The sequence below is a fragment of the Sphingomonas paucimobilis NBRC 13935 genome, from assembly GCF_000739895.2.
Lineage (GTDB): Bacteria > Pseudomonadota > Alphaproteobacteria > Sphingomonadales > Sphingomonadaceae > Sphingomonas > Sphingomonas paucimobilis.
Genome location: NZ_BBJS01000026.1, coordinates 1 through 47,683 on the forward strand (window position 1 = coordinate 1; position 47,683 = coordinate 47,683).

Genomic DNA, 47,683 nt, shown 5'->3' on the forward strand with positions numbered 1-47,683 from the left:
CCCTTGCAGGGGAGGAATTTGATAGTTCGACTGGGCCCCGGCCTTCGCCGGGGCGGGCGCTCTTTGCGCTGATGCGCTCAGAGCGCCCGCTTGAACGCCCAGCTGACATGCGCACCACCGGCCGGAGTCTCGCCGATCACGACGAGCTGCTGGGTCGCGACCGGACGGCCGGTGCCGTCGATCCACAGCGACTCCTCGATCGCCAGCACACCGCCGCGGCAGCGGAACTGCCACAGCGCGCCGTCGTCGAGGCGCAGGATCGCCTGGCCGCTCTCGGCGGTCACCATCGCCTCCACGCCGTCGCCGAGATGGAAACGCAGCGCGAAGCTCGTGCTGCCCGCCTGCCGCTTGCGCCCCTGCGGCAACAGCGCATCCTCGCCGCGCAACTCGCGGCCGTCGCCGGTCAGCAGCAACTGGCGACGATGGGTGAAGCCGTAACGGCGGACATAGCCGTCATGGCTCGCCTCGATGCGGCTGGCGGCGTCCGATTCCTGGCGGCTGAGCTCCACCTCTGCGACGCCGCGCCCCAGCGTGCCGTCGGCATGGATGGCAGTGGAGTTGCTGTCGCCCAGCGTCAGCGTCGAATGCGCCGCCGTGGTGCGCAGGCCGTGCGCGAGGCTGGCGGGCACCTGCGCCACGGTCGCACGCGCGCCGCCGCAATTGACGACGATCCGCTGCGCGCCGTCGGAGAATTCGAAGGCCAGGGTCGAGGCGCATCCGCCCTCGATCGCCCGCGCGATCGGCGGGGGGGCGGCGTCCATGACCAGCACCGCCTGCGCCGCCGCCAGCCTTTGATAGCCCCAGTCGCCGGCCTGGCGTAGCGGCCGGGTGCGCACACCCGACGCCTCGATGACGGCGGCGATCTTCTCGGGCGTCTCGGGTCCCGATCCCTGCCAGCTCGACAGCGCGCGGTCGCCGTGCATGACGCCGAGCAGCGCCGAAATCATCTTCTGAAGCCGCGCCTGGAAATGCTCCGGAAACACCAGCCCGCGCGCGTCATAGACTTCACGCATCATGGTCAACAGCATGACCGCGTCGAGCTGTACCGAAGGGCTGCGCGCGATGACGCCGCCGTCCCCGAACAGCCCGGTGTCCAGCGCGCGGTTCAGTCCGGCCTCGCCAAAGGCCTGGCGCGGATCGCCCCCTGCCAGCAACAGTCCCGCCGCGACCACGCCGCACCAGGCGGCAATGCGCGCCACGCCCGCAGGCGCCTTGTCCGCACCGCGATCGAGATGCCGCGCGCCCCGTGCCAGCGTGTTGAGCACCCGCGAGCGATAGACCAGGTCGGTCGAGGACAGGATCAACGGCGCATGCGCGGTCCAGAACAGGATGCGCCGGCCCCATAGATCGGGCCGCCACGCCGTCGCATCGACCGTCTCGGCAAAGGCATCGAGCCAGCGGCCCATCAGATATTCGGCGATCGGCGCGCCTTGCGCCCGCGTCGCCACGGTCGATAGGTCACGCAACCACGCAAAGCTGTGCAGATGATCGGCAAAACCGGTCGACCAGTCGGGATGGGCGAAATCGATCGACTCGACCCCGCGCTCCTCGCCACGCCAGTCGAGCACGCCTCCGAGCAACGCATGGCCGCGCTCCATATCACCGAGGATCGGGTCCTCGGGCACCGCCATCAGCTTCAAGGGGTGACGCCCCTTCAGCCGCAGCGAATGCAGCGGGGTGCGCCAGGTCAGCCGGTGGAGATGCTCGCTCAACCGGTCGGCGAGCGACAGGCCCCCGGTGCTGACGCGGACGAGCCTTTTGCCTTCCTCGATGCTGTCGGCGCCCTGCGCGGTCGCGCCACCATCCGTCGCTTCGCGCATCAGGGTCAACCGCGCAGGGCGGCGATGTTGGCGGTGTATTGCGATGGACCGCCCCGGAAGGCCGCCGTCCCCGCGACCAGGGCGTCCGCTCCGGCCTCGATACAGCGCTTGGCCCAGTGCGGATCAACACCGCCATCGACCTCCAGATCGATGGCGCGTCCGCTATGCTCGATCATCTTGCGGATCGCCGAAATCTTCTTGAGCTGGCTTTCGATGAAGCTCTGTCCGCCAAAGCCGGGATTCACGCTCATCACCAGGACCAGGTCGACCATGTCGATCAGATAGTCGAGCATCTTGGCGGGCGTGGCCGGGTTCAAGACAACGCCGGCCCGCTTGCCCAATCCCTTGATATGCTGGATCGTGCGATGGATGTGCGGCCCCGCCTCCGGGTGGACGGTGATCGTGTCCGCCCCTGCCTCGGCAAAGGCGTCCAGATAGGCATCGATCGGCGAGATCATCAGATGCACGTCGAACGGCTTGGCGGTGTGCGGGCGCAGCGCCTTCACCACCGCCGGGCCGATGGTGATGTTGGGCACGAAATGCCCGTCCATCACATCGATGTGGATCCAGTCGGCGCCGGCGGCGTCGATGGCCCGAACTTCTTCGCCTAAGCGGGCGAAATCGGCGGACAGGATGGAGGGAGCGATACGCACGGGAAGCATGGTTGTGGCCTGTACCCCGATATCGCGCCCAAGTCAGCCTTTGCGTTGCAACATCGCGATGAAGAAACCGTCGAGCCGCCCCTCCTTTGCGAGGAGCGTGGGCAGCGTGCGGATCGTACCCTCGGCGGTCAGGCCGGGCCAGTCGCCGGTGATGGGCACGAGCGCGTAATCGGGGCGTTCGGCCAGGAAGCTTTCGATCTGACGCTCACCCTCTTCGGGCTCCAGCGAGCAGGTGGCATAGACCATTTTCCCGCCGGGCTTCAGCCAGTTGGCGGCGCGGGTCAGGATCACGCGCTGCAATTCCGCCATCTCGGCGATGATTGCCGGGCGGACGCGGTAGAGCACGTCGGGGTGGCGGCGGAAGATGCCGCTGGCGCTGCACGGCGCGTCGACCAAGATCGCGTCAGCGGCTTCCTTGGGTTCCCATTCGCGCAGGTCGGCCGTCACCACCTCGGCCGACTGGTTGGTGCGCTCCAGATTCTCGGCGAGCCGGGCGAGTCGCGACTCGGACTGGTCGATCGCGGTGACCGTCCAACCGGCGGCGGCCAACTGCAACGTCTTGCCTCCCGGCGCGGCGCACAGGTCGAGGACATGGCCCCTGCCCTCGCCCAACAAGCGCGCGGGGATCGAGGCGGCGAGGTCCTGCACCCACCAGGCGCCTTCGTCGAAGCCCTGCAACTCCATAACCGAGTTGCCCGAGGGCAAACGGACATGGCCGGGCAGCAGGCTGATCCCGCCCAGCTTTTCCGCCCATTCCCCGGTCGCAGCCGGATCGGCCAGCGTCAGGTCGAGCGGCGGGGGTGCCGCGATGGCATGGGCGGCGGCCTCGACCATCTCCTCGCCCCAATTTTCTTCCCAGCGGGCTTCGGTCGCCTCCGGCAGTGCGGGAATTTCGGGGAGCAGCACGCCGCTCTTGGTGATGGTGCTGAACACGCCGTGGACCAGCTTGCGCGGGCCGCCATCGACCAGCGGCAGCACGGTCGCGATCGCGGCATGCGGCGGCGTGCCCAGCGCCAGCACCTGAACGAGCGCGATACGCAGGGCAAAGCGCGCCTTGGCATCATCGGGCAGCCGCTGCTTGGTCGCCGAGTCGATCAGTGCGTCGAGATCGGGCAGGCGGCGCAGCGTCTCCGCCGCGATGGCATGGGCAAGTCCGCGATCCGGCCCCCCCGACAACGCCCGCGTCGCCGAGGCGAGCGCCGCCTCCAGCGGCTCGCCCCGGCGCAGCACCGCGTCGAGCAGGCGGATGGCGGCGCGGCGGGTGGCGGTGCCCAGCGGCTCGGAGGGGCGCTGCGGTCCCCCGCGCCGATCACCGCCCTTGGGGGCGCCGCGCCGATCGGGACGGCCACGGGTCGGCGATTGGGGAGGACGTGTCACTTGGCAAAACTCCTGTCAGCCCCGACATGGGCTGCAATCATCGCCCTTTAGTCGAAAGGACCGCCCATGGGCCAGCGCCCCGACCATGTGAAACCGCCCGCCTATCTGTCGCAGAACCCGCCGGTGCCGCAGCCCGAGGCCAAGCCCGAGCCGCAGGAGGACCCGTTGGGGAAGAATCCGGTGCGCTATGGCGATTGGGAATTGAAGGGGATCGCGGTCGATTTCTAACCGCTTTCCGTTTTCTTGGTGGGCGGTGGGGCGTGGGCTTCGACTTCGCTCAGCCTGAACGGGTGCTTGTATAACGCCCTATCCCCCAAACTCCCTTCAGCCTGAGCGAAGTCGAAGGCCACGCCCCAACCTCGCCTCAGACCAAAAGCTACCGGCGGACGAGCGTACCCGCACCCTGCTTGGTGAAGATCTCCAGGAGCATCCCATGCGGCACGCGCCCATCCAGGATCACCGCCGCATCCACCCCGGCCTCGACCGCGGAGACGCAGGTGTCCAGCTTGGGGATCATCCCGCCCGAGATCGTCCCGTCGGCGCGCAGTTCCGCGATCCGCGCCGGGTTCAGGTCGGTCATCAACTCGCCCTGCTTGTCCAGCACGCCCGCGACATCGGTCAGCAGGAAGAAGCGCGACGCACCCAGTCGCGCGGCGATCGCGCCCGCCATGGTGTCGGCGTTGATGTTATAGGTGTGCCCGTCCAGCCCGATACCGACCGGCGCGATCACGGGGATGATGCCGTCGGCGCACAGGCTTTCGATCAGGCGCGGGTCGACCGACACCGGCTCGCCGACGAAGCCCAGATCGACATGGCGCTCGATGCCCTTCAGCGGATCGGCCTCGCGACCCTGCACCTTCTCGGCGATGACCAGGCCGGCATCCTTGCCCGAGATGCCGACCGCGCGGCCCCCGGCGGCGGCGATCCAGCTGACGATTTCCTTGTTGATCGATCCCGCCAGAACCATCTCGGCGATCTGCGCCGTTTCCTTGTCGGTGACGCGCAGGCCGTTGACGAACTGCGACTCGACGCCCAGCCGCTTGAGCATCGCGCCGATCTGCGGCCCGCCGCCGTGGACAACTACCGGATTGATGCCGACCGCCTTCAGGAGGACCATGTCCTCGGCGAAGTCGCGCTGCCGCTCGGGAGCGCCCATGGCGTGGCCGCCATATTTCACCACGAAGGTCTTGCCCGCGTAACGCTGGAGATAGGGCAACGCCTCGGTCAGCGTCTCGGCCTTGGCGAGCAGGGCGGCGTCGGGATCGTGGTTGGTCATCCCCGCCCTTTATCGCGGGGCGGCGGCGGGGAAAACCGGCAATATGTCCGGTGTCGAGGTCAGGCCCGGTCCAGCTTGCGCCCCAACCCCACGAACACATAGATCAGCGGCGGGATCAGTATGGCGGACAGCGCGACTTTGGCGATCATCTGGCCCACGATCAGCGGGCCGATCGGAAACTCGCCGTAAAAGGCGATGGTCACGAACAGCAGCGTGTCGACGATCTGGCTGAGCATGCTGGCGATCGCCGCGCGCAGCCAGAGGAGCTTGCCGCCCTCCCTGCCCTTCAGCGCGGCGAAGATGGTGACGTTCAGCGTCTGCGACACGCCGTAAGCGACGATACCGCCCAGCCAGATCCGCCAGGTGGACCCCAGCACCAGCTGGATCGCGTCGCGATTGGCCGGGACCATCTCGGGCGAGGCGGGCAGCGAATAGACGATGAAGGACAGCGCCAGCGACACCAGCAACGGCACGAAGCCCACCCGCACCAGCCGCCCGGCGACCTGCGGCCCATGCAGTTCGGCGACCGCGCTCGACGTCACGACCAGCAGCAGGAAGGCGAAGATCCCCGCCTCCACCGCCAGCGGCCCCAGCGCCACCTGCTTGTTGCCCAGCACGCCCGCGATACACACCATGCCGCCGTAGAAGATCGACAGCGCGAACAGCGAGGGCGAGATCAGGCGGGGGCGAGCGGCAATGTCGGGCTGGTCCATCGGCGACTGCTAGCGCGAAAACGGTCCGGGGCAAAGGATTAGGCGCGTTTCCTGCCGCTCGCGGGTATGGCCTGCGGCCATGCCCCTCCACCATCCTTCGGATGGTCCCCCTCCCCAAGGGCGTGGTGGAGGGGCATCACCGCCAACGACTTGCGCGCACCGTCCCGACACGCTCTATTCCCCGCCGACACGGGAAAAAGAGGGGGATCATATGCGGTTGGCAAAATGGCTCGGCGGGGTGGCCGCAGCACTGGCGATTCCCGGGGCGATACTGCCCGGCCTCGCGGCGGCACAGTATCGGCCCGACCAGAAGGCGTTCTTCGACCTCTACAAACAGCTAATCGAGACCAACACCGCGCTGTCGGTGGGCAGCTGTACCCAGGCCGCGTCGCAGATCGCCGACCGGCTGAAGACGGCGGGCTATAGCGACGCCGACATCACCCTGTTCTCGGTGCCCGACCATCCCAAGGACGGTGGCATCGTCGCGGTCCTGCCCGGCACCGACAAGAGGCTGAAGCCGATGCTGCTGCTCGGCCATCTCGACGTGGTCGAGGCCAAGCGCGAGGACTGGACCCGCGATCCGTTCAAGCTGATCGAGGAAGGCGGCTATTATTACGGTCGCGGCACTGTCGACGACAAGGCGATGAGCGCGGTCTGGGCCGATACCATGATCCGCCTGAAGAAGACGCCGCCCAAGCGCACGATCAAGATGGCGCTGACCTGTGGCGAGGAGACGACCTTCGCCTTCAACGGCGCGGAATGGCTGGCCAAGAACAAGCCCGATCTGATCGCCGCCGAGTTCGTCCTGAACGAGGGCGGCGGCGGTCGGCTCGACGACCAAGGACAGCGGCAGCTGCTGGCGGTACAGGTCGGCGAGAAGGCGGCGCAGAACTACACCTTCCTGGCCACCAACCCCGGCGGCCACAGCTCGCAACCGACGCCGGAAAACGCGATCTATGAGCTCGCCGATGCGGTGAAGGCGGTGCAGGGTTACGAATTTCCCGTCATCCTGACCGATACGACCCGCGCCTTCCTGACCGCGACCGCACAGCGCGTCGGCGGCCAGCTGGGCGATGCGATCACCCGGTTGCTCGCCGATCCGACCGACAAGGCGGCCGATGCGATCGTCAGCCGCGACAAGGCGCTGCACTCCACGCTGCGCACCACCTGCGTCGCGACGCTGCTGCAGGCCGGCCATGCCGAAAACGCCCTGCCCCAGCGCGCGACCGCCAATATCAACTGCCGCATCTTTCCCGGCGAGACGGTCGAGGGGACGCTGGCGAAGCTGAAGGCATTGGCGGGGCCCAAGATCACCGTCACCGCCAACCAGCCGGTGCGCCCGACCGCGATCCCGCCCAAGCTGGACCCGAAGATCATCGGCCCGATGAAGGCGGTCGCGGCCAAGCACTTCCCCGGCGTCGCGATGGTGCCGATGATGTCGACCGGCGCGACCGACGGCATCTTCTTCCAGGCGATCGGCATCCCCGTCTACGGCGCGCCGGGCATCTTCATCGAGAAGGATATGTCGGGCATCCACGGCCTGAACGAGCGGATTCCGGTCAAGTCGCTCTATGACGGGCGCGACTATCTCTACGATCTGGTGCGAGCCTACGCCTATTGAGGGATACTGGGTGGTGCCGAGGACGGCGCCACCCATCCTGTTCAGCCGGCCAGTGCCTCCGCCCGAATCTGCGGCAGGCGTTCGAGTTCGGGCCGGGCATACCAGTAGCCCTGGTGATAGCGGACACCCAAGTCGTTCAGCACCGCCGCTTCGGCCGCGGTCTCAATGCCCTCGGCGATCAGCAGCGTGTCGAGTTCCTGGCACATGCCCACCATCGACCGCACGATGGCGCGACGACGCGCATTGGTGTCGATGTCGCGGATCAGGTCCATATCGAGCTTGATCTCGTCGGGCACGAAGCGCGCGAACATGTCGAGGCCCGAATGCCCGGCACCGAAATCGTCGATCGCGACCGAAAAGCCGATCTGCTTATAGGTATCGATGATGCCCGTGACATGCTCGGGCGAGCCCATTTCCTCATTCTCGGTGAATTCGAAGATCAGCCGGTCGACCGGCATGGCCACCGCCTGCGCCGTGCGCATGGTCAATTGGATACAGGCCATCGGCGAATAGACGGCATTGGGCAGGAAGTTGATCGACAGCCGCGCATCCGATTCCATCAGCCCGGCCGCCATGGCACTTTCGATCGCCTTGACCCGGCACGCCTGATCGAAGGAGTAGCGGTTTTCGTCGGTCACGCGCGACAGAACGCCGAACGCGCCCGAGCCGTCGGCCCCCCGGACCAGCGCCTCATAGGCAAAGGGCCGACCGGTCCGGGTATCGACGATCGGCTGGAACGCCATCGCAAACGGGATGTCGAAATCGATACCGTCCCGGCACCCGCTGCAGATTTTGCGCATTTCCATACCCTCAGCTTGCCCGAGATTGGTTAAGCGCCCGTCAAGACCGGAGGATGGGCCGATGACCTTCCTCCGCCAAGGCCAAGCTGCCTGCGCGATGAACATGCCAGCCACCGACGGTTCAGACGAGAACGCGCAGCTTCCTGGTCACCGGGAGCCAGATTGCATTGGAATATGGGTCATGAAGACGCTGAAGACAGGCATAATGCTCGCCCTGGCCGGCGGGGCGATGGTGGCGGCAACGGCGGCCGAGGCGCAGGACTGGCGCTATGACGATTACATGGCGCATCGCGCCGGGCGCGGAGCCGAAATCCACGCCTATCAGGCCGGACGCGACCAGCGCGCCGCCGATACCGCGGCCTATTATGGCGATTACCGCGCCGCCGACGCCTATGCCCATGCCGCCGCGGTTCGGCGGGCCGAGGCACGACGCGACGCCCGCTTTGCCCGGCATGAGCGACATGCCGCACGCTGGGATTATTGGCATGGCGGAGGCTGGGGTTACTGACCGCGAGTCCGCCGCATAGCAAAAGGGCCGGTGCGAGCGTTCGCACCGGCCCTTTTCATATCCTGTTACCGGAACGGCGGATCAGCCGTCGTAATCGGCACCCAGATTCTGGTTGCGCGGCGGGGCAGCGGCAGTCAGACGCAGCGCCTCGGCAGAGGCCTGCAGGCTGCCGACATCGTCCGCCTCGTCCTCGTCGTCGATCTGGACGCGCTGCAGGCTGTTGACGACAGCTTCTTCCAGATGAGTCGGACGAACGGTTTCCTCGGCGATCTCGCGCAGAGCGACGACCGGATTTTTATCGCGATCGCGATCGACGGTCAGATCCGCGCCGCCCGAAATCTGACGGGCCCGCTGCGCCGCGAACAGCACCAGATCGAAACGGTTGGGAACCTTGTCGACGCAATCCTCGACGGTGACGCGCGCCATGCGTGTGTCCTTCGCAAATAATGCTGGGATGAAAGCAGGCCGCCTAGCAGCAAAGCCGCCCCAAGTCAAAAGCCATGGCCGGTGCAACGCGCCTGTCACCTCGACCGTTACGTTTTCGACAGAATCATTCGCCGGAGAACCCGCATCATTTCCGCCCCCTCGCCTCCCGAACAACCCCTATTCCAGGTGGACGGGCATCGGCTAACCCTGCTCGACACGGGACCGCGACGGCTGGAGGCGTTGCTGGCGCTGATCGGGGGGGCGCGGGAGAGCCTGCGCATCCTCTATTATATCTATGCCGACGATGCGACCGGGCGGCGGGTGCGCGACGCGATGATCGCCGCCACCCGGCGCGGGGTGGCGGTAACGGTGATCGTCGACGGCTTCGGCGCGGGCGCGGACGAGGAATTCTTTCGCCCGCTGGTCGAGGCGGGGGCGCGGCTGTCCCGGTTCGAGCCGCGGTTCGGTCGCCGCTACCTCCTGCGCAATCACCAGAAGCTGGCACTCGCCGATGCCGGGCGCGATCCCCGGATCATCATCGGCGGTTTCAATATCGAGGATGATTATTTCGGCACCCCCGCCGATCAGAGCTGGCGCGACCTGGGGCTGCTGCTCGAAGGACCGGCGGCGGCGCGTATGGCGGGCTATTTCGATGCGCTGTTCGCCTGGACGGAAAATCCCAAGGGTCGGCTGCGCGACCTGAACCGCGCGCTGGCGCATTGGAGCGAGTCGACGGGACGGCTGCGCTGGCTGATCGGCGGGCCGACGCGGCGGCTATCGCCGTGGGCTCGCACGGTGCGCGACGATATGCGACGCGGGCGGCGGATCGACGTGATCGCCGCCTATTTCACCCCCAGCCCCACCATGCTGCGCCGGCTGGATCGCGCCGGACGCCGCGACGCCGAGGTGCGGATCGTGACCGCCGGCAAATCCGACAATGAGGCAACGATCGCGGCGGCGCGCTTCACCTATGCCGGGTTGCTGCGCAAGGGGGTACGCATCTTCGAATATCAGCTGACCAAGCTGCACACGAAATTATATGTGATCGACGATGCGGTGCATGTCGGCTCGGCCAATTTCGATATGCGCAGCCTGTTCGTGAATCTGGAGCTGATGCTCCGGATCAAGGATATCGCCTTCGCCGCGCATGTCCGCGCCTATATCGATGGCGAGGTTGCGCGGTCGGAGGCGATCACGCCGGAATGGTATAAGCGCCATACCGGCTGGTTCCAGCGGCTGCGCCAGTTCGCGGCCTATCTGCTGATCGCGGTGATCGATCCGTCGGTGTCGCGGGGACTCAATTTCGGGATCGAGTCGCCCGACGGCGATTGATCCTCCCCGGCACGGGGAGGATTGTTTCAGTCCTTCCAGGCCCAGTAAAGCTGCGCCGGCGGCACGTTCCACCATTCCATGTCATGATCAATATTGTCCCAGTGCGGAACCAGGAAGTCCTTCACCTTGGGGCTGAACTGATAGACCAGGAAGGCGCCACCGGGGCGCAGCACGGCATGCGTGCCTTGCGCGATCGCCGGGCCGACGCCGGGCGGCAGGGTCGAGAAAGGAAGACCCGACAGGACATAGTCGGCATGGTCGAAGCCATGGTCGCGCACGATCTTCTGCACGTCCGCCGCCGATCCGTTCACCGCCTTGAAGCGCGAATCGATGATGGTGTGGCGCAGATAATCGCAGAAATCGGCATTGGTATCGATCGCGATCAGCATCGCGTCGGGCGCCATCCGCTCCAGGATCGGCCTGCAGAAGGTGCCGACGCCCGGGCCATATTCGACGAACAGCTTGGTGTTGGCCCAATCGACGGGCGCGAGCATCTTGCGGATCAGCTTGCCCGACGACGGAATGATCGAGCCGACCATCACCGGATGCTTCAGGAACTGCTGAAAGAACATCTGGCCGGGCGATGGATAACCCGTGGCGTCGGTGCGGGACTTGCGCGCGGCGGTGGTCGAGCTGGGCATCGAGTTCCTGTCGTTCGTGATCCCCGCGAGGAGGACGCGCGAGGGAAACCCCCTCGTCGCACAGGTGCCGAACGACTTTCAAGCTATTGGGTTGCGCGCAAGGGGTGCATTCCGTCGCAAAGCGGACAGGTGCAAGGGGGCGGATAATGGATCGAACGGGGCAGATTGCGGTAATTTTCGTGTCGCAACGGACAGATAGCGATCCGGCGGGCTATGCCGGGGCGGCCGAGACGATGGCGGCCCTCGCTGCGCGGCAACCGGGCTATTGCGGCGTCGACAGTGCGCGCGGCGCGGACGGGTTGGGGATCACCGTCAGTTGGTGGGCCGACGAGGCGAGCGCGCTGGCCTGGCGCGCGCATCCGGACCATGCCGCGATCCGCAACCAGGGCCGGGCGGATTGGTATTCCGCGTATGAGGTCGCGGTAGCGGCGGTCGGGCGCAGTTATCGGTGGAAAGCGTAAGCCTTCCCGTGAAGATGGGGGCCTTTCCCCACCGGCGGCCTGCCGATCGAGAAAGGCCCGAGAGTCCCCAGGGCGACGGATCGGGCGTTACGGCTGCTTGTCGCCGCGCGGCGTCAGCATCCCCGGTGCGATGAAGCCGATCGGCTGGATCGCCGCCGCTTCCTGCTTCAGCTTGGCCGCGATCTGTTCGTAATCGCGCTCCATCTCCGGGGTGACGCTCGCCCGCGCCTCGGTCAGCGCTTCGTCGAACGCCGCCATATCGACCTCGCTCGCCCCGATCGAGCGGCGCAGCGCGATCAGGCCCGCGCGGCGCACCACATCGCCCAGATCCGCGCCGGTGAAGCGGTCGGTGCGTGCCGCCACATCGTCCAGATCGACATCCGCCGCGAGCGGCATCTTGGCGGTGTGGATGCCCAAGATTCGCCGACGCCCCGCCTTGTCGGGCACGCCGACATAGATGAGCTCGTCGAACCGCCCCGGCCGGAGCAGTGCGGGGTCGACCAGATTGGGCCGGTTGGTCGCGCCGATGACGACGACCGACTGAAGCTCCTCCAACCCATCCATCTCGGCGAGGATGGTGTTGACCACCCGCTCGATCACCTGCGGCTCGCCCAGCCCGCCACCGCGCGCGGGCACCAGCGAATCGAGTTCGTCGATGAAGATCACCGTCGGCGCCACCTGCCGCGCCCGCTGGAACAGCCGGGTGATCTGCTGCTCGCTCTCGCCATACCATTTGGAGAGCAGGTCACTCGACTTGGTGGCGATGAAATTCGCCTCCGCCTCGCGCGCGACCGCCTTGGCGAGTAGCGTCTTGCCGGTGCCGGGCGGGCCATAGAGCAGGAAACCCTTGGCCGGCCGAATGCCTAGGCGCCGGAAGGCATCCGGGTCCTTGAGCGGCAGTTCGACGCCTTCCTTCAGCTTCATCTGCGCGGTGTCGAGCCCGCCGACATCCTCCCAGCGAACGGTCGGCGCCTGCACCATCACCTCGCGCATCGCCGAGGGCTGGACGCGCTTCAACGCCTCCATGAAGTCCTCGCGCGTCACCGACAGCGTGTCGAGCACTTCAGCGGGGATCGTCCGCTCTTCCAGATTGAGGCGCGGCATGATCCGCCGCACCGCCTCGATCGCCGCCTCACGGGTCAGCGCGGCCAGATCGGCGCCGACGAAACCGAAGGTCGTCCGCGCCAGCTCGGCCAGATCGACCTTGTCTCCCAAAGGCATACCACGTGTATGAATGCCCAGAATCTCACGCCGCCCGCGCTCGTCGGGGACGCCGACCACGATTTCGCGGTCGAACCGGCCCGGCCGCCGCAGCGCCTCGTCGATCGCCTCGGGGCGGTTGGTGGCGGCGATGATGACGAGATTCGCGCGCGCTTCCAGCCCGTCCATCAGGGTGAGGAGCTGCGCGACCAAGCGCTTTTCCGCTTCGCCCTGCACCCGGTCGCGTTTTGGGGCGATCGAGTCGATCTCGTCGATGAAGACGATCGAGGGGGCGGACTTGGTCGCCTCCTCGAAGATCTCGCGCAGGCGCTGTTCGGACTCGCCATAGGCCGAGCCCATGATCTCCGGCCCGTTGATCAGGAAGAATTGCGCATCCGACTCGTTGGCCACAGCACGGGCGAGCCGCGTCTTGCCCGTACCGGGCGGGCCATGGAGCAGCACGCCCTTGGGCGGCTCGACGCCCAGCCGCTCGAACAATTCGGGATAACGCAGCGGCAGTTCGACCATCTCGCGCAACTGGTCGATGGTCGAGGCCATGCCGCCGATATCGTCATAGGTGACATCGGCGCGCCGGGCTTCGCGCGGTTCCTCATATTCGGGGCGCAACTCGACCTCGGTATTTTCATCGATATGGACCACACCCTTGGGGCTGGCCGCCACGACCGCGAGGCGGATTTCCTGCAATGCATAGGCCGGCGCGTTCATGAACTGCGCGACGCCCGGCGGCATGTTGGTGACGCGCTGTTGCCCGGCGGTCGCCACCACGTCGCCCTGACAGAGCGGACGATTGAAGAAGGTCCGCTTCAACGCCTGCGCCGAACCTTGGAGCCGCAGATTCTGCTGGGCGGGTGCGAACACCACGCGAGTCGCAGGTTTCGATTCGACGCGCCGCACCTCGACGAAATCGCCCGAGCCGACCCCGGCATTGGCCCGCTGCAACCCGTCGATACGCAGCAGGTCGAGGCCTTCATCTTCCGGATAGGGCGCGACGGCGCGCGCCGGGGTCGCCTGTTTGCCGACGATCTCGACGACATCGCCCTCGGTAATGCCCAGTGCCGCCATCAGCGTGCGCGGAAGATGGGCCAGGCCGCGCCCGGAATCCTCGGGGCGGCTGTTCGCCACCTGTATCTTGCGGGTCGGCGCGTCGCTGTCGGCCATGATCGTCCCTTGCCCAGTATCTGAAACACGAAAGCGCGGGACTTGGGGGCGGGTTCCTGCCCGTGAAAGGGCGGACCGCCGAATGGAGACAAAAAAAAGGGCCGATCGAAACGACCAGCCCGTAAAAGTTTTTAGGAGAGGATGCCTGAAAGGCCCGTTCCTTTTGCGTCGCAGCACGCTATGTTGCAAGTGCGAAAAGCTTGGCTATGATTGCACTTTATGCAATCCTCTGGCCCAGAGGGTATCAAACGACAGGTGTGAGATGCGCAGGCTCCCCCCTTTGGGTGCGATCGAAGCCTTCGTCCAGGTGGTGCGCCTGGGCTCCATCAAGGCGGCCGCCGAGGAACTGGCGCTGTCCGCGCCCGCCCTCAGCCGGCGGGTGCAGACGCTGGAGCGTTTCGTCGGCAAGCCGCTGTTCGCCCGGCGCCATCAGGCGATGGTGCCCAATGAGGACGGCCAGACGCTGATGGAACAGATCGCGCCGCTGCTCGACCAATTGTCCGATGCGGTAGAGGCGATGACCAGCGGGCAGGAGGTGTTGCGGCTGCGGCTCGGCGTGCTGCCACTCTATGCGGCGCAGCGACTGTTCCCGCATATGGGGCTGCTGCGTGCGGCGCATCCCGAACTGCATCTCGACATCGATACCGCCGGGCATGGCATCGCGCGGCTGGGCGAAGGGCTGGACGCGGTCATTGCGCTGGGCCGCGACATCGACCCCTCGCTCTATGCCAAGCGGCTGGATTTCAACAAAGTCTATGTCATCGGCTCGAAGCGGCTGATCGAGGGCCCCCATCCCCTACTCCGCCCCGAACAGATGAACGGCATGACTGCGCTGCTGCACCGCGAAATGCCCGATGCCTTCACCGCCTGGTGCCAGGCGGCGGGGCTGACCAACATCAAGCCCAAGGCGATCGACTTTTTCGACTCGGGTGGCCTGATGCTGGAGGCCGCCGCGCAGGGGCTGGGCGTCGCCTTCATGCATGCCAGCCATTTCGAACATGCGCAGGACCCGCGTCTGGTCCGCCTGTTCGATATCGAGGTGGACAGCCCGTACAGCCACTGGTTCGTCTGCCGCCCGCGCGCACTCCAGCAGAAGTCGGTGAAGCTGTTCCACGACTGGCTGATTCGCACGCTTTATCCGGCGGCGGCCTAAGTTCGTCCCAACGACAAAAAGCCGCGCGTCCATGGGGACGGCGGCTTCACGCCTTCAAGCCTTTACGGGGCGACCCGAAGGTCGCCGCCCGCAATTACTTGATCTTGGCTTCCTTGAATTCGACATGCTTGCGCACGACCGGGTCGTACTTGTTGAAGCTCAGCTTCTCGGTCTTGGTGCGCGGGTTCTTCTTGGTGACGTAAAAGAAGCCGGTATCAGCCGAGCTGACGAGCTTGATCTTGACGGTGGTCGGCTTGGCCATGACCTGGTTCCTGTATGCGTGAAAAAGCGAAAGCGGCAGCCGGAGCCGCCGCTATATAAGGGCCGCGCATGGCCCAATGGCGCGCGCGAGTCAAGTATGACGCCCCATTTAAGCCGCTCTTTACGCGGAAGAGCGTAGCGTTACACCCCCGCGCAGAGCGGGGCGTCCGGCATGAAGGCCGAACGGGAACGCCATGGGACGAAGCCAATGGGTGCAAGCGAATCGGGAGGGGGACGCGAATCGGCGTCCGACATTCGGGCCGAGCTCTGGGCGCGAATCGCCGCGCTGGACGTGAGCGTTCCCTATGCCGCCGCCACCGACCTGGCGGGGGAGGTGGAGACGATTCGCCGGATCGCCCATGCCCATGGCCTGACCCCCGCCGTCACCGTCACCCATTTCATCGAGCGGGCGCTGGCACGGGGTCAGGGCATGCCACCAGTTCATGGCTGGCTCGCCATGCTGACCGATGCGGTGGCGAGCGAGCGACAGGATTATGAGGCCGCCGACCGCTTCGCCACGGCCTGTTCGCTGCGACTGGCGGGCTGAATGGATGCGCTGATGACTGCCCTGGTCGTCACGCTGTTCGCACATGCGGGCGGGCGATTGGCGGTCCTCGCCGCCCAGACGGTCGATCAAACCGGCCGGCCGGGTGCGGTGATCCTGGGCATCGTCATCGCCCAATTGGCGATCGCGGCCTTGGCGGTCCAGCTCGGCACGGTGCTCGGCCCCGGCCTGACGCCGGAGGGACGGACGCTGTTGCTCGGACTGGCGATTGCGGGCGCCGGCATCGGCATGCTCGGGCGGCTTCCCCAGCGCGGTTCGCCTTATGGGTTACCCCAGTTGGGGGCGATGGGCACCGCGCTGCTGGGCGGCGCCGTGCTGATGCTCGTCGATTCGCCCGCTTTCGTCATCGCAGTGGCCGCCGCTAGGTCGCCTTTGCCTTGGGCTGCGCTGCCCGGCGCGGTGATCGGGACGGCGGGCGCGACCCTGCCCGCCATCCTGCTGGGTGAGCGGGCATGGCGGCGTCTGCCGCTACGGCTGATCCGGACGGGGGCGGGCGTGGTGATGCTGCTGGCCGGCCTCATCATCGCCTTGGCGGCAAAGGGCTTGATCTAGGCTATCGATCACTCTGCCAAGGCTTTTGCGCATGGATTTGCGGGAGCAATTGGGCCATCGGTTCGTTCACGCAACGATCCAGACAGCGGGAGCCAAGTCCATGTCCGATATCAATCCGGCGCTCGATACGCCGACCGATCTGAACCGCAACGCGACCGCCAGCGTCGCCGACGCGCTCAACGGCGCGCTGGCCGATTGCTATGCGCTGTACCTGAAGACCAAGAATTTCCACTGGCACGTCTCGGGCCCCCATTTCCGCGACTATCACCTGATGCTCGACGATCAGGCGACGCAGATCCTGGGCGTGACCGACGCGATCGCCGAGCGCGTGCGCAAGACCGGCAATGTCACGCTGCGCTCGATCGGCGACATCGCCCGCCGCCAGACCATCGTCGACAATGACCGCGAATTCGTGCCAGCCGCCGACATGCTGGTCGAGTTGCGCGACGACAATCTGAAGCTCGTCGAACGCTTCCGCACCGTCAAGGACGCCGCCGAAGAGGCCAAGGACAATGCCACCAGCGGCATCGTCGACGAATGGACCGACCAGGCTGAAGAGCGCGCCTGGTTCCTGTTCGAGGCTGGTCGCAAGGGCTAATCGCCGAACCACGCCCATAAAAAAGGCCCCGAGCGGAAGCCGGGGCCTTTTTTGTGTCAGAGCGCCATCGGCCGAACGGACAGCTACCGGGTCAAAAAATCCCGACCGCGCCGTCCAGCCAGATCAGCGTCACGACCGAGAGCGCCGCGCCGATGGCCAACAGGCGCTGACGGGGCCGGCGGAACCAACGCAATACCAGTTCGACAGAGAGGCCGAGCCCGCCGAGAAGCAGGGCGCCGGCCGCGAAGTCATAGGGCGTCCAGCGGACTTCGTCAGTGAACTGCATGGCGATCAGCGGCGCCGTCAGGAGCAGCGCCAACACGCCCCAGAGAAGAAGATGCCGGGGAGCCGGCATGACGCGATGATCGTGGCGTGTCGGTGTCATGCAACCCTGCCCTGTCAGACCGCGCCCCTTGTACCGCAGCGCGCCGACGATCGACAAGAGAGACTCTGGTCCGCACGGGCCGGCCATCGGAACACCGACCCTCCCCGCCGGTTAAGCCCTTATCAGGTCAGGAGGATTGCCCCATGCTCAAGCTCGCCATCACATTTCTCGTCGTCGGCCTTATTCTCGGCGCGCTCGGTTTCGGCGGGATCGGCGGTGCGTTCGTCGGCATCGCCAAGATCCTGTTTTTCATCGCGATCGCGCTGTTCGTGATCTTCCTCGTGCTCGGGCTGGTCGCGGGCAAGTCGGTGAAGAACGCGATCGACTGATCCGCCGATGCGCGACTTTGCCGCGCTGCTCGACGCGTTGATCTACACGCGGTCGCGCAACGCCAAGCTGAAGCTGGTCGCGGACTATCTCGCCGCCACGCCCGATCCCGACCGGGGTTGGGCGATGGCGGCGTTGACGGGCGATCTCGACTTGCCCGGCGTCAAGCCTGCGCTGATTCGCGCGTTGATCGAACAGCAGGTCGATCCCGTGCTATTCCGCATGAGCCGCGATTATGTCGGCGACACGGCGGAGACGGTCGCGCTGCTCTGGCCCGCCCCCAACCGTCCCCTTGATTCCGAACCGCTGTCGGTCAGCGCGGTGGTGGAGCGGTTGCGCCACCTCTCCCGCTCCGACGCGCCCGCCGTTCTGGCCGATATGCTCGACCGGATGACGGCGGAGGAGCGGTTCGCGCTGCTCAAGATGGCCACCGGCGGCTTGCGCATCGGCCTGTCGGCGCGGCTCGCCAAGACCGCTTTCGCGCAAGCTTTCGGGCTGGATGTGGAGGCGGTGGAGGAAGTCTGGCACGGCCTCACCCCACCCTATGCCGAACTTTTCGCCTGGGGTGAGGGCGCGGGCGCGCAGCCGACGCCCGCCGATGTACCGGTCTTCCGCCCCTTCATGCTTGCCCATCCGCTGGAGGATTTGCGGGTCGACCTGACCGACTATGCCGCCGAATGGAAATGGGACGGCATCCGGGTGCAGATCGTCCATGTCGCCGGACAGACCCGGCTCTACAGCCGCACCGGCGACGACGTGACCCACGCCTTTCCCGATGTCGCCAGCGCCTTCGACGCAATCGGGGCGGTCGATGGTGAATTGCTGGTCAAGGGCGAGCATCAGGGCGGTACGCTGGAGGATGGCGGGGGTGCCGCCAGCTTCAACGCGTTGCAACAAAGGCTGGGGCGCAAGACGGTGTCGGCCAGGATGCTGGCCGACTATCCCGCCTTCGTCCGGCTCTACGACATTCTCGTCGACGGGACCGAGGATGTCCGCGCCCTCCCCTGGACGGAGCGGCGCCAGCGGCTGGAGGCGTTCGCCACCCGGCTCGACCCCGATCGCTTCGACGTCAGCGCGGTGATCGAGGCAGACGATTTCACTGCGCTGGAAGCCCTGCGCGCCACCGCGCGTGATGCCGCGATCGAGGGGATGATGCTCAAGCGCCGCGATTCGCCCTATAGCGGCGGGCGGCGCGTCGGCCTGTGGTACAAATGGAAGCGCGATCCGCTGACCGCCGATTGCGTGATGATGTATGCACAGCGCGGCAATGGCCGGCGGTCGAGCTATTATAGCGATTATACCTTCGGCTGCTGGACCGAGGATGGCGAGTTACTCCCCGTCGGCAAGGCGTATTCCGGGATCACCGACGAAGAGTTGCGGCAACTCGACCGTTTCGTGCGGGCGCATACCGTCCAGCGCTTCGGACCGGTGCGCGAGGTGGAAAAGACACTGGTGCTGGAGATCGCGTTCGATTCGATTCACGAATCGAAGCGACACAAATCCGGGGTCGCGATGCGCTTCCCCCGCATCGCGCGCATCCGCACCGACAAGCCGGCGGCCGAGGCCGACCGGGTGGAGACGCTGCGGCGGTTGGTGACGTAGGGAACTCTATTCCTCCCCTGCAAGGGGAGGGGGACCATCCGAAGGATGGTGGAGGGGTGTCGCGCTCTCGATAGCGGGACACCCCTCCGTCAGCGCTATGCGCTGCCACCTCCCCTTACAGGGGAGGAAATGGGTTTAGTCCCCGACGCGCTCGATATCGGCACCTACCGCCGACAGCTTTTCCTCCAGCCGCTCATAACCGCGGTCGAGGTGATAGACGCGGCTCACCGACGTCTCGCCCTCGGCGGCGAGACCCGCCAGGATCAGGCTCATCGAGGCGCGCAGGTCGGTCGCCATTACCGGCGCGCCGGTCAGCTTCTCCACGCCCTTGACCATCGCGGTCCGGCCATGGACCTGAATGTCCGCACCCATCCGCGCCAACTCGGGCACGTGCATGTAGCGGTTCTCGAAGATCGTCTCGGTCAGCGTGCTGGTGCCCTCGGCCTTGCACAGCATCGCCATGAACTGCGCCTGCATGTCGGTCGCGAAGCCTGGGAAGGGCGCGGTCGACAGGTTCAGCGGCTGCAGCGGACCATGGGCGGTGACGCGGATCGAGTCGCGGCTCTCCTCTACCGTCACGCCAGCCTGGGTCAGCGCGGCAAGCGTCGCGCGCATATCCTCGGCACAGGCGCCGACCAGTTCCAGATCGCCACCGGTGATCGCGGCGGCACAGGCATAGGAGCCCGCCTCGATCCGGTCGGGCATCACCGAATAGGTGGCGCCGTGCAGCCGATCGACACCCTCGATGGTCAGCGTTTCGGTACCCACGCCGTCGATCCGCGCGCCCATCGCGATCAGCAGGCGGCACAGGTCGACGATCTCGGGCTCGCGCGCGGCATTGCCCAGCACGGTCGTGCCCTTGGCAGTGACCGCGGCCATCAGCGCATTCTCGGTCGCGCCGACCGACACCACCGGGAAGGTATAGCGCCCGCCCGACAGGCGCCCGCCCGGCGCGCTGGCCTTGACGTAACCGGCGGTCAGTTCGATCTCGGCGCCGATCGCTTCGAGCGCCTTCAGGTGAAGATCGATCGGGCGGTTGCCGATCGCGCAGCCGCCGGGCAGCGACACCCGCGCCTCGCCCGCACGCGCCAAAATGGGGCCGAGCACCAGGATCGACGCGCGCATCTTGCGCACGATGTCGTATGGCGCCTCGGTCGAGAAGAGCTGGCCCGCACGGATCGTCATGACCCGGCCGAAATCCTCGGGCCGCGTGCCCTCGACCCGCGTCGAAGCGCCGATCTGGTTGAGCAGATGGCCGAAGCCGTCGACATCGGCGAGGCGCGGCAGGTTGCGCAGCGTCACCGGCTCGTCGGTCAGGATCGCGCAGGGCATCAGGGTGAGCGCGGCGTTCTTCGCGCCCGAGATTTTCAGGCGGCCCGACAGCCGGTTGCCGCCGCGAATGAGGATACGGTCCATAGACCGGCCCTCCTAGCGGACGCATGCGCCACCGCCAAGGGTCGTGCATGCTTTTGGCCCGGCGATCGGGTGACGCCGTGCCGCCATCGGGATCGATCGCGAAAGCCGACGATCGCGCCAGCCGAGGGCCGGTTGATCGATATTAATGCAACGACGTGTCTTCCATGGCTAAGGCACTTGTCCGCTGGGAAAATGGAGTGTCAGTGTCAAAAAGCGGACTTGCGGATCGCCTCCACAAATGGATCGCCCTGACCCCGGCCGAGCGACAGACGCTGGCCCGGTTCGAGGAACGGCCCCGGTCGCTACGACGTGGCGCGGTGCTGATCGACGAGCATTCACGGAATGACGAACTGTTCGTGGTCCAGCAAGGCACGCTGATGTGCTATGTGCTGCTCGACGATGGCAGCCGGCAGATCGTGCGCTTCCTGTTCCCCGGCGACCTGTTCGCCCTGTCGGCGCTGGTCTATGGCCGCTCGCTCGATACGATCGTGGCGGTGACCAACTCGGTCGTCTGCGCCTTTGAGCGGACTCAGATGGCGCGGCTGGCGGAGGAGCATCCGCGGCTGATGAGCCTGCTTCTGGTGCTCAACCAGATCGAGCGGGTGATCACCACCGATCGGCTGGCGGGACTGGGTCGCACCTCGGCGCGCGAGCGGGTGGCGACGCTGTTGCTGTCGCTGCGCGGCCAGATGCGCCAAGCCGGGGTGGAGGTCGGCGATTCCTTCGCGCTGGGGCTGACCCAGGAGGAAATGGGCGATGCGATCGGGCTGACCGCGGTTCATGTGAACCGGATGCTGCGCCAGTTGGAGGAAGAAGGCCTGATCGCGCGCAACAGCGGCCGCGTCCAGTTGCTCGACGAACCCCGGCTGGTGCGCGAGGCGCGCTATGTCGACCGGTTCGACGGGCTGGACCTGAGCTGGTTGCCCGAGGGGCGGTGACGCGGGACTAACGCCCCCTCGCCCAGCGCCGCATCGCCGCAATCTCTCGGCGGCAGAGCGGACAAGCGCCGTCATACCAGACCTTCACTTGGGCCATCGCCATCTCCGCCGGCCGTCGGGGCGATCCGATCCGGACCGCCCCTGTTGCCGTCAGAACAGATCGGCGGTCATCACCTTGGTCCACACCCGCACGAAGTCGCGGACCATGCGCGGCTGCGCATCCTCGGCGGCGTAGAATTCGGCGATGTTGCGCAGTTGCGAATTGGCGCCGAAGATCAGGTCGTTGCGCGTCGCGGTGAACCGCGTCTCGCCGCTGTCGCGGTCATCGAGCGTGAAGCGCAGGCCGGCCTCATCCTGCTTGGTCCAGACATAGTCCATGCTGGTCAGCACGCGGAAGAAGTCGTTGCTGAGCACCCCAACCCGGTCGGTGAACAGGCCCGCCTCGCTCTCGTCCCAATTCGCACCCAAGGCGCGCAGACCGCCGGTCAGCACCACCCATTCGGGCGCGCTGAGCTTGAGCAGCGCCGCCTTGTCGAGGAACAGTTCCTCGGGCGCGACGCGGCCCGCCGTCACCTCGGCGAACTGATCATCGACATAGTTACGGAAGCCATCGACCACCGGCTTGAGCCATTCGAAGCTGTCGGCATCGGTCAATTCATCGGTCGTGTCACGACGCCCGGCGGTGAAGGGCACGTCCTGCGCCAAGCCCGCATCCGCCGCCGCCTTCTCGACCGCCGCCGTGCCGCCCAGCACGATCAGGTCGGCGAGCGACACGCGCTTGCCGCCGGCCGCACCCTGGTTGAACGCATCCATGATCTCGCGGAGCTTGGCGATGACGGGAACGGTGCGACGGTTGACCGCCCAATCCTTTTGCGGGGCAAGCGCCAGCCGCGCGCCATTGGCGCCACCGCGCTTGTCGCTATCGCGATAGGTGACGGCGGCCGAGAAAGCGGTGAAGACCAGGTCCGACACCGACAGGCCGCTGCCCAGAAGCTGCTGCTTCAACTGTGCGATGTCGGCCGCGTCGATCAGTTCGTAGTCGCGCTCGGGAATCGGATCCTGCCACAACAGGTCCGGCTCGATCGTGACCTCGGGGCCGACATAGCGCTCGCGCGGGCCCATGTCGCGGTGGGTCAGCTTGTACCAGGCCTTGGAGAATTGCTCGGTGAAATAGTCAAAGTCGTTCAGGAACCGCTCGCAGATCGGGCGATAGACGGGATCGACCTTCAGCGCGATGTCGCTGGTCATCATCATCAGTGCATGGCTCTTGCCCGCGATATGCGCATCCGGCGTGCGCGGCGCGTCGGCATTGACCGGCGTCCATTGCAGCGCGCCCGCCGGGCTGCGTGTCTGCTCCCATTCCAGGCCCAGCAGATTTTCGAGATAGCTGTTATCCCACTGGGTCGGGTTCTGGGTCCAGCTCCCCTCGATGCCGTTGGTCATGGTGAACTCGGCATTGCCGGTGCCTTCGGGATTGTGCCAGCCCAGGCCCATTTCCTCGATGGCCGCGATTTCCGGCGGCGCGCCGATCCGGTCGGCCTTCACCATGCCATGGCTCTTGCCGAAGGCATGGCCGCCGGCGATCAGCGCCACCGTCTCCTCATCGTTCATCGCCATACGGGTGAAGGTGATGCGGATGTCGCGCGCCGAGGCCATCGGATCGCCGCTGGCATAGGGGCCTTCCGGGTTCACATAGATGAGCGACTGGTGCGAGGCGGCCAGCGGTTGTTCCAGATCATAATCGGCATCGCCATTCTGGCCGCGCCAGCGCTTGTCGCGATTGACCATCTCGTCGAACGAATCGACCTTGGTCATGTCGAAGACTTCAGGGCCCCAATAGGTCGCGTCATCGGCCTCCCAGGCATCCTCGCGCCCGCCGCCGAAACCATAGGTCGGCAGCCCCATGATCTCGAGCGAGCAATTGCCGGTCAGGACGATCAGGTCCGCCCAGGACAGCGCGGCACCGTATTTCTGCTTGATCGGCCAGAGCAGGCGACGCGACTTGTCGACATTGCCATTGTCCCACCAGCTATTGATCGGCGCGAAACGCTGCATCGCCTCGCCAGCACCACCGCGCCCGTCGGCGATGCGATAGCTGCCCGCCGAGTGCCACGACATGCGGATCATCTGCGGCCCGTAATTGCCATAGTCGGAGGGCCACCAGGCGACCGAGCTGGTCAAGAAGCGCTTGATCTCGGCCTTCAGCTCTTGAAGGTCGATCTTGGCGAATGCGGCGCGATAATCGAAGTCTTCGCCGAGCGGATTGGCCTGCGGCCCATGGCGGTGAAGCTGTTCGACGCGCAGCCGGTTCGGGTACCATTCGGTCAAGGTCGGCGGCGTGGTGAAGGCCCCGCCGATCCGGTCGCCGCCAAAGGGGCATTTGCCTTCGAGTACCGTCTTATAGTCTTCCATGCCTTCGCCTCATGCTCGCCTTAGCGGGAAAGAAAATGGCGCTTGGCCAAGCACATGCCGGCAAGATGATGACCAATACCCGGCCAATCTCAGCCTTGTGCGTTCGACGTTGCGCGATGAAAATGGCGGCATGTCTTCGTCCAAAGGCGGACAAACCCGCCGCTCCTCGCGCGTAACAACGTGCCCATCGGCCGGTTGATCCTCCATTCGGGCTCAGTCCGAATAAAAAATCATCATGGATCAATCCCAATGCTTGCGACCAAGATGCGGATCATTTGCGATCACCGCGCGTAACCATCGGGCTCGTGCAGGCATTATGGTGGCAGAGAGATTATGGTGCGTTCGGCGGCGATCATCGGGGCGGGCATGGCGGGTCTGGCCTGCGCGACGCGGCTGGCCGCGGCGGGATGCGCCGTCCGCCTGTTCGACAAGGGGCGCCGTCCGGGCGGACGTATGGCAAGCAAATCGCTATCGGCGGGCGGCCATGACTTTGCCTTCGACTATGGCGCGCAATATCTGACGGCACGCGATCCGGCCTTCCTGGCGCAGGTCACCGATTGGGAGGGTGCGGGCATCATTGCCCGCTGGCCCGCCGCCGGTGAGGACGCTTGGGTCGGCGTGCCCAGCATGGCCGCCATTGTGGCGCATATGGCGGAGAAGCAGGACGTCCGCTGGTCAACCCATATCCGGGCGGTGGAGCGGGACGCCGCCGGCTGGATCCTGATCGATGACGAAGGGCGTGAAGGGCCGTTCGATGCACTGGTGCTGGCAATCCCGGCCGAGCAGGTTCCGCCGCTGATCGCCTCGCATGATCCGTCACTCGCGGAGCGCGCCATGGCCTGCCCTTCGGGCCCGTGCTGGACGGTGATGCTGGGGTTCGAGACGCGGCTGGCGGTGGCGGATATTGCTGACATCCGCGATCCGATCGACTGGGCGGCGCGCCATTCGGCCAAACCGGGGCATGACGGTGGCGAGGCCTGGACGATCCATGCGGCGCCCGACTGGTCGCGGCATCATCTCGAAAGCGATCGAGAGACCGTGGTGGCGGCGCTGCTCCATGCTTTCGAGGAGCAGACCGGACCGCTTCCCGAACCCGTGCATGCGGCGGCGCATCGCTGGCGCTATGCGCGGTCGGGCAAGACGGGGATCGGGGCCTATTCCCGGCCCGAGATCGGCCTGGCGGCGTGCGGCGACTGGCTCATCGCGCCGAGAGTGGAGAGCGCCTGGTTGTCCGGTCGGCAGGCGGCGAAGGCGTTACTTTGATGTCGTGATCCTCTCCCGCATGGGGAGGGGGATCGCAGCAAAGCGGTGGTGGAGGGACGTGCCACAGAGGACGTCCTGCATGAAAGTCCCCCTCCGTCAGGGCTTCGCCCTGTCACCTCCCGGTACCAGGGAGGCGTTAACGGCCGTCGCTTACGCCTTTTCCAGCGTGCATTGCAGAGGATGCTGATTGGCGCGGGCGAAGTCGATCACCTGCGCCACCTTGGTTTCGGCGACCTCATAAGAGAAGACGCCGCACACCCCCACGCCGCGCTGATGCACGTGCAGCATCACCCGGGTCGCATCGTCCATGCTCATCCGGAAGAAGCGCTGCAGACACAGCACGACGAATTCCATCGGCGTATAATCGTCGTTGAGCATCAGGACGCGGTACGGCGTCGGCTGCTTGGTACGCGCGCGGGTACGGGTCGCGACGCCCAGGCCATTGCCCTCGTCATCGCCGTGATCCGGGCCATGACCGGGACCTTGGCCGGGCCCATTGCCGGCCATCCCCAGAGGATGGGTGAGAAGATCGCTGTTCGGGGCCATGGCGCTAAAATATGGCATGGCGGGGGGTGCGCACAAGCCCTTGGAGACAGGGTCGATCGTATAAATCGGCATGGTCATGGGGCAGAACCTCCTCGCCCTTGCGGTGCTTCGCGCCTCCCTTCCAGTTGGAGGGGAAGGGTGATGGTGGTTGCCCTAATGGAAATCGCGCGAACGGGGCAGCAGCCGGACGTCGCGCGGATGGACGCCGCGCTGGGCGACAGGACCGCGTGGATCGTGCGAGCGGGTGGGCGCGACGCGCACATCCTCCAGCCGGGCGAGCATCGCGCTGCGATCCTCGACGCCGGCGGTCATCAGATGGACGACGCCCTCTTCGCTGCGCTGGACGACGCCGTGGATCAGCATCAGCCGCGAAGCCATCACCGCGCGCCGGTTCGCCTCGAAATCGCGCGCCCATAGCAGCGCGTTGACGATTCCCGTCTCGTCCTCGATCGTGATGAAGATCGCATTACCCTTGCCCGGCCGCTGGCGCACCAGCACCACCCCTGCCACCTTGGCGCGGCGCCCATCGGCCAGGTTATGGAGATCGGCGGCGGACAATATGCCCTCACTCGCCAGTTCGCGGCGCAGGAACGCCATGGGATGGCCCTTCAGCGACAGCCGGGTCGCCCGATAATCGGCGCTGACCTGTTCGGACAGCGGCATGGGTGGCAGATCCACCTCCGGCTCGGCGGCCATTTCGGGGGCCTGCATAGCGGCGAACAGCGGCAGTTGCGCCGACTTCATCCGCCGTGCCTCCCACTGCCCCTCGCGCCGTCCGCGTCCCAGCGAGCGATAGGCATCGGCCTGCGCCAGCAGGTCGAGCGCGCGGCGGGGCAGTTTCGCGCGTATCGCGACCGACTCGATGGCTTCATAAGGGGCGTGATCGGCGATGTGGGTTCCCCATTCCTCCCGAAACCCGTCGACCTGCCGGAAGCCCAGCCGCAGCGCCAGCGCGCCGTCCTCGCGCCGCTCCAGCCGATTGTCCCAGCCGCTATAGTTCACATCGACCGGCCGCACCTCGACCTTGCCATTCTCGCGCGCGTCGCGGACGAGCTGGGCGGGCGCATAAAAGCCCATCGGCTGGGCATTGAGCAGCGCGCAGGTGAAGATCGCGGGCTGATGGCATTTCAGCCAGGCCGAGACATAGACCAGCCGCGCAAAGGACAAAGCATGGCTTTCGGGAAAGCCATAGGAGCCGAACCCCTCAATCTGCTTGAAGCAGCGTTCGGCAAAGTCCTGTTCATAACCGCGCTTGACCATCCCGCCGACCATCTTCTCCCGGAAATTCTGGATGGTGCCGACATTGCGGAACGTCGCCATGGCGCGGCGGAGTTGATTGGCCTCGTCGGGCGTGAACTTGGCCGCGACAATGGCCAGCTTCATCGCCTGTTCCTGAAACAGCGGCACGCCGTACGTGTCCTTCAGAATGGCCTTCAACTCGTCAGCATCCCCCTCCCAGGGATGAGGAGAGGGATATTCGACCTTCTCCTTGTTCGCCCGGCGACGCAGATAGGGATGGACCATGTCGCCCTCGATCGGTCCCGGCCTGACGATCGCCACCTGTACGACCAGATCATAGAATCGCGCGGGCTTCAGCCGGGGCAGCATGTTGATCTGGGCACGGCTCTCCACCTGGAACACGCCGATGCTATCGCCCTTTTGCAGCATCTCATAGACGCACTTGTCTTCGTCCTGCGCCAGCGTATCCAGCTTGGGGCGCGGCAATCCGTTCGCCGCCATCAGGTCGAACGCCTTGCGGATACAGGTCAGCATCCCCAGCGCCAGGATATCGACCTTCATGATCCGAAGCTCGTCGATATCGTCCTTGTCCCATTCGATGAAGGTCCGCCCCTCCATCGCGCCGTTGTGGATCGGCACGGTCTCGTCGAGCCTGCCTTGCGTCAGTACGAAGCCGCCGACATGCTGCGACAGATGGCGCGGCGCGCCCAGCAACCGGTCGACCAAGGTCCGCAGCCGCCCGATCTCGGGATTGTCGGGGGAAAAGCCGGTCTCGTGGAACCGCTTCTCCTCGAAACGCTGCGAGAAACTGCCCCAGACGGTGCTGGTCAGCCTTTGCGTGATATCCTCGCTCAGCCCCAGCGCACGGCCGACCTCGCGCACTGTGCTGCGCGGTCGGTAATGGATCACGGTCGCGGCGATCGCGGCGCGGTGACGGCCGTATCGCTCATAGATATATTGGATCACCTCCTCGCGCCGCTCATGCTCGAAATCGATGTCGATATCGGGAGGCTCCTTGCGCTCGGCCGAGACGAAGCGCGAGAAGAGCAGATCATGTTTGGTCGGATCGACCGAGGTCACGCCCAGGATCCAGCACACCGCAGAATTGGCCGCCGAACCCCGGCCCTGGCACAGAATGGGTGGCTCCAGGCTGCGCGCATACCGCACGACATCGTGCACGGTCAGGAAATAATGCGCATACTCGCTCTCTCGGATCAGTTTGAGCTCCTCGTCCAGCGTGGCCCGCAGCTTGGGGGGCACGCCCTCGGGAAATCGCTCCGCGGCCCCCTGCCGGACCAGTTCCTCCAGCCAGTCCTGCGCCTCCCACCCTTCGGGCACCGGCTCGTCGGGATATTGGTAGGAGATATGATTCAGCCGAAACTCGATCCGGTCGAGGATGGCGAGGCTCTCCGCTACCGCCCCTGGCCTGTCGGCGAATAGCCGCGCCATCTCCGCTGCCGGTTTCAGATGCCGTTCGGCATTCGCCGCCAGTTGCCGCCCCGCGCTGCGGATGGTCAGCCCTTCGCGGATGCAGGTCAGTATATCCTGTACCGGTCGGTCGGCGGGTTCGGCGAACAGCGCATCGGTGGTGGCGAGCAGCGGCACGCCGCGCGACTCCGCCAAGGCTGCCTGCGCCGCCAGCCGCCGCCGGTCCGCGCCCTCCCTCGGCATGGTCACGCCCAGCCACACCCGGCCCGGCGCCACCGCCACCAGCCGGTCGAGCGTCGCCGCCAATCCCGGATCGGCGCGTTTGGGCGGCAGCATCGCGTCCGGTATCGGCTCGCACGGCCGCGCGGTGGATTCCGGGCGGACGATCAGCAGGAGATCCTCGGCATGACGGGTCAGATCGCCTAGCCCGAGGATACAGCCGCCTTTCTTCGCGCGCGAGTTGCCCCGGGTCAGCAACCGAGTCAGCCGTCCCCAGCCTGCGCGATTGACGGGATAGACGACGATGTCCGGCGTCCCGTCGGCAAAGACGAGGCGGGCCCCAACGACCAGTTCGAAGAGCCCCATCTTCTTGCCAAACTTCTCGCGAAGCTCGCGCAAGGCCCGATGCGCTCGCACCACACCCGCCACCGTGTTGCGATCGGCAATGCCGATACCGTCCAGCCCCAACGCGATTGCCTGCGTAACCATCGCTTCCGCCGCACTCGCGCCGTCGAGAAAGGAGTAATGCGTCGCCGCGACCAGTTCGGCGAAGCCTCTCACGCGAACAGGCCGTGCACATACCAGCGCGGCCGTTCTGTCTCGCTGTAAAGGCCGTGGCGGAAGATCCAGAAGCGCCGCCCGCGCACATCCTCGACCCGGTAATAGTCGCGGGTCGGCGGCGCCATGTCGGCGCGGCGCCACCATTCGCCCGCGATCCGCTCGGGCCCCTCGGCGCGCGCCACGTCGTGTAGTTTCCGCCGCCAGCGAAAGCGTGCCGGCGGCCCGTCGGGCGTCTCGGCGGCCAGCGACTCGATCGGCTGAGGCGGGTCGAACAGATGGATGGGGCGCAGCGGCGGCTCGCCAGGCTCGGGCCGGGTCCATTCGGCCTTGGGCGCGCTGTCGGTCGCGGGCAGCAGCAATTCGGCCTGTTCGGGCATATGACTGTCGCGCGGATGGATTCGCCGCACCCGCTCGCGCCCCAGTCGCGTGCCCAGCCGATCGATCAGCGCGGCGACCGCCTCTGCCTTGGCTTCCCCGCCTTCCAGCCGGAGTTGCACGGCATCCAACTTCTCGGCCAGCCCGACATCCAGCCGGATCAGGTCATAGCCGAAACCGGGATCGAGCGGATCGGCCAGCGCCTCGATCCGCTCGCGAAACAGCCGCAGCAGCACGGCCGGGTCCCGCGTCGGCTGCCCCGTCTCGACCCGCAACGCCTGCACCTCGCCATCGGCGCGGAACAGCCGCGCGTCCCAGCGGCGCCCACCCTCATGCCGTTCCTCCAGCGCACGCGCCGCCTCCCCCGCCAGTTCCTCCAGCACGCCCAGCATATGCTCGGTCCGCGCCACCGGTTCGGCAAAGCGGCGCTCCACCCCGATCGGTGCGGCGACGACGCGCGGGGTCAGCGGACTGTCCTCCTCGCCGGTCAGCCGCCGGAGCGCCGTCGCCGCCTCGCGTCCGAAGCGCGCCGCGATCGTCGCCATCGGCCGGGCCAGCACATCGCCGACCGATTTCAACCCCGCCGCCATCAGCGCCGCGCACGCATCCTCGTCCAGTTCCAGCGCGGCGGCGGGCAGGCGGCGGATCGCCCCCATCTCGTCCGGGGCCGGGGTTCCGGCATGCCGGGCCAGCGCCCGCGCCGCCTCGGGCGTGTCGCCATAGGCCAGCCGCACGGTGATGCCGCGCCGCGCCATCCGCGTCTCGATATCCTCGGCCAGTCCGCGCTCGCCGCCGAACAGATGGTCCGCACCGGCGCTGTCGAGTACCAACCCCTGTGGCGGGTCGAGCGCCACGGCCGGGCTGTAACGCCGCGCTCCCTCGGCTAGCCGCTCCAGCCAATCGGCATCGGCGGCCGGATCATAGGGGAATATCTCCAGCGTCGGCACCCGTGCCCGCGCATCGGCCAGCGTCAGCCCGACCGACAGCCCCGCCGCGCGCGCCGCCGGATCGAGCGCGGCCAGGCGAATCGCGCCACCCACCGATTCGGCAAAGGCGATCGGGGCCTCATCGCGTGCCACGAACAGGTGCGGGCGGCCGATCCGCAACCGTTCGATCGGCAACCAGGGGAAGACGAGCGCCAGATAGCGGCGCGGGATCGAAGCTTTGCATGTCACGGTTCCACTCCACACGCCACCGGGCGCCCGCGGGCCCTCCCCGTCGGCGCAGCAATTCGAGGTCATAGGCTGGCGCGCCCGGCGCATCCGCCGCCAGTGCGCGCGAGGGCGCCGACGCGACCGACCAGCGGGTTACCGCCGCGCTGGGCGCCACCTGTCCGCCGACGCGCAACAGAATCATCACCACGCCCGAGGCTTCGGCCGCCAGCATCAGCCGGCGCGACGCGGTCAGGTCATAACCGCGCATCGCGCCCCACCCCTCGGCGATCACCGTGCCGAGCCCGGGGCAGCGCGCCCCATCGGCCGCCGCGCGCAGCAGCGCCGAATCATCGGCGACCACCACCACGACCAGATCCTGCGGGTCGAGCCCCATCGCGATCAGCCCCGGCCCATGGAGTCGCCCACCCTGCCGCTCGGCCGCTTCGGTGCGCAGCCACAGGATCGGCCGGGCGCTGGCGACCAGCACGCATCCGATCGCAAAGCCGGCGGCACTGGCCGCCTCTTCCTGCAAAAATGCATGAATCTCATGCAGTTGTGCACGGCCCAGCCCTTGCGCCAGCGCATCGCCGGCATTCCGCTCGCCCTCCTCGGCGCGCGCCGCCAGGCTGGCGGCACGACGCAGACGGTCGATCAGTGCGAAGGGCTCCTCCATATATGTTCTTGTAATGTTCTCATGACGGAGTCGCCAATGCAAAATTTTTGAAAAAAGCGCTTGCCGGTTCGAAAACCCCCATCTATTAGCGCGCCTCACCCCGCCGGGATCTACCGGCCGGAACGCCAGAGCGGGCGTAGCTCAGGGGTAGAGCACAACCTTGCCAAGGTTGGGGTCGAGGGTTCGAATCCCTTCGCCCGCTCCAGCGACTTACTCTATAAGTCGCTCGATCGTCAGGGACGATCCTTCAGACATCATAACCCAGATTAGACGGCCCATCATGGCGCGTCCTGCCGCATCGCGTTTAGACTGGCGCGATGAACAAGCTTTCCCCCTTTGGCGTCTTGCTGATCTTCGGGTTCATCGGCCTGCTGACCGGCAAGTTCGGGCTGTGGTTTCCGCTCGGCCTGCTGGCCGCCGTGGTGGTGGCCATCGCGCAGAACGCCCGGCGAAGCTGAAGCCTCTGCCCCGCCGGTGCCCTGCCCTTATGGTCGGTGACGTTCGATCCAGCGGCCTTCGGCGAACATCAGCTTGTCGAGCAGCCGCCGTTCGATGAAGCCGTCGGGCACGCGTGCCGGATCGGCCATGTCCTCGCCGCCTGCGCCGGCCCGGAAATCCGCGATCAGCCGATCGCGTGCCGCCCGAAAGTCAGGCTTTTCCCGTTCGTCCTCTCGCGCCCGCGCACAGGCCTGCCAGAAGCCGGGATAATCATGCCCGCCATTCCGACGATAGAGGCTGTTCAGTCGCCGCCATCCGGTGTGCCCACCCCGATGCCAGTCGCGATAGCGGGCCGCCTTGCTGGCCAAGCGATCCCAGATAAAGACATCTGCCTCGGGCCGGGCGAAGGTCGCGATCTTGCTCGCGGCGGAGCTATGTTGCCGCGTAGGTCCTCCCGTCGGCAGATTCATGGCCAATGTCGGAATCTCTTCCAGCGGATCGAAAGCCTGCATTGCCCGCACATCCATGATCGCTTGGGCGACGCCCTCTGTCTGCCAGGCGACCCGGTTGGTCAGTAGAAAGGTGATGAGAAAGCGATGCGCATCCTCCTTTGTCACGTCACCGGCAAACAGCGATAGCCAATGCGTATCCGGCAGACGTCGCCCATCGACTCGCTGATCCTTAGGGCAGCACCAGCGGCGGACATCCGCCTCGGCCTCCGTCAGCAATTGGGCCCGAATATCTTGTGAAAATGGCATGATCTTCCTCCCGCGCGTGGCGTTAGGGCCGGGTTTCGGTATGACGCTATCCGGGAGGAATCCGGATTGCCGTCTCCCCCTTCGAACCGGAGAAGCCCCATGCCGATTCGCCCCGCGACACAGCACGACGCCACCGCCATCGCCGCGATCATCCTGCCGGTGATCCGCGCGGGCGAGACCTATGCGCTCGACCCGGCGATGACGCAGGAGACGGCGCTCGCCTATTGGCTGGGGGCGGACCGGGCGAGCTTCGTGTTCGAGGAGGATGGCCGGATCCTCGGCACCTATTATCTGCGCGCCAATCAGGCGGGCGGCGGGGACCATGTCGCCAATGCGGGCTATATGACCCATCCCGCCGCGCGCGGGCGCGGGGTGGCGCGGGCGATGGCGCTGCACTCCCTTGACGAAGCGCGGGACCAGGGGTTCACGGCGATGCAGTTCAACTTCGTGGTAAGCGCCAACGCCGCCGCCGTCCATCTCTGGCAATCGCTGGGCTTTGCGATCGTCGGCCGGGTGCCCGGCGCCTTCCGACACCCCGCCCTGGGGGCGGTCGATGCGCTGGTGATGCACCGACCGCTCTGAACCCCTTACCCCTGCCGCGCGACCTGGAAGCCGGCAAAGGACTGGCTGACCGGCATCAGTTCCAGCCGGTTGATGTTGAGATGCGGCGGCAATTCGGCGACCCAGAGCAAGGTCGCGGCGATATCCTCGGCGGTCATCGGGTTGGAACCGGCATAGAGCGCGTCCGACGCCGCCTGGTCGCCACCGGTACGGACGGTGGTGAACTCGGTCTCGACCATGCCCGGCTCGATCGAGGTGACGCGCACCCCCTTGCCATGCAGGTCGGCGCGCAGGTTGAGCGAGAATTGCTTCACGAACGCCTTGGTCCCACCATAGACGTTGCCGCCGGTATAGGGATAATTCGCCGCCACCGACGACAGGTTGATGATGCCCCCGCGTCGCTCGATCAGGCGGGGGAGCAGCCGGTGGGTGATGGTGATCAACCCGTCGATATTGGTCGCGATCATCGTGCGCCATTGGGCGAGATCGCTGTCCTGCGCCGGCTTGGTGCCGAGCGCGAGCCCCGCATTGTTGATGAGCAGATCGATGGCCGCGAAATCCTGCGGCAGGCTGGCCAATCCGGCGTCGAGCGCAGCCTCATCGGTGATGTCGAAGGCGAGCGAGTGGAATGCCTCGCCCAGTTCGTCGGCCAGCGCCTGCAACCGGTCGGCGCGGCGTCCCGTCCCGATCACCCGCCATCCCGCCGCGACAAAGGCGCGCGCGGTCGCGGCTCCGATCCCGGCGGTGGCACCAGTGACGAGCACAGTTCGGGTCATGGGCTTAACTCCTTGGTCGCAGGCGCGGCGGGGCGCGGAAAGAGGGTGTCCGGTCAAAGGGCGAAACGCAGCTTTGCGTTCCCGCCCCTTTGCCCAGGCGTTCGGCTTTCCCACATAGGGTCCAACGCCGTTCGCGGCCACGTCAATCAGGACCGCCCATGCCCCGCCCGCTTCGTATCGACTTCGTCTCCGACATTTCCTGCCCCTGGTGCATCATCGGGCTGCGCGGGCTGGAGATCGCGCTGGAGCGGATGGGCGATGCGGTCGAGGCCGATATCCATTTTCAGCCCTTCGAGCTGAATCCCGCCATGGCCCCCGAGGGTGAGAATATCGTCGAGCATATCGGTCGCAAATATGGCGCGACGCCCGAGCAGTCAGCGGCCAACCGCGCCAATATCCGCGAGCGGGCCGCCTCGGTCGGCTTCACCATGACGATGGGCGACGATGCGCGAATCTATAACAGCTTCGACGCGCACCGGCTTCTTCACTGGGCAGAGATGGAAGGTCGGCAGGCCGCGCTGAAGCACGCCTTGTTCGACAGCTATTTCACGCGCGGCGAGGATATCTCCAACCACGACGTCCTGCTCGCCGCCGTCACCCGTGCGGGTTTGCCGGAAGACGAGGCTCGCGCGATCCTGTCCTCCGACCGCTACGCCGCCGAAGTCCGCGAGGCCGAGCGACTGTGGCAGGGGCGCGGTATCCAGTCGGTGCCCGCCATCGTGATTGACAATCGCTATCTCATCTCGGGTGGCCAGCCGCCCGAATCCTTCGAGCAGGCGCTGCGCCAGATCGCCGCCGAACCTGCCCAAGCCTGACCTTTTCGAAAGGAGCCCCCTATGGCCGACACCCGTTATGCCAAGACCGAGGAAGCCCTGTCGCGGCTGACCCCCGAGCAATATTATGTGACCCAGCAGAGCGGCACCGAGCGCCCCGGCACCGGCGAATATCTGAACACGCGCGAGCCGGGCCTGTATGTCGACATCGTCTCGGGCGAGCCGCTCTTCGCCTCGGCGGACAAGTTCGATTCGCATTGCGGCTGGCCCAGCTTCACCCGGCCGATCGAGCCCGCCCATGTCAACGAACTGCGCGACACCACCCATGGGATGATCCGCACCGAGGTCCGCTCGGCGCATGGCGACAGCCATCTGGGCCATGTCTTCCCCGACGGCCCGCGCGATCGCGGCGGCCTGCGCTACTGCATCAACTCGGCGGCGCTGCGCTTCGTGCCGCTCGAAGAGATGGAGGAGCAGGGGTACGGGGAATATATCGACCAGGTCCGTAGCGCGGTGAACGAAGCCTGACCCACTCCTCCCCGGCACGGGGAGGTGGCAGGGCGTAAGCCCTGACGGAGGGGGGCCTGCCCCATAGGACTGACCTGGCGGCACGCCCCCTCCACCATCCTTAGGATGGCCCCCCGTACCGGGGAGGATTGACGCATACGGCACCTTTTCCCGACCGGATCGTTTGCCTGCCGCAACGATAAGGTTCGGGGACAAGGGGTTATGAACAGGGCGATGATCTGGGGCTGGGCGCCGATAATGGCCGCCGCACCGGTGGCGGCCACTGCCCAGCAGACCACCGATCCGGTACCGACCGCATCGCGCGTCATCCCCGAAGCCGCCACCGGCGATACGCAGCGCCCGCCCCGCCGCCGCGCGGTGCGCCCCTCCGACAGCGCCCCCTCCGCCATCACCGCCGACACCCGCCGTACACCGCCGCCGGGGCTGATCGGCGACTGGCACGACATCCGCACCCGGCTGGGGCGGCGCGGCATTACCGTGACCGCGCGCTATGCCTCGGAAAGCGCGGTCAACGTCACCGGCGGGCGCAAGACGCTGTTCCGCGAGACGGGGCAGTTCGATGCCGGCGCGCTGTTCGATCTGGAAAAGGTGATGGGGCTGAAGGGCGGCGCGTTCCAGGCGACGCTGACCTATCGCCGCGGTCGCAACCTGACCGAGGATGCCGGGCTGGGCGCGCTGCAACAGGTGCAGGAGGTCTATGGCCGGGGCCAGACGCTGCGCCTGACCCAATTCTGGTATGAACAGCGGATCGGCGACCGGTTCGAGGTGAAGCTCGGTCGCACCAATCCGGGCGAGGACTTCGCCATCTTCTCCTGCCACTTCATGAACTTGAGCTTCTGCGGCGCGCAGCCGGGCAATCTGGTCGGCGATACTTGGCAGAATTGGCCGGTCAGCCAATGGGGCCTGCGGCTGCGCTACGAACCGCGCGACGATCTGTATGTCCAGGGCGCGGTTTATGAGATCAATCCGCGCAACCTGGATAACGACTTCTTCATCGGCCATTTCAAGGGCGCGACCGGGGTGCTGGTCCCGGCCGAGATCGGCTGGATCAACCATCCCAGCGCCGGGCGGATCGGATCGTACAAGCTGGGCGGCTGGGTCGGCACCGCCGATGCGCCGGACGTGTTCCTCGACGTCAATCGCAGACCCGTAGCGATCACTGGCCTGGCCCCGCTCGAGCGCACCAGCCGCTACGGCGTCTATATCAACATCCAGCAACAGCTGACCGGCGCAACCAAGGACGGCAAGGCGGAAAACGGCCTCAGCGTCTTCGTCAACGCCACCCAGGCGGACCGGGCGACCAGCGTCACCGACAATCAGGTCGCCGCCGGCCTGTTCTACAAGGGGCTGGTCCCCGCCGTGCCCGGCGACGTGCTGGGGATCGGCGTGGCGCGGACCCATGTGAACGGGCGCGTGGCCGAAGGGCAAAGGCTCGACCCGACGCGGCCTGCGGTGCAGGGATCGGAATATGCCGCCGAGGTGTATTACAGCATTCACCCCGCCGAATGGCTGGAGATGCGCCCCAACATTCAGTTCATCCATCATCCGGGCGGCTATGCCCAGGCGGACGACGTCACCGTGCTGGGGCTGAAGGCCGCGCTGACGCTGTAACCTTCGCCGATTCACGACCCGTTCAATAGGCCGCGCGCATGAGTGACGGCTCCAAAGGAGTGTTTTGATGATCCGTTCGATGATGGCGTCCGCCCTGCTGGCGCCGACCGCCATGGCGATGGTCGCCGCCCCCGTGCCCGCCCTGGCGCAAGCCGGCGGCGATCTGGCGGCGGTGCAGCGCTCGCTTCAGGCGCTGACGACGATGACCGCCGATTTCACCCAGACCGATCGCGCCGGCAAGGTGCTGACCGGTACGCTGACCATGAAGAAGCCGGGCAAGATCCGCTTCCAATATGAAAAGGGCGTGCCGTTGCTGATCGTCGCCGATGGCGGCGCGTTGACCTTCATCGACTATTCGGTGCGCCAGGTGCAGCGCTGGCCGATCAAGAATTCGCCGCTCGGCGTGCTGATCGACCCCAGCCGCGATATCGGCCGCTATGCCAAGGTCGTGCCCAGCGCCGACTCGCGCCTGCTCTCGGTCGAGGCCAATGATCCCAAGCATCCCGAATATGGCAAGATCACGCTGGTCTTCGCTCGCGATCCCGCCGCGCCCGGCGGGCTGATGCTGCAAGGCTGGGTCGCGCTCGATAGCCAGAATAACCGGACGACGATTCGCCTGTCGAATCAGCGTTATGGTGTGGCGGTGGACGACAAGGCGTTCCGATTCAACGACCCACGGAGGTCGGCGGCACGAAACTGAACGCCAACGGACAATTTCATTCATCCGGGCGACAGGTTTCCTGTCCTATCAGGGCGTTGCGGTTGAGGGGCCTTCGAGATTCCCCCCTGTTGCTCGAATGAGTGCCCTCATCCCGCCTGCGTGACGAACGCTAGGTCGGCCCTCGCTCCATGCCCCCGGAGCGAGGGCCTTTCCTTTTTTGGGTTGCCGCCCCCCCCTCATTCCACCCCTTGCAGGGGAGGAATCCCAAGGCCGGGTAATCTTGTCTCCCGCCCTGCCCGCCGCTACATCCGGCCTCGTGAAAATCGCCTCTTGGAACATCAATTCGGTGCGGTTCCGCGCCGCCATCGTCGAGCAGTTTCTGACCGAGGCCGCGCCCGACATCCTGTGTCTTCAGGAGACGAAGGTCGTCGATGACGACTTTCCCTTCGATCTGTTCCGCGCCGCCGGCTATGAGCATATCATCATCCATGGCCAGCGGATGCACCACGGCGTCGCGATTGCCAGCCGCGTGCCGATCGTCGAGGACGATCGCCTCGACTGGCAGGCCAATGCCGAGGCGCGGCATGTCGGCGTGCGCCTGCCCAACGGCGTGCGGCTGGAGAATGTCTATATCCCCGCGGGCGGCGACGTGCCCGACCGCGAGGTGAATCCGAAATTCGGCCAGAAGCTCGATTTTCTGGGCCGCATGATCGAATGGTCGGGAAAGCTCGATTGCCCGACCATCCTGACCGGCGATTTCAACATCGCCCCGCTTGAATCGGACGTGTGGAGCCACAAGCAGCTGCTCGACGTGGTCAGCCATACGCCGATCGAGGTCGAGACGCTGGCCAGCCTCCAGGCCTCGAACGACTGGGTCGATCTGGGCCGCCACTTCATCCCCGCGCCCCAGAGGCTCTATACCTGGTGGAGCTACCGCGCGAAGGATTGGGCGGCGTCGGATCGCGGGCGGCGGCTCGACCACATGTGGGCGACGCGCGACGTGGCCGAAAAGGCGATCGGCCACCGCGTGTTCGAGGGGTGCCGGAGCTGGCTCAAACCCTCCGACCATATCCCGATCATGACGGAATTCGATTTTTGAGCGCAGACCCCAAAGCCGCCGCGCGCGCCATCGATGCGCTGCGCCGGGGGTGGCCGATCGCGATCGACGGCACGGCCCTGCTGGCGGTCGAGACGGCGGACCCGATCCGCCTCGCCGCGTTCGATCCCGAGGCTCAGGCGCCGGTCCTGATCTCGGCCGGGCGCGCGGCGACGCTGAAGCTCGCCAACCAGGCCGAGGCCGCCGATCCCGATGCGCCGGTATTGGTCGAGCGCGCGCCCTGGATCGATTTCCCGGCGGCCACCGCGCTGGCCGATCCGCAATTCGATCTCGCGACGCCGCTGAAGGGCCCCTATCGCGCGCTTGCCCTGCCCGATCCGGCGGTCGCGGCGGCGGCGATCCGGTTCGCGCGGATTGCGGGGATGCTGCCGGCCTTTTTCGTCGGCGGGACGGGGGTGGAGGCGGCGCTCTCCGTCGCCGATATCGTCGCGCATGAAAATGCCGAAGCGCTGGCCATCGCCACCCGCGCGCGCCTGCCCGTCGCAGGCGCCGAGGATGCCGAGATCGTCGCCTTTCGCTCGCCCCATGCGGCGGGCGAGCATGTCGCGCTGCTGATCGGCCAGCCGAACGGCCAGCCGCCGCTGGTGCGCCTCCACAGCGAGTGCCTGACCGGCGATGTGTTGGGCAGCCTGAAATGCGATTGTGGGCCACAGCTTCACGCCGCGATCCATGCCATTGCCACATCGGGCTGGGGCATATTGCTCTATCTGCGGCAGGAGGGGCGCGGCATCGGCCTCGTCAACAAGCTGCGCGCCTATCAGCTTCAGGATCAGGGATTTGACACGGTCGACGCAAACACCCGGCTGGGCTTTGCGATCGACGCACGCGATTTCGGCGTGGCGGCGCGGATGCTGACGCTACTCGGGCAGAACGAGGTGCGGTTGCTGACCAACAACCCCGCCAAGGTCGCCGGGCTGAACGCGGCTGGGGTGCAGGTGGTCGAGCGGGTGGCGCACAGCCTACCCCCCAATCCGCATAACGAGCGCTACCTTGCGACCAAACGGGACCGGACCGGGCATCAGTTGTAGGAAGGCCCCGTCCCATCCTCCGTTCAGCCTGAGCGAAGTCGAAGGCTACGGGATTGGCCTTCGTGGCTGAGCGCGGAACGTGCGCTTCGACTTCGCTCAGCGTGAACGGGGGTTGGAGGATCAGAACCCCAATTCGCGCCGCACATCGGCATAGTCCTGCGCGATCGCCGACACGCCGATCTCACGCAGCCGCTGGTCATGCCCGACCGCGCAGTGGGTGCCCATGCACATGCCGATGACATAGCCGCCGCTCGCCACCGCGCCGCTCGCACCGACGGGGGAGTCCTCCAGGATGGCGCAGTCCTCGATCCGTACGCCCAGCCGGTCGGCGGCGTAGAGATACAGATCCGGCGCCGGCTTCCCACGCGTCACATGCTCCCGCCCGCTATAGATATGGTCGCCGAACGCCTCGCGCAGGCCGAGATGGCGCAGATGGCGGTCGATCCACACCGTCGGGCTGGACGACACCACCGCCTTGAGGAAGTCGGCGGGCAGCGTGCGGACGAAGTCGACCGCGCCGGCAATCGCCGCGACGCCCTCGTCCATCGCCCGGATATCCTCGGCTCGGCGCGCCTCGTGAAAATCATCGGGCAGGGTCTGGCCGATACGGCCTTCGATCGCCGACAGGAAATCCTCGCCCGCCAGCCCCATATAATGGTGCATCGCCTCTTCGGGCGTGTGCGGGTGGCCATTGGCGGTCAGCCATTCGGCGAGGTGGCGATTGCCCTCATATTCGCTGTCGATCAGGACGCCGTCGAAATCGAACAGCAGTGCGGCGAAGCGGCTCATGCGCGGGCTCCGAACAAGGCGCTGCCGACGCGCACATGGCTGGCGCCCAGCATCGCGGCGACCTCATAATCCTCGGACATGCCCATGCTGAGCTTGGTCAGCCCCAGTTCGCGCGCCATCTTGGCAAGCAGCGCGAAATAGGGCGCGGCGTCCAGCCCGTGCGGCGGAATCGCCATCAGGCCGATGGTCGGCAGCCCGGCGGCACGCGCCTGTGCCAGCATCGCAGGGACTTCGGCGATGGCGCAGCCGCCCTTCTGCTCCTCCTCGCCGATATTGACCTGCAGGAAGCAATCGGGGCGCTTGCCGCTCTTGTCCATCGCTTGGGCCAGACCCGCGATCAGCGAGGGGCGGTCGACAGTGTGGATCACATCGAAGAGCGCGACCGCGTCCTCGGCCTTGTTGGATTGCAACTGGCCGATCAGATGGAGTTCGACGCCCGGATAGTCCGCGCGCAAAGCTGGCCACTTCGCGGCGGCTTCCTGGACGCGATTCTCGCCGAACACCCGGTGCCCGGCGTCGAGCAAGGGCCGGATCGTGTCGGCATCATGCGTCTTCGACACCGCGATCAGGGTCGGGGTCGCGTGATCGCCGAGCTTGGCGGCACGCTGAAGCGCGGTGGAGACGGTGGCAAGGCGGGAAACGCTGTCGTCGGTCATGCCCGGCGCTATAGTCACAGCGATGGCCGACCGATACCCCGTGACATGGCTGATGACCGATGAGCGGCTGGGCGACGGACTCTGGGCGGCGCTGCGTCGGCTGCCGCCAGGATCGGGGGTCGTGTTCCGTCACCACGCAACGCCCCCGGGCAAGCGCCGGGCGATTCATCGCCGGGTCTGGCGAATCGCCAGGGCGCGGGGGTTGGTGCTGCTGGTCGCCGGAGGTGGTCTGCCCGGCGATGGCGTACACAAATGGGGCGGACGCAAAGGCTTGCGAAGCTGGCCCGCGCATGACCGGGCTGAGGCCATTGCAGGGTGGAAGGCCGGGGCAGACCTATTGTTCGTCTCGCCGCTGTTCCCCACCCGGTCGCATCCGGGCGCACCTAGCATCAAACCGGCACGGGCGGCACGGATCGGACGCGGCCTTGGCCTGGCGCAAATCGCGTTGGGCGGCATGAACGCGGAACGCTTTCGTCGTTTGCGGGGGCGATTCGACGGTTGGGCAGCGATCGACGCCTGGGGCGGTGCGGGCTAGGTAATGAGGACGCAAACTGCGCCTGCTCCGACGACAGCCTCGTTCCGCAAATGAATGTGTTCGCGCGGAGACGCGAAGGTGTCCGGCGCGGAGCAACACCATGCCTTGCCAAGGGGGCGTGGAATGAGGACAGGCATCCGATCTGGGCCTGGCACCCTCTGCGTCCTCGGGGCGAACACTCTCTTCTTTTAAAAGGCTCGAACCGAACGCCGATGATTACATCCGGCCATCGGCGAGCCCCCTCATTTTAAACCGGGATCAGGGGAAAAGAGGCACAAGGCGTCGGGTAGCGACGCTCCAACGAAGCGTCACACCTGCAAAATCGCATCACGCGAAGGTCAGAACCGGAAAGCGGTTCCTAGATATACCGCCTGGCTGTTGCGGCGATCGTCATCCAGCCGCGCCAGACGCTCGCGGTCCGAGCGATAGCGGACGCCCGCCGTCACATCCAGGTTGCGGGTCAGCGCATAGGAGCCGCCCATGTCGAGCGAATAGCTGGACGGCGTGTCGATCAGCTTGGCGACGCCCTCGATCGGGCGATCGGTCGAGGCCTTCACGCGGCCGGTAAAGCGATTCGCGGTATAGCTGACCGCGACATCGGCGGTCTCGCGGCTGCCCGGCAAGCCGGCCAGATCAACGCGAGCGATATCGCTGGACACCGCCAGCCGCTTCCAGCCCACCGAAACGCCCAGATTGTACGAGATCGGCGCCAGGCCGACCGTCGGCGCGGTGTTGGCGGCGATCCGTTCGTCATTGGTGCGGCTGGTCCGCGCGCGAACCGCAACCGTCACCGCACGATTGGCGCCGCGCTGGCTTTCCGCCGGGGTGAAGCGCAGGTCACCGGCATCGAGGCCGCTGCGGGCGAAGATGGCGGCGAGACGGGGATCGGCGGCGGCCGGAGTGAAACCACCGGCACCCCGCAGGGTCAGCATCCGCTTGGCCTGACGCACACTCTGGTCCACCGCACCGATGGCGGGCGCGACCAATGCCGTCGTGGCGGCCAGCGCCCCGATAGCAAGTCCGATCACCACACGCCCGAACGACACGGTCCACCCCTTTGGCCTGAGACCCCTCTTCAAGACCGGTCCTAACATGGAATCATGTCGGAGTGATCCCATTGTTACGCGTCCGATCGCGAATCTTGTCCGACTGTTGCCCCGTATCCACAGAATCGCGACCATCGCACGCCCGCTTGCCGGGGTGGCGGGGCCCCTGTAGAGCGATACGCAACCCTTATTCCCAGTCAGGATAATGCCGATGCTTCGCCGTTCCGCCACCGCGTTCGCGGTAATCGCCGCTCTGTCGCTCGGCGCCTGTGCCGGCAAGAAGGATCGCCCGCAGGCCGATCTGGCCGCATCGAAGATCACCACGATCGGCGTGAATTCCTATCTGTGGCGCGCCAGCCTGGATACGCTGAGCTTCATGCCACTGACCGAAACCGACTCCAATGGCGGCGTGATCGTGACCGACTGGTACATCAACCCGCAGGTCCCGACCGAGCGGATGAAGGTGACCGTCACCATCCTCGACCAGGATCTGCGCGCCGACGCGCTGCGCGTGACCGCGCTGCGCGAGGTCAATCGCGGTGGCCAGTGGGTCGCCGCCCCCGTCCAGGCCGCGACCACGCAGAAGCTGGAAGACATCATCCTCACCAAGGCGCGCGACCTGCGCCGTGCCTCGATCACGAAGTAAAAGACGAGAAGAATGGCCTCGCGTTTCAACGCCCTGAAATCGGATTCGACCTGGCAGCGGATCTGGGAGGAGCGGCGCACCTTCGCCGCCGACGATCACAGCCCCAAGCCGCGCTCCTACGTCCTCGAGATGTTCCCTTATCCGTCGGGGCGCATCCATATGGGGCATGTCCGCAACTATACGATGGGCGACGTGCTGGCGCGTTATCGCCGGATGATCGGGCATGAGGTGCTCCACCCGATGGGCTGGGACGCGTTCGGCATGCCCGCCGAGAATGCCGCGATGGAAAAGGGCGTCCATCCGGGCGGCTGGACCCGCGACAATATCGCGACGATGAAGGCGCAGCTGAAGCGGCTGGGCTTCGCGCTCGACTGGACGCGCGAGATCGCGACCTGCGAGCCGGACTATTACGGCCATGAGCAGGCGCTGTTCCTCGACCTGTATGCGGGCGGCTTGGTCTATCGCAAGGAATCGGCGGTCAACTGGGACCCGGTCGACATGACCGTGCTCGCCAACGAACAGGTGATCGACGGGCGCGGCTGGCGCTCGGGCGCGCTGGTCGAGAAGCGCAAGCTAAACCAGTGGTTCTTGAAGATCACCGACTTCGCCGACGAGCTGCTGGAGGGGCTGACGACGCTCGAGCATTGGCCCGACAAGGTGAAGCTGATGCAGGAGAACTGGATCGGCCGCAGCAAGGGCCTGCAGTTCCGCTTCGCCCCGGTCGCGCCCTTCGCCGAGTCGATCGAGGTCTATTCGACCCGCCCCGACACGATCTTCGGCGCGAGCTTCGTCGCGATCGCGGCGGATCACCCGATCGCACGCGAATTGGCCGAGACGAACGCCGAAGCAGCGGCCTTCATCGAACGCTGCAAAGCGGGTGGCACGACGGCGGCCGAGTTGGAAACCCAGGAAAAGCTGGGCTTCGACACCGGCTATCGGATGCAGCATCCGATGGACGCGAGCGTCACGCTGCCCGTCTATATCGCGAACTTCGTGCTGATGGAGTATGGCACGGGCGCGGTGATGGGCGTGCCCGCGCATGACCAGCGCGACCTCGATTTTGCGCGCAAATACGGGCTGAGCGTCACCCGCGTCGTCGCCGATGGCGATACCACCGATCCGGTGTTCGAGGGCGACACCGCCTATACCGGCAGCGGCCGTCTGGTGAACTCCGGCCCGCTTGACGGGCTGGACGTGGAAGCCGCCAAGGCCGCCGTCATCGCCCGCGCCGAAAGCGAAGGCTGGGGCCAAGGCCAGACCGTCTACCGCCTGCGCGACTGGGGCGTCAGCCGCCAGCGTTACTGGGGCACGCCGATCCCGATCATCCATTGCGAGGATTGCGGCGCGGTGCCGGTGCCCAAGGACCAGTTGCCGGTCACCTTGCCCGAGGACGTCACCTTCGACGTGCCCGGCAACCCGCTCGACCGCCACGCGACGTGGAAGCATGTCGACTGCCCGAGCTGTGGCAAGCCCGCCCGGCGCGAGACCGACACGCTCGACACCTTCGTCGATTCGTCCTGGTATTTCATCCGCTTCGCCAGCCAGCCCAAGGATCGCCAGTTCGATCCCGAGGTCGTCAAGAAGTGGCTGCCGGTCGGCCAGTATATCGGCGGCGTCGAGCATGCGATCCTGCATCTTCTCTATGCCCGCTTCTGGACGCGCGCCCTGAAGCATATCGGCCTGATCGACGTGGCGGAGCCGTTCGCGGGCCTGTTCACGCAAGGGATGGTCACGCACGAGAGCTACAAATCCTCCGACGGCCGCTGGCTGGCGCCGGGCGAAATCCGCGACGGCATCGAAATCGCGACCGGGCAGCCGATCACCGTCGGCCGCGTCGAGAAGATGTCCAAGTCCAAGAAGAACACCGTCGATCCCGAGCCCATCGTGGATCAGTACGGTGCGGACGCGGTGCGCTGGTTTATGCTATCCGACAGCCCGCCCGAGCGCGACCTGCCCTGGTCGGAATCGGGTATCGAGGGCTCGTGGCGCTTCGTCCAGCGCTTGTGGCGTCTGTTCGATGGTTCGGAAGCGGCCGAGGGCGAAGACAAGGCGCTTTCCCGGAAATTACACCAGACCATCGCGGGCGTCGCGGCGGATATCGAAGCGCTGGCCTTCAACAAAGCGGTCGCCAAGCTGTACGAGTTGGTCAACGCGATCGAAAAGGCCAAGCCGTCGGCCAGCCGGAACGAGGCGATCCGCACCACCATGCTGCTGGTCGCGCCGATGGTTCCGCATCTGGCCGAGGAAGCCTGGGCCGGGATGGGGCAAGAGGGCCTGATCGCGGACGCCGCTTGGCCGGAGGTCGACGAAAGCCTGCTGGTCGAGGACGAGGTCACCGTCGCGGTGCAGGTCAACGGCAAGCTGCGCGACACGCTGACCGTGGCCAAGGGCAGCCCCAAGGACGTGCTGGAAGCGACCGCGCTGGCGTCGGACAAGATCGTCCGGGCGCTCGACGGCGCGACCCCGAAAAAGGTGATCGTGGTGCCCGACCGTCTGGTAAACATCGTCGCATGATGCGCCCCTTCCCCCTGATCGCCGCCGCCCTGGGGCTGACGCTCGCTCTGTCGGGCTGTGGCCTGCACCCGCTTTATGCCGGGGGCAGCCAGGGCGCGGTGGCGACCGCCTTGTCGGGGGTGGAGGTCGCCCCCATTCAGGGCAAGGCCGGCTGGCTGATGGCCAATGCCCTGCGCGACCGGCTGGGCGATGGCCAGGGCGGCGGCGCGCGGTACCGGCTGGACGTCAAGCTCGACGACCAGATCAAGGGCCTGGGTGTGCGGCGCGACGACTCGGTTACGCGCGAACGCCGGATCCTGCGCGCGCGCTATCAGCTGATCGACCAGGCCAGCAACGCGGTGCTGGTCGATGCGACGGCCGGATCGGATGCCGGTATCGATGTCGTCCGGTCCGAATATGCCACGATCGCGGCGGAAAACACCGCGCTGGAGCGGCTGGCGGTCATCGTCGCGGACGAGATCGTCGCGCGGCTGGCGACCTATGCCCGGTCGCGCCCGGGCGGGACGCCGGCCGGCCAGCCGTGAAGGCCAATGCCGGTCAGATCCGCCAGGCGCTGAGCCGCCCTTCGGCCGATATCCGGCTCTATCTGCTCCACGGTCCCGACGAAGCGGGCGCGAGCGAACTGGCGCGCCTGCTCGCCGAGGCGATGGGGCGCGAGGCCGAGCGGATCGACCTCGACTCGGCGACGCTGAAGAGCGACCCCGCGCGGCTGACCGACGAGGCGGCGGCGCTGTCGCTGTTCGGGGGGCCGCGCTTCATCCGCATCGCCGGTATCGGCGAGGAAGGGCTGGCGGCGTTCACCGCGCTGCTGGAGGCGGAGTCGGCGGGCAATCCGGTCGTCGCCATCGCCCCCACGGTCAAGACCACCGCCAAGATCGTCAAGCTGGCGCTCGATTCGCCGCGTGCCATGGCGTTCGGCTGCTACGCCCCCACCGCCGCCGATGCCGAGCGGCTGGCGGTGACGATGGCGAGCGAGATGGGCTTGCGGCTGGCCGCCGGGGTGCCGGCGAGGCTGGTCGAGGCCGCCGGCGCGGACCGCGCGGTCATCACGCGCGAGTTGGAGAAGCTGGCGCTTTATCTCGACGCCGATACCGACCGCCCGCGTGAGGCCGATCATGCCGCAATGGACGCGATCGGCGCAGATCTGGGCGAGGCGGAGATGGGCGACGCGGTCGAGGCGGTGGTCGAGGGCCGCGTCGGCGATCTGGGCGGCGAACTGGCGCTGCTCGATGAGGGCGGCGCCTCCCCCATCCCCTGGTTGCGTGCGCTCGCCCGCCGCCTCATCGCGCTGGCCGAGATGCGCGCCGATATCGACAAGGGCGAACCCGTCGAGGCGGTAATGAAGCGCCACCGCGTCTTCTTTCGCGACGAGGCGAAGACCGCGCGCGCGTTGCGCCGCTGGACGCCCGCCATGCTGGCCCGCGCGCTGACCCGCATTCGCGCGGCCGAACGCGCGGTGATGGCCCCCGGCAATGCCGGTGCCGTGCTGGCCGAGGCGGAAGCGACGATCATCGCGCAAGGCATCGCGCGGCGGGGCTGACATAGCTCGAAATCCTCCCCTGT

The 47,683-nt window shown here is 66.6% G+C and carries 48 protein-coding genes and 1 tRNA gene; 27 read left to right on the plus strand and 22 right to left on the minus strand.

The window, feature by feature from the left end:
* Positions 1–77 precede the first annotated feature (77 nt).
* The 3 genes from SP6_RS09095 to SP6_RS09105 are packed head-to-tail and all read right to left on the minus strand — an operon-like array spanning position 78 to position 3,859.
* Positions 78–1,820, minus strand: coding sequence for a heparinase II/III family protein (locus SP6_RS09095; protein WP_037570169.1), 1,743 nt, complete (start codon positions 1,818–1,820; stop codon positions 78–80).
* 5 nt (positions 1,821–1,825) lie between these two features.
* Positions 1,826–2,482: a ribulose-phosphate 3-epimerase gene (rpe, locus tag SP6_RS09100; RefSeq protein WP_037570171.1), complete on the minus strand. Its 657-nt coding sequence runs from the start codon at positions 2,480–2,482 to the stop codon at positions 1,826–1,828.
* 33 nt (positions 2,483–2,515) lie between these two features.
* Entirely contained in the window at positions 2,516–3,859 is a 1,344-nt protein-coding gene (locus SP6_RS09105) for an RsmB/NOP family class I SAM-dependent RNA methyltransferase (protein ID WP_007407045.1), read from the minus strand.
* A gap of 66 nt (positions 3,860–3,925) precedes the next feature.
* Between SP6_RS09105 and SP6_RS20385 the strand changes: the two genes are divergently transcribed.
* On the plus strand, positions 3,926–4,087 hold the full coding sequence (locus SP6_RS20385) for a DUF1674 domain-containing protein (protein ID WP_007407029.1): 162 nt from the start codon (positions 3,926–3,928) through the stop codon (positions 4,085–4,087).
* Positions 4,088–4,235: 148 nt separating this feature from the next.
* On the opposite strand, the gene argB is transcribed toward SP6_RS20385, so the two are convergent.
* On the minus strand, positions 4,236–5,135 hold the full coding sequence (argB, locus tag SP6_RS09110) for an acetylglutamate kinase (RefSeq protein ID WP_007407035.1): 900 nt from the start codon (positions 5,133–5,135) through the stop codon (positions 4,236–4,238).
* Between the two features lie 59 nt (positions 5,136–5,194).
* The gene (locus SP6_RS09115; protein WP_007407027.1) at positions 5,195–5,848 is read right to left on the minus strand and encodes a queuosine precursor transporter; all 654 of its coding nucleotides are present in this window, start codon (positions 5,846–5,848) and stop codon (positions 5,195–5,197) included.
* Positions 5,849–6,059: 211 nt separating this feature from the next.
* Between SP6_RS09115 and SP6_RS09120 the strand changes: the two genes are divergently transcribed.
* The gene (locus tag SP6_RS09120; RefSeq protein WP_007407041.1) at positions 6,060–7,469 is read left to right on the plus strand and encodes a M20/M25/M40 family metallo-hydrolase; all 1,410 of its coding nucleotides are present in this window, start codon (positions 6,060–6,062) and stop codon (positions 7,467–7,469) included.
* A gap of 41 nt (positions 7,470–7,510) precedes the next feature.
* Here the strand turns inward: SP6_RS09120 and SP6_RS09125 are convergent, their stop codons facing one another.
* Positions 7,511–8,269: an EAL domain-containing protein gene (locus tag SP6_RS09125; RefSeq protein WP_007407025.1), complete on the minus strand. Its 759-nt coding sequence runs from the start codon at positions 8,267–8,269 to the stop codon at positions 7,511–7,513.
* Positions 8,270–8,450: 181 nt separating this feature from the next.
* Here SP6_RS09125 and SP6_RS09130 point away from each other — a divergent pair, with 181 nt between their 5' ends.
* Complete coding sequence (locus tag SP6_RS09130; protein WP_007407040.1) at positions 8,451–8,777, plus strand: hypothetical protein; 327 nt, start codon at positions 8,451–8,453, stop codon at positions 8,775–8,777.
* Between the two features lie 81 nt (positions 8,778–8,858).
* On the opposite strand, the gene rpoZ is transcribed toward SP6_RS09130, so the two are convergent.
* A complete protein-coding gene (gene rpoZ / locus SP6_RS09135) occupies positions 8,859–9,203 on the minus strand; it encodes a DNA-directed RNA polymerase subunit omega (RefSeq protein WP_007407028.1) in 345 nt (114 codons plus the stop codon).
* A gap of 186 nt (positions 9,204–9,389) precedes the next feature.
* Here rpoZ and SP6_RS09140 point away from each other — a divergent pair, with 186 nt between their 5' ends.
* Positions 9,390–10,535, plus strand: a complete 1,146-nt coding sequence (locus SP6_RS09140; protein ID WP_007407042.1) for a phospholipase D-like domain-containing protein — start codon at positions 9,390–9,392, stop codon at positions 10,533–10,535.
* A gap of 26 nt (positions 10,536–10,561) precedes the next feature.
* Here SP6_RS09140 and SP6_RS09145 read toward each other — a convergent pair whose 3' ends face one another.
* Complete coding sequence (locus tag SP6_RS09145; RefSeq protein ID WP_007407033.1) at positions 10,562–11,176, minus strand: class I SAM-dependent methyltransferase; 615 nt, start codon at positions 11,174–11,176, stop codon at positions 10,562–10,564.
* Positions 11,177–11,322: 146 nt separating this feature from the next.
* Here SP6_RS09145 and SP6_RS09150 point away from each other — a divergent pair, with 146 nt between their 5' ends.
* Entirely contained in the window at positions 11,323–11,637 is a 315-nt protein-coding gene (locus tag SP6_RS09150; RefSeq protein WP_007407046.1) for an antibiotic biosynthesis monooxygenase family protein, read from the plus strand.
* Between the two features lie 87 nt (positions 11,638–11,724).
* Here SP6_RS09150 and SP6_RS09155 read toward each other — a convergent pair whose 3' ends face one another.
* Entirely contained in the window at positions 11,725–14,016 is a 2,292-nt protein-coding gene (locus tag SP6_RS09155; protein WP_007407036.1) for a CDC48 family AAA ATPase, read from the minus strand.
* A gap of 262 nt (positions 14,017–14,278) precedes the next feature.
* Here SP6_RS09155 and SP6_RS09160 point away from each other — a divergent pair, with 262 nt between their 5' ends.
* A complete protein-coding gene (locus SP6_RS09160) occupies positions 14,279–15,169 on the plus strand; it encodes a LysR substrate-binding domain-containing protein (protein ID WP_037570174.1) in 891 nt (296 codons plus the stop codon).
* Between the two features lie 94 nt (positions 15,170–15,263).
* On the opposite strand, the gene rpmG is transcribed toward SP6_RS09160, so the two are convergent.
* Complete coding sequence (rpmG, locus tag SP6_RS09165; RefSeq protein ID WP_007407030.1) at positions 15,264–15,431, minus strand: 50S ribosomal protein L33; 168 nt, start codon at positions 15,429–15,431, stop codon at positions 15,264–15,266.
* A 207-nt stretch (positions 15,432–15,638) separates the two neighbouring features.
* Between rpmG and SP6_RS09170 the strand changes: the two genes are divergently transcribed.
* The 3 genes from SP6_RS09170 (at position 15,639) to SP6_RS09180 (ending at position 17,145) form a co-directional block, all read left to right on the plus strand.
* Entirely contained in the window at positions 15,639–15,977 is a 339-nt protein-coding gene (locus SP6_RS09170) for a hypothetical protein (protein ID WP_037570177.1), read from the plus strand.
* 12 nt (positions 15,978–15,989) lie between these two features.
* A complete protein-coding gene (locus tag SP6_RS09175) occupies positions 15,990–16,547 on the plus strand; it encodes a TMEM165/GDT1 family protein (protein WP_158005340.1) in 558 nt (185 codons plus the stop codon).
* 100 nt (positions 16,548–16,647) lie between these two features.
* Positions 16,648–17,145 carry a Dps family protein gene (locus SP6_RS09180; protein ID WP_042468886.1) on the plus strand — a complete coding sequence of 166 codons (498 nt, stop codon included), beginning with the start codon at positions 16,648–16,650 and terminating at the stop codon, positions 17,143–17,145.
* A gap of 91 nt (positions 17,146–17,236) precedes the next feature.
* Here the strand turns inward: SP6_RS09180 and SP6_RS09185 are convergent, their stop codons facing one another.
* On the minus strand, positions 17,237–17,587 hold the full coding sequence (locus tag SP6_RS09185) for a hypothetical protein (RefSeq protein WP_197913062.1): 351 nt from the start codon (positions 17,585–17,587) through the stop codon (positions 17,237–17,239).
* Positions 17,588–17,673: 86 nt separating this feature from the next.
* Between SP6_RS09185 and SP6_RS09190 the strand changes: the two genes are divergently transcribed.
* Positions 17,674–17,859, plus strand: a complete 186-nt coding sequence (locus tag SP6_RS09190) for a DUF1328 domain-containing protein (protein ID WP_007407044.1) — start codon at positions 17,674–17,676, stop codon at positions 17,857–17,859.
* Positions 17,860–17,866: 7 nt separating this feature from the next.
* Positions 17,867–19,459: a cisplatin damage response ATP-dependent DNA ligase gene (locus tag SP6_RS09195; protein WP_007407038.1), complete on the plus strand. Its 1,593-nt coding sequence runs from the start codon at positions 17,867–17,869 to the stop codon at positions 19,457–19,459.
* Positions 19,460–19,594: 135 nt separating this feature from the next.
* Here SP6_RS09195 and murA read toward each other — a convergent pair whose 3' ends face one another.
* Positions 19,595–20,875: a UDP-N-acetylglucosamine 1-carboxyvinyltransferase gene (murA, locus tag SP6_RS09200; protein WP_007407034.1), complete on the minus strand. Its 1,281-nt coding sequence runs from the start codon at positions 20,873–20,875 to the stop codon at positions 19,595–19,597.
* Positions 20,876–21,078: 203 nt separating this feature from the next.
* Between murA and SP6_RS09205 the strand changes: the two genes are divergently transcribed.
* Positions 21,079–21,813, plus strand: coding sequence for a Crp/Fnr family transcriptional regulator (locus SP6_RS09205; protein WP_232254010.1), 735 nt, complete (start codon positions 21,079–21,081; stop codon positions 21,811–21,813).
* Positions 21,814–21,963: 150 nt separating this feature from the next.
* On the opposite strand, the gene katG is transcribed toward SP6_RS09205, so the two are convergent.
* The gene (katG, locus tag SP6_RS09210) at positions 21,964–24,225 is read right to left on the minus strand and encodes a catalase/peroxidase HPI (protein ID WP_007405955.1); all 2,262 of its coding nucleotides are present in this window, start codon (positions 24,223–24,225) and stop codon (positions 21,964–21,966) included.
* A 333-nt stretch (positions 24,226–24,558) separates the two neighbouring features.
* Between katG and SP6_RS09215 the strand changes: the two genes are divergently transcribed.
* The gene (locus tag SP6_RS09215) at positions 24,559–25,488 is read left to right on the plus strand and encodes an NAD(P)/FAD-dependent oxidoreductase (protein WP_007406002.1); all 930 of its coding nucleotides are present in this window, start codon (positions 24,559–24,561) and stop codon (positions 25,486–25,488) included.
* A 150-nt stretch (positions 25,489–25,638) separates the two neighbouring features.
* Here the strand turns inward: SP6_RS09215 and clpS are convergent, their stop codons facing one another.
* From clpS to SP6_RS09235, 4 genes are all read right to left on the minus strand, one after another.
* A complete protein-coding gene (gene clpS, locus SP6_RS09220) occupies positions 25,639–25,995 on the minus strand; it encodes an ATP-dependent Clp protease adapter ClpS (RefSeq protein WP_007405966.1) in 357 nt (118 codons plus the stop codon).
* 192 nt (positions 25,996–26,187) lie between these two features.
* Positions 26,188–29,481: an error-prone DNA polymerase gene (locus SP6_RS09225; protein ID WP_007405962.1), complete on the minus strand. Its 3,294-nt coding sequence runs from the start codon at positions 29,479–29,481 to the stop codon at positions 26,188–26,190.
* Complete coding sequence (locus SP6_RS09230) at positions 29,478–31,031, minus strand: Y-family DNA polymerase (RefSeq protein WP_227876561.1); 1,554 nt, start codon at positions 31,029–31,031, stop codon at positions 29,478–29,480. Before SP6_RS09230 ends, SP6_RS09225 begins: the two co-directional genes overlap by 4 nt.
* Entirely contained in the window at positions 30,922–31,683 is a 762-nt protein-coding gene (locus SP6_RS09235; protein ID WP_007406007.1) for an ImuA family protein, read from the minus strand. Before SP6_RS09235 ends, SP6_RS09230 begins: the two co-directional genes overlap by 110 nt.
* A gap of 130 nt (positions 31,684–31,813) precedes the next feature.
* Between SP6_RS09235 and SP6_RS09240 the strand changes: the two genes are divergently transcribed.
* A tRNA-Gly gene (locus SP6_RS09240) sits at positions 31,814–31,888 on the plus strand.
* Positions 31,889–32,000: 112 nt separating this feature from the next.
* Positions 32,001–32,141, plus strand: a complete 141-nt coding sequence (locus tag SP6_RS21235) for a hypothetical protein (RefSeq protein WP_007405976.1) — start codon at positions 32,001–32,003, stop codon at positions 32,139–32,141.
* 27 nt (positions 32,142–32,168) lie between these two features.
* Here the strand turns inward: SP6_RS21235 and SP6_RS09250 are convergent, their stop codons facing one another.
* Positions 32,169–32,879 carry a hypothetical protein gene (locus tag SP6_RS09250; protein WP_007405949.1) on the minus strand — a complete coding sequence of 237 codons (711 nt, stop codon included), beginning with the start codon at positions 32,877–32,879 and terminating at the stop codon, positions 32,169–32,171.
* Between the two features lie 99 nt (positions 32,880–32,978).
* Between SP6_RS09250 and SP6_RS09255 the strand changes: the two genes are divergently transcribed.
* Positions 32,979–33,461 carry a GNAT family N-acetyltransferase gene (locus SP6_RS09255; protein ID WP_007406017.1) on the plus strand — a complete coding sequence of 161 codons (483 nt, stop codon included), beginning with the start codon at positions 32,979–32,981 and terminating at the stop codon, positions 33,459–33,461.
* A gap of 5 nt (positions 33,462–33,466) precedes the next feature.
* Here the strand turns inward: SP6_RS09255 and SP6_RS09260 are convergent, their stop codons facing one another.
* Positions 33,467–34,216, minus strand: coding sequence for an SDR family NAD(P)-dependent oxidoreductase (locus SP6_RS09260; protein WP_037569322.1), 750 nt, complete (start codon positions 34,214–34,216; stop codon positions 33,467–33,469).
* A 158-nt stretch (positions 34,217–34,374) separates the two neighbouring features.
* Between SP6_RS09260 and SP6_RS09265 the strand changes: the two genes are divergently transcribed.
* The 6 genes from SP6_RS09265 to ribA all read left to right on the plus strand — a co-directional run bounded on the left by SP6_RS09265 (position 34,375) and on the right by ribA (position 39,934).
* Positions 34,375–35,031, plus strand: coding sequence for a DsbA family oxidoreductase (locus SP6_RS09265; RefSeq protein WP_007405965.1), 657 nt, complete (start codon positions 34,375–34,377; stop codon positions 35,029–35,031).
* Positions 35,032–35,052: 21 nt separating this feature from the next.
* A complete protein-coding gene (gene msrB, locus SP6_RS09270; RefSeq protein ID WP_007406024.1) occupies positions 35,053–35,517 on the plus strand; it encodes a peptide-methionine (R)-S-oxide reductase MsrB in 465 nt (154 codons plus the stop codon).
* 213 nt (positions 35,518–35,730) lie between these two features.
* Positions 35,731–37,128, plus strand: coding sequence for a carbohydrate porin (locus tag SP6_RS09275; protein ID WP_227876562.1), 1,398 nt, complete (start codon positions 35,731–35,733; stop codon positions 37,126–37,128).
* 67 nt (positions 37,129–37,195) lie between these two features.
* Positions 37,196–37,828, plus strand: a complete 633-nt coding sequence (locus SP6_RS09280) for a LolA family protein (protein WP_397567815.1) — start codon at positions 37,196–37,198, stop codon at positions 37,826–37,828.
* 277 nt (positions 37,829–38,105) lie between these two features.
* Positions 38,106–38,888, plus strand: a complete 783-nt coding sequence (locus SP6_RS09285) for an exodeoxyribonuclease III (protein WP_007406006.1) — start codon at positions 38,106–38,108, stop codon at positions 38,886–38,888.
* Entirely contained in the window at positions 38,885–39,934 is a 1,050-nt protein-coding gene (gene ribA / locus SP6_RS09290) for a GTP cyclohydrolase II (protein ID WP_007406036.1), read from the plus strand. Before SP6_RS09285 ends, ribA begins: the two co-directional genes overlap by 4 nt.
* A 120-nt stretch (positions 39,935–40,054) precedes the next feature.
* Here the strand turns inward: ribA and SP6_RS09295 are convergent, their stop codons facing one another.
* Positions 40,055–40,723 carry an HAD family hydrolase gene (locus tag SP6_RS09295; RefSeq protein ID WP_007405997.1) on the minus strand — a complete coding sequence of 223 codons (669 nt, stop codon included), beginning with the start codon at positions 40,721–40,723 and terminating at the stop codon, positions 40,055–40,057.
* Entirely contained in the window at positions 40,720–41,379 is a 660-nt protein-coding gene (locus SP6_RS09300; protein ID WP_007406021.1) for a YggS family pyridoxal phosphate-dependent enzyme, read from the minus strand. Before SP6_RS09300 ends, SP6_RS09295 begins: the two co-directional genes overlap by 4 nt.
* A gap of 52 nt (positions 41,380–41,431) precedes the next feature.
* On the opposite strand from SP6_RS09300, the gene SP6_RS09305 reads away from it, so the two are divergent.
* Positions 41,432–41,914: a thiamine phosphate synthase gene (locus SP6_RS09305; protein WP_007405970.1), complete on the plus strand. Its 483-nt coding sequence runs from the start codon at positions 41,432–41,434 to the stop codon at positions 41,912–41,914.
* Positions 41,915–42,252: 338 nt separating this feature from the next.
* On the opposite strand, the gene SP6_RS09310 is transcribed toward SP6_RS09305, so the two are convergent.
* Entirely contained in the window at positions 42,253–42,960 is a 708-nt protein-coding gene (locus tag SP6_RS09310) for a hypothetical protein (RefSeq protein ID WP_007406027.1), read from the minus strand.
* Positions 42,961–43,171: 211 nt separating this feature from the next.
* Here SP6_RS09310 and SP6_RS09315 point away from each other — a divergent pair, with 211 nt between their 5' ends.
* From SP6_RS09315 to holA, 4 genes are read left to right on the plus strand one after another with little or no spacing between them, the layout of a single operon-like run.
* Entirely contained in the window at positions 43,172–43,606 is a 435-nt protein-coding gene (locus tag SP6_RS09315) for a DUF3576 domain-containing protein (RefSeq protein ID WP_007405977.1), read from the plus strand.
* A 12-nt stretch (positions 43,607–43,618) separates the two neighbouring features.
* Positions 43,619–46,120: a leucine--tRNA ligase gene (gene leuS / locus SP6_RS09320; RefSeq protein ID WP_007405980.1), complete on the plus strand. Its 2,502-nt coding sequence runs from the start codon at positions 43,619–43,621 to the stop codon at positions 46,118–46,120.
* Positions 46,117–46,644 carry an LPS assembly lipoprotein LptE gene (gene lptE, locus SP6_RS09325; RefSeq protein ID WP_007406012.1) on the plus strand — a complete coding sequence of 176 codons (528 nt, stop codon included), beginning with the start codon at positions 46,117–46,119 and terminating at the stop codon, positions 46,642–46,644. The genes leuS and lptE overlap by 4 nt, the downstream gene beginning before the upstream one ends.
* Entirely contained in the window at positions 46,641–47,660 is a 1,020-nt protein-coding gene (holA, locus tag SP6_RS09330; protein ID WP_007405959.1) for a DNA polymerase III subunit delta, read from the plus strand. The genes lptE and holA overlap by 4 nt, the downstream gene beginning before the upstream one ends.
* The last annotated feature ends 23 nt before the right edge of the window (positions 47,661–47,683 follow it).

Coding starts and splice junctions, on each gene's coding strand:
- SP6_RS09095 (WP_037570169.1), bottom strand. CDS start 1,820: ATGCGCGAAGCGACGGATGGTGGCGCGACCGCGCAGGGCGCCGACAGC.
- rpe (WP_037570171.1), bottom strand. CDS start 2,482: ATGCTTCCCGTGCGTATCGCTCCCTCCATCCTGTCCGCCGATTTCGCC.
- SP6_RS20385 (WP_007407029.1), top strand. CDS start 3,926: ATGGGCCAGCGCCCCGACCATGTGAAACCGCCCGCCTATCTGTCGCAG.
- argB (WP_007407035.1), bottom strand. CDS start 5,135: ATGACCAACCACGATCCCGACGCCGCCCTGCTCGCCAAGGCCGAGACG.
- SP6_RS09115 (WP_007407027.1), bottom strand. CDS start 5,848: ATGGACCAGCCCGACATTGCCGCTCGCCCCCGCCTGATCTCGCCCTCG.
- SP6_RS09120 (WP_007407041.1), top strand. CDS start 6,060: ATGCGGTTGGCAAAATGGCTCGGCGGGGTGGCCGCAGCACTGGCGATT.
- SP6_RS09125 (WP_007407025.1), bottom strand. CDS start 8,269: ATGCGCAAAATCTGCAGCGGGTGCCGGGACGGTATCGATTTCGACATC.
- SP6_RS09130 (WP_007407040.1), top strand. CDS start 8,451: ATGAAGACGCTGAAGACAGGCATAATGCTCGCCCTGGCCGGCGGGGCG.
- rpoZ (WP_007407028.1), bottom strand. CDS start 9,203: ATGGCGCGCGTCACCGTCGAGGATTGCGTCGACAAGGTTCCCAACCGT.
- SP6_RS09145 (WP_007407033.1), bottom strand. CDS start 11,176: ATGCCCAGCTCGACCACCGCCGCGCGCAAGTCCCGCACCGACGCCACG.
- SP6_RS09150 (WP_007407046.1), top strand. CDS start 11,323: ATGGATCGAACGGGGCAGATTGCGGTAATTTTCGTGTCGCAACGGACA.
- SP6_RS09155 (WP_007407036.1), bottom strand. CDS start 14,016: ATGGCCGACAGCGACGCGCCGACCCGCAAGATACAGGTGGCGAACAGC.
- SP6_RS09160 (WP_037570174.1), top strand. CDS start 14,279: ATGCGCAGGCTCCCCCCTTTGGGTGCGATCGAAGCCTTCGTCCAGGTG.
- rpmG (WP_007407030.1), bottom strand. CDS start 15,431: ATGGCCAAGCCGACCACCGTCAAGATCAAGCTCGTCAGCTCGGCTGAT.
- SP6_RS09170 (WP_037570177.1), top strand. CDS start 15,639: ATGGGTGCAAGCGAATCGGGAGGGGGACGCGAATCGGCGTCCGACATT.
- SP6_RS09175 (WP_158005340.1), top strand. CDS start 15,990: ATGACTGCCCTGGTCGTCACGCTGTTCGCACATGCGGGCGGGCGATTG.
- SP6_RS09180 (WP_042468886.1), top strand. CDS start 16,648: ATGTCCGATATCAATCCGGCGCTCGATACGCCGACCGATCTGAACCGC.
- SP6_RS09190 (WP_007407044.1), top strand. CDS start 17,674: ATGCTCAAGCTCGCCATCACATTTCTCGTCGTCGGCCTTATTCTCGGC.
- SP6_RS09195 (WP_007407038.1), top strand. CDS start 17,867: ATGCGCGACTTTGCCGCGCTGCTCGACGCGTTGATCTACACGCGGTCG.
- murA (WP_007407034.1), bottom strand. CDS start 20,875: ATGGACCGTATCCTCATTCGCGGCGGCAACCGGCTGTCGGGCCGCCTG.
- katG (WP_007405955.1), bottom strand. CDS start 24,225: ATGGAAGACTATAAGACGGTACTCGAAGGCAAATGCCCCTTTGGCGGC.
- SP6_RS09215 (WP_007406002.1), top strand. CDS start 24,559: ATGGTGCGTTCGGCGGCGATCATCGGGGCGGGCATGGCGGGTCTGGCC.
- clpS (WP_007405966.1), bottom strand. CDS start 25,995: ATGGCCGGCAATGGGCCCGGCCAAGGTCCCGGTCATGGCCCGGATCAC.
- SP6_RS09235 (WP_007406007.1), bottom strand. CDS start 31,683: ATGGAGGAGCCCTTCGCACTGATCGACCGTCTGCGTCGTGCCGCCAGC.
- SP6_RS21235 (WP_007405976.1), top strand. CDS start 32,001: ATGAACAAGCTTTCCCCCTTTGGCGTCTTGCTGATCTTCGGGTTCATC.
- SP6_RS09250 (WP_007405949.1), bottom strand. CDS start 32,879: ATGCCATTTTCACAAGATATTCGGGCCCAATTGCTGACGGAGGCCGAG.
- SP6_RS09255 (WP_007406017.1), top strand. CDS start 32,979: ATGCCGATTCGCCCCGCGACACAGCACGACGCCACCGCCATCGCCGCG.
- SP6_RS09260 (WP_037569322.1), bottom strand. CDS start 34,216: ATGACCCGAACTGTGCTCGTCACTGGTGCCACCGCCGGGATCGGAGCC.
- SP6_RS09265 (WP_007405965.1), top strand. CDS start 34,375: ATGCCCCGCCCGCTTCGTATCGACTTCGTCTCCGACATTTCCTGCCCC.
- msrB (WP_007406024.1), top strand. CDS start 35,053: ATGGCCGACACCCGTTATGCCAAGACCGAGGAAGCCCTGTCGCGGCTG.
- SP6_RS09275 (WP_227876562.1), top strand. CDS start 35,731: ATGATCTGGGGCTGGGCGCCGATAATGGCCGCCGCACCGGTGGCGGCC.
- SP6_RS09280 (WP_397567815.1), top strand. CDS start 37,196: ATGATCCGTTCGATGATGGCGTCCGCCCTGCTGGCGCCGACCGCCATG.
- SP6_RS09295 (WP_007405997.1), bottom strand. CDS start 40,723: ATGAGCCGCTTCGCCGCACTGCTGTTCGATTTCGACGGCGTCCTGATC.
- SP6_RS09300 (WP_007406021.1), bottom strand. CDS start 41,379: ATGACCGACGACAGCGTTTCCCGCCTTGCCACCGTCTCCACCGCGCTT.
- SP6_RS09305 (WP_007405970.1), top strand. CDS start 41,432: ATGACCGATGAGCGGCTGGGCGACGGACTCTGGGCGGCGCTGCGTCGG.
- SP6_RS09315 (WP_007405977.1), top strand. CDS start 43,172: ATGCTTCGCCGTTCCGCCACCGCGTTCGCGGTAATCGCCGCTCTGTCG.
- leuS (WP_007405980.1), top strand. CDS start 43,619: ATGGCCTCGCGTTTCAACGCCCTGAAATCGGATTCGACCTGGCAGCGG.
- lptE (WP_007406012.1), top strand. CDS start 46,117: ATGATGCGCCCCTTCCCCCTGATCGCCGCCGCCCTGGGGCTGACGCTC.